Origin of the sequence: Brevibacillus sp. FSL K6-0770 (assembly GCF_038000275.1) — a bacterium.
Classification (GTDB): domain Bacteria; phylum Bacillota; class Bacilli; order Brevibacillales; family Brevibacillaceae; genus Brevibacillus; species Brevibacillus parabrevis.
The window spans coordinates 2325020-2380868 of sequence record NZ_JBBOBQ010000001.1; the positions used below are offsets into that span (position 1 = coordinate 2325020).

Genomic DNA, 55849 nt, shown 5'->3' on the forward strand with positions numbered 1-55849 from the left:
CATTCGCACGTAAAAAGTCGAGGATTCGCCCGCCAGATGAGCGGTATTCGTCAATGGTTTGCGCTGCTTCGACAACAGGCTCCGCGACAGGAGGAGCTTCCGTTTGCGGGAGGGGAACGATGGCTTGCGCTGCTTGCGGCTCCTCGGCTTTTTCCGCTTCTTCGTCGTCCGCATCAGCCTGCTCTGCTTGCGGCTCCCGCTTCGCCAGTTCTTCGTAGTAGGCGGCGAGAATGTCCAGTTCTTCCGCCAAGCGGGCTTTTGCCTCGGCAGCCCACGCTTGGTCTTCCTTGGCGATGACCGCTTCGGCTTCCTGGCGAGCCATCTGGAGCGCATCCTCTACGGAAATTTTCCGATCAAGCGTATAGAAATAGTCCGGGATGGCAGGGGAGAGCGGCAACTGAAACAAGTACGTCGAAAAGTCGTGCACGACCCGCGGCTGGTGCAGGTTGACCCCGAGGTAGAGCATGAGATCGCGCCGCTTGTCGCACAGAAACGACACTTTTAGATTGATGCCCAGCCACGGAACGAGCGGCGTAGAACGGCGTTTGCCCGTGGCGGGGAGCGAAGCGGTATTTTGCTCGTACATGCAGACGAATTGACCGTGCTTTTTCGCCGAGGCAAAAATTTGCTGCATGCGCCCGGCGCCGAGGTGCAGGTGTTCGGCACGCAGCCCATCCGGCATGCGGTCGGGGTGAAAGGCGAAGGTGAGCACGAGCGGCTGGTACGCCAGATTCATTTTGTCGACCCAGCTCCAGTAAAAAGGCCGGTTGCCGATATCTTTGTCGACCTCGACAGGCAGCTTGACCGTCAAGTAGTCGGGGTGGGATTCGACGATGTGAGCAGAAAAAGTCGCGAGATAGCGCTCTACGAATTGCCTGACCTGGTTGGCTTGCATCAGGGAACCTCTTTTCTTGTTGGCTAGTTGGGGGCATCCAGACTACTGCTCGGCGGCTTCCGAGAGAGCAGGGGCGACGTGCGGCTGGCGGCTTGCGCGAATCGCGTGCCCCATGTTGTCCAGCTTCAAAGCCATTTCGCGCGTGGATGCGGAGTCCATAATAATTTGCGTCAAGTTTTCTTCCAGCGAGGAACTCAGGTTGAGGCGTTCGACGATATCATCGAGTTCGCCGATGACCATTTCAAACAGATCGATTTTTTCGTACAGCAGTTTGAGAATATGTTCTTCAATCGTCCCGACCGTGGACAGATTGTAAATGTGCACATCCCGCTTTTGCCCGAGACGGTGAACGCGGCCGATTCGCTGTTCGACACGCATCGGGTTCCAAGGCATGTCGTAGTTGATCACCTGATTGCAAAATTGCAGGTTGATCCCTTCGCCGCCTGCTTCTGTCGCGATCAGCACTTGTGCGCGGTTTTGAAACAGATCGGTCATCCAGTCTTTTTTGCTGCGCTTGAAGCCGCCGCGAAACGGCACAGAGGTAATTCCGTGGTCATGCAAATATTTTTGCAAGTAATTTTGCGTGGCCCGATATTCGGTGAAAACGATCACTTTGTCGTTGATCTGCTGAATCAGCTCGACCGTTTTGGCCGCCTTGGAATGCGTCTCGATCCGCTTGATCATCTCCACCAGTTCCAGTATTTGCGCCCGCAGCAAAGACTCCTCGCTGGTGCGTTGATGCATGTTGTACAGCGTCATGAAGGAGGCTTCCTTGCTGGAGCAAACCTCGCGCTGGAGCGTGATGAGAGCGAGCGAATTGAACAGCCCGGTTCCCGTCTTGTACTGATCGTGGACAAAGCGCGTGACGCCCTCGTACAGCTCCATCTCCTCCTGCGTCAGCTCGATGGGAATCGACTGCACGCGGCGGCTGGTGAACTGGATGCCGCCGTCGCTTCGCTTGTTGCGAATCATGACCTTTTCGATTTCTTCGCGCAATTTTTCGCTGTTTTTCGATTGGCGCTTTCCCTCGACGTAATTGGTGGAAAACGACGTCGAGTGGCCCAGATGCCCCGGTTTGAGCAAATTGATCAGGTTGTACAGCTCGTCCATCTCGTTCTGGATAGGGGTGGCGGTGAGCAGCAAACAGTATTTTTTGCGAATTTCCTTCACGAATTGATAGTTTCGGGTTCGCTTGTTTTTGAGCTTGTGCGCTTCGTCGATAATGAGCATGTCGTAGTCGATATCGAGCACATGGCGGCGATGCGGGTCGCGTTTGGCCGTGTCGATGGAAGCGACGACGACTTCGTGCTGACGCCACATGTACTCTTTTTTTTGCGCGACGGCAGGAATGCCGAATTTTTGTTGCAGTTCTTTTGTCCACTGAATGACGAGAGAGGCGGGAACGAGGACGAGAATTTTTTTCGCCAAGCCTCTGACCATGTATTCTTTCATGATCAACCCTGCCTCGATGGTCTTGCCCAATCCGACTTCATCCGCGAGAATCGCGCGGCCGCGCATGTCATTCAGCACGCGTTCCGCCGTCTGGAGCTGATGGGGAAAAGGCGAGAGCAGCGGCAAGTAGTTCAGGCATTGCAAAGAATCGAACTCGCGAACCGCCATCGCTTCTTCTGCTTCCAGCGCCAGCTTGAACAGCTCCCACTTGTCCCATGGACCATCTTCGTGCAGCCGCTCGGTCAGCGGCGATATCCAGCTCGTGTCAAATGAAACAGGAACATTCGGCATATACGTTACTCCTTTACACAGCTCTGCCATAACTTTCATGCGTTTTAATAAAAAACTTAACATTATGGGTAATGTTCATCACTTTGTTAAGTATTTCTTGATCTGACTGTTAATTTGCATATTTTCAACTGTCGACTCTCATGGTAGGATATAGAGGAAGTTCGTTCATTAGTATGGAAATCATAGCAAAAACTTATGTATGACCATCTAACCAACGCGAATGATAGTAGCAGGGAGAGACTGCGTGAACCACTGCAGCGCCGAAGGAGCAAGCCGGTAACGGTGAATCTCTCAGGCAAAAGAACCTCTACTGGACGCAACTCTGGAGAGAGCTCGCATGTCGAGCCACCAAAGGGGAAACTTGCAAGCCCGGTGATCCCCGCCGAGCTTGATTGGCAAGGTAACTCTCAGGTACCAAGGACAGAGGAGGAGAAATGGGCACCTTTCTTTTGGTGTACCCGTTTTTTCGCCTCTGTTTTTTCATGGGGAAAAATGCCGACTATCTGCCTTTAGGAGGTGCCACACATGTCCAATCTGAAAAGAACGCCACTGTTTGATTCCTATGCAAAATACGGCGCCAAAACAATCGACTTCGGCGGTTGGGAGCTGCCTGTACAGTTTTCCAGCATTGGTCAGGAGCATGAAGCTGTTCGCACGAAAGCAGGTTTGTTTGATGTATCCCACATGGGAGAGGTGGACGTAAAAGGCGAGAGCGCGCTCGAATACTTGCAGCGCGTGACAACCAACGACGTTTCCAAGCTGGCAGTGGGACAAGCTCAATACAGCGTGCTTTGCTACCCGGACGGCGGTACGGTCGACGATTTGCTCGTTTACAAATACGCAGACGACCATTACCTGCTTGTCATCAACGCTGGCAATATTGACAAAGACTATGCATGGCTGCAGGAGCACCTGATTCCGGGCGTCACGATCGAAAATATCTCGCCGCAAACGGCGCAGATTGCGATCCAGGGGCCTTTGGCTGAATCGATTTTGCAAAAGCTGACCCAAACGGATCTGTCCCAAATCGGCTTTTTCCGTTTTGAGCGCGATGTAGAGGTTAGCGGTATTCCGGCATTGGTATCCCGTACAGGCTACACGGGCGAAGATGGCTTCGAGATTTACCTGGCTGCGGATCGTGCGGCAGAGCTGTGGGACGCCCTGCTTGAAGCAGGCAAAGAAGACGGTCTGGTTGCTTGCGGACTGGGGGCGCGTGACACGCTGCGCTTTGAAGCCAAGCTGCCACTGTACGGTCAGGAACTGAGCAAGGACATTACACCGATCGAAGCGGGTATCGGCTTCGCGGTGAAGGTAGATAAAGCAGTGCCGTTCATCGGCCAAGAGGTGTTGAAAGCGCAAAAAGAAAACGGCGCGCCTCGCAAGCTGGTAGGGATCGAGATGATCGATCGCGGCATTCCGCGCACGCACTATCCGGTCTATGTCGGAGAAGAGCTGGTAGGAGAAGTGACCACAGGGACACAATCCCCGACCTTGAAGAAAAACGTTGGTCTGGCCCTGGTCAAAAGCGAGCACACGGCGATTGGCACAGAGGTTGAAGTGGAAATTCGCGGAAAACGACTGAAAGCTGTTGTTGTTGCCGCTCCTTTTTATAAACGTGCGAAATAACCAAGCATAAGCCCACAATACATCCTATTTGAGGAGGACAACGTTCGTGAAATACCGCTACCTGCCCCAAACTGATCAGGACAAGCGCGAAATGCTCGAAACTCTGGGCATTTCCAGTGTAGAAGAACTGTTTGCAGACATTCCGGAAGAGGTGCGTTTCAAAGGTGCGCTGAACATTCCAGAAGCTCTGTCCGAGCCTGATCTGGTCAAATACTTCACTCGCCTGGCTAACAAAAACGTCAACTTCAGCACACACGTCAACTTTTTGGGTGCTGGCGTTTATCAGCACTATGCGCCAAGCACAGTCAACCACATGCTGCTCCGCGGAGAATTTTTCACGGCTTATACGCCTTACCAGCCTGAAATCAGCCAAGGCGAGCTGCAAGCGATTTTTGAATTTCAGACAATGGTGTGTGAACTGACAGGAATGGAAGTAGCGAACTCCTCCATGTACGACGGAGCGACTTCCTTGGCAGAAGCGGCTATGATGGCGGCTGGTCACACTGGCAAAAAGCGCGTCATCGTTTCCCGCGCGGTGCATCCGGAAGCGCGCGGCGTTCTGAAAACATATGCGTACGGTCAAGGCGTAGAACTGGTTGAAGTCGGCATCAACAGCGATGGCGTAACCGACACACAAGCTCTGGAAGCGCTGATTGACGAAAACACAGCGGCTGTGATCGTGCAATATCCTAACTTCTTCGGAAACGTGGAAGACTTGGCAGCAGTTGAGCCGATTGCTCATGGCAAAGGCGCCCTGTTCGTCGTTTCTTCCAACCCGCTTGCACTGGGCGTATTGGAAGCGCCAGGCAAACTGGGCGCTGACATCGTAGTAGGCGACATGCAACCGTTCGGTATCCCGGCATCGTTTGGCGGACCGCACTGCGGATATTTTGCGACGACGAGCAAGCTGATGCGCAAAATGCCAGGACGCATCGTCGGGCAAACGAAAGACGAGAACGGCAAGCGCGGTTTCGTACTGACGCTGCAAGCTCGTGAACAGCATATCCGTCGTGAAAAAGCGACTTCGAACATTTGCTCCAACCAGGCGCTGTTGGCACTGGCGGCTGCGATCACCCTGACTGGACTCGGAAAACAAGGCGTACAGGAAATGGCGATGATGAACCTGCAAAAGGCGCATTACGCGAAGCAAGCCCTGCAAGCCAAAGGGCTGGAAGTCGTCTTTACTTCCCCGTTCTTCAACGAGTTCGTGGTCAAGCTGTCCAAGCCAGTAGCAGAAGCCAACAAGCAACTGCTCCAGGCAGGAATCATCGGCGGCTACGATCTGGGGCTGGATTACCCTGAATTTGCAGGCCACACCTTGCTCGCAGTAACCGAGCTTCGGACCAAGGAAGAAATCGACACATTGGCGGCTGAATTGGAGGCGATCACACGTGCGTAACGACCAGGAGAAAGCACTGATTTTTGAAATGAGCAAACCGGGCCGTGTGGGCTACAATCTGCCGGCATTGGATGTACCGGAAGTAGAGGTCGCAAGCCTTTTGCCAAAGCACCTCATTCGTGAAACCCCTGCTGAATTGCCAGAGGTATCCGAGCTGCAACTCGTTCGCCACTACACCGAGTTGTCCCGTCGCAACCACGGGGTAGACAACGGCTTCTACCCGCTCGGTTCTTGCACGATGAAATACAATCCGAAAATCAACGAAGACGTGGCTCGCTATGCCGGCTTCGCGCAAACTCACCCGTACCAGCCGGAAGAAACCGTACAAGGCGCACTGGAGCTTTTGTACAACCTGCAAGAAGAACTGGCTGAAATCACCGGAATGGACGCCGTTACCCTGCAACCGGCTGCCGGAGCGGCAGGCGAGTGGACGGGTCTGATGATGATCCGCGCTTACCATGAAAGCCGTGGAGAAGCTCACCGTACAAAAGTAATCGTGCCGAACTCCGCGCACGGTACAAACCCGGCGTCTGCGGCTGTAGCAGGTCTGGATACCGTTACGATTGCTTCTGACGAGCGCGGTCTGGTAGACATTCAAGCTCTGCGCGATGCGGTTGGCTCTGACACGGCAGCGCTCATGCTGACCAACCCGAACACGCTCGGTCTGTTCGAGGAAGACATCGTCGAGATGGCGAAAATCGTCCACGAAGCAGGCGGCTTGCTGTACTACGATGGAGCCAATGCGAATGCGATCCTCGGCATTGCCCGTCCAGGCGACATGGGCTTTGACGTCGTGCATCTCAACTTGCACAAAACATTTACCGGACCACACGGCGGCGGCGGCCCAGGTGCTGGACCAGTCGGCGTGAAAAAGGTTCTCGAACCATTTTTGCCAACGCCAATCGTGGCGAAAAAAGAAGACGGCAGCTTCTACTGGGACAGCAACCGTCCGGAATCGATCGGCCGCGTAAAAGGCTACAACGGAAACTTCGGCATTCTCGTTCGCGCTTACAGCTACATCCGCACGATGGGTCCGGAAGGTTTGCTGCAAGTTTCGCAAAATGCGGTGCTCAGCGCCAACTACATGATGCGTCGTCTCGCTACGGCGTACAACCTGCCGTTTGACCGCGTCTGCAAGCACGAATTTGTCTTGTCTGGCGTGAACCAAAAGAAACTCGGCGTGCGCACGCTGGATATCGCAAAACGTTTGCTCGACTTCGGCTACCATCCGCCAACGATCTACTTCCCGCTGATTGTCGATGAGTGCCTGATGATCGAGCCGACTGAAACCGAGACAAAAGAAACGCTCGACGAGTTCATCGACGTCATGCTGCAAATTGCCCGCGAGTGTGAAGAAACACCTGAGCTTGTACAGGAAGCTCCGCACACGACCGTGGTAAAACGTCTGGATGAAGCGACTGCGGCACGCAAGCCGATCCTGCGCTATCAGCCACAAGCTTAATAACTCTCTTTGGGAAAAGCCGCCTTTTTACAGGGCGGTTTTTCTTTCCGAATGATGCTATCATGAACAGATGGGGTTGATCCGACTTTCGGGGAGAGAAGACAAACATGAGCAAACGGATAGTATTTACTGGCGGCGGGTCTGCCGGGCACGTCACGCTCAACCTCGCCCTCATCCCGCATTTTTTGCAGCGGGGCTGGGAGGTGGCCTACATCGGCTCGACAGAGGGGATTGAGCGGGAGCTGGTCGAGAAGCTGGACGGCGTGCGCTACATCGGGATTGCTACAGGCAAGCTGCGCCGATATTTTGCTTGGAAAAACTTCACGGACCCGCTGCGTGTGAGCAAAGGGGCTTGGCAGGCGTACCGTTTCCTCGCTGACTGGAAGCCGAACGTAATCTTTTCCAAGGGCGGCTTCGTCTCCGTCCCGGTTGTGTTCGGCGCCTGGCTGAATCGGCTGCCTGTCGTCCTGCACGAGTCTGATTTGACGCCAGGACTGGCCAATCGCCTGTCGCTGCCTTTTGCCGACAAAGTATGCGTGACTTTTCCTGATACATTGAAGCATCTGCCAGCAGGCAAGGGAATGCACGTAGGAGCCATTGTGCGCGAGGAACTGAAAAAAGGCCGAAAAGAGCAAGGGCTGGCCCTGTGTGATTTTTCTCCGGGGAAGCCTGTGCTGCTCGTCATGGGCGGGAGTCTCGGGGCAAAACGTTTGAACGAAGTGATCAGGGGAACGCTCGATGAGCTGCTCAAACAGTATTCCATCGTACATATTTGCGGCAAAAACCAACGGGACGAAAGCTTGCAAAAGAAAGGCTACAAGCAGTTCGAGTACGTCCAGGAGGAGCTTCCCGACCTTTTGGCGATGACGGATTTGGTCGTCTCGCGCGCGGGTTCCAATGCGATTTACGAGTTTCTCGAACTGCAAAAGCCGATGCTGCTTGTGCCGTTGTCTCTTGCAGCCAGCAGGGGAGATCAGTTGTTGAACGCACGTTCATTTGAGCAGCAAGGCTTTTGTGCCGTCTTGCAGGAAGAGGCGCTGAACGAGGCGAGCTTTTTGCAAGCGTTGAAAAGCCTTGCCGAAAAGCGAAGCGCCATCGCGGAAAAGCAGCGCGTCGCGATCGGAAAACCAAAAGACGCCTTGGCGCAAGTCGTCGCGATCATCGAGGAAGCGGCTCATTGAAACAGCGCATCCAAGTCTTGCCGCCCTTTTGGGAGAAGCGTACAATGAAATCGTTGTGAGAAGGAGGTACATACATATGGAACAGTGGCGCTATGTCGTAACGGAGCCGATGTCTCCGGCGATGAATATGGCTGTAGACGAAGCGATTTTGCAACTGCACAGCGAAGGCAAGGTACCGCCGACCGTTCGTTTTTATACGTGGGACCCGGCTACTTTGTCGATTGGATATTTTCAAAAGGCGATCAAGGAAATCAACCTGGAGGAAGTACAGCGGCGCGGACTTGGCTTTGTGCGCCGGGCAACAGGCGGACGCGCCGTTCTCCACGATCAGGAGCTGACGTACAGTGTGATCGTGTCCGAAGATCATCCGCGGATGCCATCTGGCGTGACAGAGGCTTACAAAATCATCAGCCTCGGATTGCTGCACGGCTTCCAGAACCTGGGGCTTGCCGCAGAGATGGTGTCGCTTGCCAGCGAGGAGGAAAAAGAAAAGTACAACTCGCCAGGCTCGTCTGCTTGCTTTGACTCGCCATCGTGGTATGAGCTGGTCGTCGAAGGCAAAAAGGTAGCGGGCAGTGCGCAAACGCGTCAAAAGGGAGTCATCCTCCAGCACGGCTCGATCTTGCTCGATATGGACGTCGATTTGCTGTTCTCGCTGCTGCATTTCCCGTCGGATCGCGTCAAACAGCGGATGATGGACAGCTTCCGCCAAAAAGCGGTGACGATTAACGAAGTAAGCCCGCGTCCTGTCAGCTTGCAGGAAGCGATCGAGGCATTTTCCAAAGGCTTTGCCTCCGGTCTGGACGTCGAACTGGTGCCGTCCGCACTGACAGACGAAGAGCGGGCGCTGGCAGAGGAACTCGCCGCCACCCGTTATGCGACAGACGAATGGAACTTGCGCCGATAGACAATAGCCGACAGGTGACAAACGTACAGAAAAAAGCTCGCCAGTGTGAACAATCGCTGGTGAGCTTTTTCGTTTTCCATCTGTTTCGTACGGTTAGACGAGTACGCTGTCGTGAATGTGCTGTTCAAACAAAGCTTGCAGCCTGGATGTAACCGAACCTGGCTGACCGTTGCCTACCGCTTCGCCATCGACGGAGATCAGCGGCATGATTTCTGCGGTCGTGCTGGTGAGGAACAACTCATCCGCTTGTTTGAGGAAGGCGATGTCAAACGGCTTTTCGTGAACAGCGATGCCGTTTGCCTGGGCCAGATCGATGACGACCTGACGGGTGATGCCGTGCAGGATCAGGTGATCAGCCGGATGCGTGTACAGCACGCCGTCTTTTACTGCGAAAAGATTGGACGAACTGCATTCGGTAATGATCCCGTCGCGGTGCAAAATCGAGTCCTGTGCGCCTTTGTCCTTGGCGTACTGTTTGACGAGCACGGCTCCCAATAGATTGAGAGTCTTGATATCACAGCGCAGCCAGCGAATGTCTTCTACGAGGGAAGCTGTCCAACCCTTTTTCAAATCGTCGACTGGCCGAGCTTTGGGGCGCACGAAAGCCATGATGACCGGAGTGATGGCACTTGGGATGTCGTGGACGCGAGGAGCGGCGCCGCGAGAAATTTGCAAGTACAAGGTGGCATCGTCCTGGTCGGTAATGTTGTTTTTCGCCATCAGCTCTTGAGCCAAATCGGTCAGTGATTCCGGGCTCCACGGCAGCTCCAGCTTGATTTCCCGCGCGCTGCGGAACAGGCGGGTCAAGTGGGCGTCCCATTGATACATGCGCCCTTTATAGATTCGTACGACTTCATAGATGCCGTCCCCGAAGTTGTATCCGCGATCTTCCGGATGAACCGCTGCTTGCCCCTCTTCCACCCATTTGCCATCTACATAAAGCATGGTGAGTCCTCCTCTACTGATTCCAGCCGCTTTTTTCCAACGGTTTTTTATTTGATTCAACATTAGCAAATCGTACCTCTCAGGGTCAATTTGAAAAGCGGATTTCCGCTATCAATAATTTAGCAAGGAGAAGCGTTCATCTATTAACTTTTTAAATGGGCGTCTCCTTTCCGACAAATCGACGAGTTCCTCGTGTCGCTGTGCATGTCCAGGCAGATTTGGGCAGAAGGAGAACGAAAGCTGTCCGCCGCTGACGGCGCGTGCTGGTATTTGACTAACTATTCTGACTAGACGCTTATGGAGCAGTCTGTCCATAATAAAAGCAAAGAGCGCCAGGAAGAGGGGAGAACGCCATGCGATCCGTTGGTTATTGCGCACTAGGAGCACTGCTTGTTTGCGGGAGTTTGCTGTCCTTGCCCTTCTCTTCGCAACAGGCATATGCGAATCAGGTTCAGACAGATGCAGAGCTGTTGTACAGCCATGTAGAGCGCTTGGCGAAAGCAGCGAGACCGCCTGCGACCGAGTCGGAGTTCGCAGCAGGGGTATACGTGGAGAATCTGTGGCGCGCCTATGGCTATGAGACAGAACTCCAGCCTTTTTATTACCATACATACAAACGCCCAACGGTCTTGTCGCTTGCGATCGACGACTGGAAGCGCAGCTGGGCGATCAAAGGATTGACTTTTGCCCAGAACGGGACGGCAACAGCGGACATAGTCGATGTCGGCTACGGACGCGCCAATGATTTTGCCAATGGAGCGGCGAGAGGGAAAATCGCGCTGATCAAGCGGGGAGAAATTCCGTTTGGCGAAAAGGTCAGACAGGCAGCGGCAGCAGGAGTGGTAGCGGCGATCATCTGGAACGATCGCGAGGGGGAGTGGAAGGCGACACTGGGCGAGCCGCTGGACATGTCCGTTCCGGTCATCGGCTTGTCACAGGCGGACGGCAGCCTGCTGCAAGAGCGTTTGCGGGATCAGCAGCCGCTGCGCGCAACCGTGAAGGTAGACGGAAGCCAGACGAGCAGACATACGTCCTATAATTTCATCGCGACGAACAAAACGACAGCTGCAAACACGGAGCGGCAGGTACTCCTCCTGGCGAATCATGACTCGACCGCATCGTCCGCAGGAGCCAATGACAACGCATCCGGCGTAGCCGTCTTGCTTGAAGTGGCGCGCCAACTGGCCGAGAGCCGCTTGGATGCGCAGGTGAAGCTGGTCAGTTTGGGAGCGGAGACAGCCGGGGAACGGGGCGGACAGGCATTTTTTGATTCACTTGCGGCAAAAGACAAGGCGAAGATCGTGGCTGCCATATACGTGGATGCAGTGGGCAGGGACGGTCAACTGACCGCGGTGCCTGCACAATCGACCTCCACGCAGACAGGCAGCGTGTTCACGCAAGCCGGAGTGCAAGCAAGCGCATTGGAGCAAGTGGGCGCGCGTCAGCGAAAACAGCTGCAATTGCTTGCCGGGACAGGGATTCCGGCGGTCTTGCTTACACGTCTGCCAGCGCAGGAGGAAGCGAAGGACGGGCTTGTCCAGATTCAAAAAGAGCAGCTTGCGCAAGCGGCGAAAGTCATTTCATCTGTGGTCGGCAGCCTGACCGACTCTACTGCTCCTGCCGAACCGCGTCAGTCCGTGCAAACGGGCAGACAGCAGGAAGCGGGAGAAGATCTTCAATAGGCTTGGTTGCGAGCGCATCGTAAAAACGAAGGCAAACGCAGGGCGTCCAGGAAAAGACACGGGGCGCCTTTTGTGTGCAGACGATTCTCGCCATCGCCCTCGCAAAAACTCCCGGCAAACTTTTTTCGATCAGCGGGGGATTTTGCGAATTTGTCGAAAAATGTGGAATAACAAGTCATAGCCACCCATTGGAAAAAAGTTTATAATTTTTAAGAATCCTAAAAAATTTCGTCCATTGTATATTGTTGCAGTTACATATTTCTGAAAATTATATTCAATCCAATCCATGCTAGTTACGATGATCCATCCTACACAGCAAATATTCAGCAAAGAACAGCGGAGGTTGTGATGATACCAATAGGCTCAAGTCATTTCGCCCTTTCCTTAACTCTTATCATCGGTTGGATTCCACTCAGTGTCTTTTTGCTCTACCTGTACCCCAATAAAATCAATGTGTGGTCGTTCTGCTTGTTGAACCTGCTGTATGCGCTTATGCTTGTACTCCAGTTCTATCGCATGTACAGCCAGATGAGGGAAAAGGATAGCCGGAAGCAGGAAGAAATCACGCGAATGAGAATCGAGCTGGATGAGACGAAGGAGCTGCTTGATGCCTTGCTGCAACAAACTCCAGACGCTGTTTCGATCGTGGGTCGGGACGGGAAATTCATTCATGTGAACAAGGCGTCAGTCGAACAATTCGGCTACAGCGCGTCTGATTTGCTGGGCAATGCCATTCCTTGCGTGCCGCAGGAGCATATCGCAGAAATGGAGCGGTGCCACAGCGAAGTGCTGAACGGGAAGTCCATCGTCGGCTACGAGACGGTTCGCGTCCATCAAAGCGGCTCGCTGATGCACGTATCGCTGTCATACGGCCCTGTTTTGGACAAAGCAGGGAAGGTCAAAGGGATCATTTGTTGCTCCCGTGACATAACAGAGCGAAAGCGGATGGAGCAGGCTCTGCAAGACAGCCAGGCTCATTTCCGTCTGATCACCGAAAACATGACCGAAATGATTTACCTCGTAAAGTGGGATGGGACGGTTGCGTATGTCTCTCACGCGCACACGACATTTTTGGGGTACTCCAGCGAGGACATGATCGGGATGGGGCCAGCCGTCATCGACAAGATCATTCATCCGGAAGATCAAAGAAAGGTCAGCGATCTGTTCCGGCTGAGCTGGCGAAAGGAAGAAGAGGCGAGCGGGATTTATCGGCTGCGGCATAGCCAGGGGCACTGGGTCAACGTCGAGTCGCGCTTCAAGCCGATCAGCAACAGCGATGGAGTGGTGGACAGCATGTTGATCGTCTCGCGTGATGTGTCCGAGATTACGAAAACGAAAGAGCTGTTGCGCCAATCGGACAAGCTGTCTGCGATCGGTCAGCTGGCGGCGGGAATCGCGCATGAAATTCGCAATCCGTTGACATCGCTGCGCGGGTTCATCCAGCTGTTGAATGCTTCCATAACAGGCGTGCAACGCAACTACTGCCAAATCATGCTGTCCGAGCTGGACCGGATCAATCTGATTGTCAGCGAGCTGCTGGTGTTGGCGAAGCCGCAAGCGGTGAGCTTTCAGCAAAAAGACTTGTCGGTGATGATCCATAACGTCCTGTCCCTTTTGGAAAGCCAGGCGAACTTAAAAAATATCCAGATGTACGCTTCGACTGAAAAAGCGATGCCGCCAATCGCTTGCGAAGAAAACCAGATCAAGCAAGTGCTGCTCAACATTTGCAAAAATGCGATGGAAGCGCTCCCCGATGGCGGCGAGATCTACGTTCAGAGTCGGCGGATCAGTGAGGAGCACATTCAGGTCAGCATCCAGGACAACGGCTGCGGGATTGATCCGGAGCGAATCCCGCTCCTGGGAGAGCCTTTTTATACGACGAAAGAAAACGGAACGGGCCTCGGCCTGATGGTCAGCCAGCGCATTTTGGAGGATCACGGCGGAAGCCTGCAAATCGAAAGCGAAAAAGGCAAGGGAACGACGGTGAACATTTTGCTTCCCGTATGTGTGCCAAGCGCCCATCAGGTCTGACGTTTCCAAATAAACCAGCCAATCAAAAACAAGCCGCAGTAAGTAGCTCCGCTTGCCACGACAGAGACGCTCCAGGGCAAAAAAAGCGGCAGCAGGGCGAACACCCCGACCAAAAGCAGCATCACGAACAGAAGCGGTGGCATTTGCAGCTGATGGCGCAGGGTCACAGGCAAGGCGAGTGAGTGCAGGAGCAAGGCGGAAAGCACGCCACCCTGAATCAGGGCCAAAATCGCGAAAAGCCAGTTGCCAGCGGGCAGCAATCGGGACGATATCAATTGCACAGGCGAGAGTGAAGTATGAATATCATGCCAGTGAGACAGGAAAATCGCTTGACCGAGCAGCAAAAATAACAAGGTGATCCCCGTTCCGATGCCGACGCCCAGACGAACGGCATTCGGCTGATCGGTTCGTCCCGCTACGGGCAGCAAGACGACAAGCGCAAGCAAGAGATGCAGCGCGAGGAAAAAAACGGCGTGAATCACCCAGCTTCCGTTCATTTGGTAGCCGAGGCCAGGGATAGGGACATGGGGTTGGCGGAGGAAAAGCAGGGCGAAAAACAGCAGACCTGCGCCTAAACAAATGCCTGACCCCGTTACAATCCATTGCCAGCGCTTGAAGAGGAAGCTGATCGTCACGATGAGAGACAATAAGACGAACCAGACAGACGACAGCCCTGGGATGAGCTGGGCCGACTGCTGACCGAGCATGACACCCACGTATGCCAGCAAAAAGAGATGGGTAATCATCGACAGGCTGGAAGCAAAAGCTTCACCGAATAAGAACAGGTACAGCTCATAGAGCGAACCGACTTGATGGCGATGGCAATAATTCAGCAGCTGGAGGCAGATCCACCCGATTCCAATGCCTGCGAGGGCGATGCCGACCGTGCCCCAGGAGCCAAAATAGGTAAAGAAACGGAGCCACTCATAACCGCCCAGATAGTGTCCTCCCAGCGCGGACCCTGCAAACAGAATGGCGATTTGCCAAGCGACTTTGTCCATAGGCATCATCCTTATTCCCAACTTGCTACATGTGTATGTCCAAGCAAGGCTTGTTCAGAACCGGGAATATTAAACAGACTTATTCATTTACAAAGTATGACGATGTGGATTATAATGAAAAATAAACCAGTTAAGCAGATTGCATGAGGTGACTCCAAGATGAAAATTGTAGGAATAGCGGGAAGCATGAATAGCAACAACTCGACAACGAAGCAAGCGGTAGCGATTGTTCTCGATGCAGCGAAGGCTGCAGGTGCTGATATTGAAATGATTCATCTGGCAGACTGGAGCTTGCCGATTTACGACGACCGGGAAGACGCGACGACTTATCCGGAAATCGTCCATCGTTTCGTACAAAAAATTTCCGAGGCGGATGGACTTGTGATCGGTTCGCCTGAATACCACGGCACGATTACCGGAGCATTGAAAAATGCGATCGACTTTTTGGAAGGGCGCCATCTGCGCGATAAGCAAGTGGCTCTCATCGGTGTTGCCGGGGGCAGCATGGGAGCGACGAACACGGTCAATACGCTCCAGTTGATCATGCGCAATTTGCATGCGTGGCCGTTGCCAGCAAGTCCGAGCATTCCGAGCGCTTACAATGCGTTTACGCCAGAGGGCAAACTGAAAGATGAACGGTTGCAAGCCCGGATGGAAGCGCTCGGACAGCAACTGGTGCAATTTGTCCAAATGATGAACCGCGAAACAGAAAAACAGCCACAATAGACAGGTTTCTCTTGCTAATCGTTCTCATTTAAAGGTATTATATTTCTACGTGCCTTTTTTGGCCGGAAGAAATATGGTTTGAAATGAGGGGTTCACATGCCGACGCCGAGTATGGAAGACTATTTGGAACGTATTTACAGCTTAATTGAAGAAAAGGGCTATGCTCGTGTCTCCGATATTGCTGAAGCGTTGGAAGTACATCCCTCTTCGGTCACGAAAATGGTTCAGAAGCTGGACAAAGACAAATATCTCGTTTATGAAAAATACCGTGGCCTTGTGTTGACGCCAAAAGGGAAAAAGATCGGGAAGCGTTTGGTGGATCGCCACAGCCTGCTGGAAGAGTTCATGCGGGTCATCGGCGTTGACGAAGAACATATTTATCAAGATGTCGAGGGAATCGAACATCATTTGAGCTGGGAATCGATTACATGTTTGGAATATCTTGTTCAATATTTTCAACAAGAACCGAGCCGGATGGAGGATCTCCGTCGCATCCGGTTGGAAGATGAGCAAAAAGAAGAATAAGTCTCCGAGCGCGCAGGCTGACATGGCTTGCGCTTTTCTTTTTTGGTGAAAATGACGTTTTTTAATCGTATGGGAAAAGCTGTCGCCTTATATTTTAGTGAAGGGGGGCGACAGGATGAAAGCGGACGCGGTTTTTGAAGGCGGTGGTGTGAAGGGAATCGCTTTTATCGGAGCCTTGCGGGTCATGGAGGAAAACGGCTATACGTGGGAAAAGCTGGCGGGCACTTCGGCAGGCTCGATCGTAGCCGCTCTGCTCAGCGCAGGGTATACGAGCCATGAGTTGAAGCCGATTTTTGACGAGCTGGACTATCTGCACTTTTTGCATCGGGCGGGGATTGGCAGACTGCCGCTCATCGGGCCGATCCACGAACTGATCGTGCGGGAAGGCGTCTATCGCGCAGACAGAATGGAGCTGTTCATTGAAGACTTGCTAAGGCGCAAAAATGTGCGTACATTTGGCGATTTGGCTCCGGGCAGGCTGAAAATCGTCGCTTCTGACGTGACCTCGGGGAAAATGACGGTGCTGCCTGACGACCTTACTCGCTACGGGATTGACCCGGACAGCTTTTCTGTGGCAAGAGCAGTCCGCATGTCTTCCTCGATTCCTTTTTTCTTTCAGCCTGCCCAACTGAAAAGCGGCAACGACACCCACTATATTGTCGACGGAGCTTTGCTGAGCAATTATCCGATCTGGCTGTTTGACGTCCCCGGGATACCGCAATGGCCGACCATCGGCTTTCGGCTTTCCGACGATCAGAGCAAGCGGGAGACGAAAAAAATTACCGGGCTGTTTTCGTTTTCGCGCGGCTTGCTTGCCACGATGCTCGACGCCCATGACAGGCTTTACGTCGAAAAAGCACAGGCGGTACGGACCGTTTTCATTCATACGCTCGGCGTTCGGACGACACAGTTTCAGCTTTCCAAGGAAATGCGGGAGAAGCTGTACGCGTCCGGGGAAGCCGCAGCCCAACAGTTTTTGCAGCGCTGGGACTTCGAAGAATATGTCAAAGTATTCCGCATTTCCTCTCCCAAGCATCTGGTGTAGCGAAGAGGAGCAAAACGAAAAAACAGGTTGCCAGCAGCGGCGACCTGTTTTTCTTTTAATGGGACATATTGTTTGGCGAGTTCTCGTTCTGCTTTTCTTTTGTTTTGCCTTTGTTGCCATCGATCACGCGGAACGGGTGATCTTTTCTGGAGGCCGTCGGTTGCTTTTTGTGCGCTTGTCGCATCACCGGAGGTTTTGGTTTCACCTTTTGTTGCTTTGGCTTGCCAGGTCCAGGACTTTTCGAAAAAAAGGAGCCCGTGCGCAAATAGTTGCGCACGATCAAAAACAGCGCCACAGACAATCCCAGGATGATCAGCGTATTGATCGGATCACTGATGAGCGTCAATAAAAATCCGTAAATGGCGAGCAGCACAATAATCAAAATCACGGGTGGTATGCGACGTAACATAGGCCTCACCTCAATGGGAATAAGAATGCCTCACGTTATCCGGTCGTAGCCATTTTCCCCTGAACATGCTGAAGGTCCAGCTCCCGCATCTTCTGGAAAGAAGCGATGGCTACTTCGACCTGGCTGTCATCCGGTTCACGCGTTGTGATTTTTTGCAGCCAGAGACCTGGATAGCCAAGGTAGCGTAACACAGGAGTATCACGGAGCTTGTTTGTCCATTGCAAGACTTCATAGGAGACCCCGATGACCAGTGGCAACAGGACGATCCGCTGCACAACACGCTCGGTCAAGGAGTCGTAGCTGAACAGGGAGTAGATCACAACGCCGACAAACACGGTGAAAATGAGAAAACTGCTACCGCAACGATAATGCAAGGTGGAAAATTTTTGCACATTGGCTACTGTTAATTCTACCCCGGCTTCGAAGGCGTTAATCACTTTATGCTCCGCTCCGTGATATTGAAAGAGCCTTTTGATCAGGGGAGCCTTCGCGATGGCTGTGATGTAGCCGAGCAGCAAAATGATTTTGAAGCCGCCTTCCGCCAAAGTTTGGGGCACCCCATCCGGCACCCATTTTCCCAGGAGAAAATCGGCGAGAAATACGGGAACGAGGGTAAACACAAATTTACCGAACAAGAAAGAGAGTACACCGACCAGGGCGACCCCCAGAATCATCGTCAGCTTGGAAGGACCTTCACTGACTTCTTCGCCGGATTCCATGTTGAACCGCTCCGAGGCGAAGTTCAGATGTTTGGCCCCGTTGGCGCTGGCTTCGATCAGGCCGACCAGCCCGCGAATGAACGGAATTTTTTTCAGTGGGGTAATCCATTTATATTCCGTACGCGGTGCTTCAAAATACTCAATTTCATGATTTTTTTTGCGAACAGCTGTTACAGTCATCGATTTGCCGCCGAACATAACACCTTCGATGACGGCCTGACCGCCGTAGCTGGGTACGTTTTGTTGAGCCACACTATCACCTTCCTTACCCTCCATTTTAACGGAAAGCGAGCCTTGAAGCTACAAGGAGTTCATGCTGTGCCAAGAAATGTAAACAGTTAGTGAAAAACATGGGAACAGCACATACTATCTGTGAGGTGATAGGTATGGTAGCAGGCAAAGCCACGCGAAGAAACAAAGAGCTGTTGGGCAAGCCGAGAGAGCGGGGAACGGCGGAGCGAAAGGCGGCTTCCGTCAGCAAAATCGTCGAGCTTGCTTTTTGGGGCACGATTTTGTGGGGGGTGATCCGCATGCTCGCCCACTTTTTGAATTTGACTCCGTACGGACTAGGTGCTTTTGCCCGGCCTTTGCTCAGCGGATACGAGGAGAATAGCCTGATGGGCAACTCCTTGGGAGCGATTGTTCTGTTCGTGGAGACGATCCTGGCAAGCTTTTTGTTCTCCCTCTTGTTCGGCCAGATGCGAGCATGGTGGATCGGCCTGCTCTACGGTGCGATTTTGCTTGCGATTGCAGGATTCTTCTTTCGCATCGGGAATTGGGAAGTAGGCACGCTTAGTACAGAAGGAGCCTGGTACTTGTCCTATGGATTGTTCATTGGCATGACGCTTGTCCTGGAACAATCCGACGAAGAGCAGTGGGGCGGCAAAGACAAAGAGCGATAGGGGACCGGGTTGTCCCCTCTGCATCTGCCGTTTGCAAGATTCGAAATGTTGGCCGATTTTTGTCGCCTACTGTTGTACAAGCAGAGGCTTGTGGTAAAATGTTTCATTAGTAAAAAAACTTTTTGCGAAAACAGACGGGGAGGGAAGACAATGGCTTCCGTTTTGCTTTTGAATGGCCCCAATCTCAACTTGCTGGGAACGAGGGAGCCTGACGTATACGGAAGGGAAACGCTGGAAGATCTCGTCGCGAAGCTGACTTCTGTCATGGATGAGCTGGGGGGCAAGCTTGAACATTTCCAGTCCAATCACGAGGGCGCTCTGATCGACGCGATTCATCAGGCGAGAGGCGTGCACGACGGCATTTTGATCAATCCCGGCGCTTTCACGCACTACAGCTATGCGATCCGCGATGCTCTGGCAGGCGTGGCAATCCCGACCATTGAAATACATATTTCCAACATTCATACGCGCGAGGAATTTCGTCACCATTCCGTGATTGCACCCGTTACGATAGGGCAAGTAGTCGGTCTGGGCATGGACGGATACGAATGGGCGCTGCGGGCGCTCGTCCGCAAAATCGAGAACAAATAACGGTTTGGCAAAGCGAAAGGGGAACTGGTTGTCATGAAACAACGTTTGGACAAATTGCGTGAAGCGCTCTCCCAAGTAGGGGCGAATGCTTTCATCACGGAAAAATCGGAAAATCGCTTTTATCTGAGCGGTTTCACTGGCTCCACCGGCTGGGTGATCGTCACGGAAACCGAAGCCTTTTTGGTTACGGATTTCCGCTATGTCGAACAGGCAGAGGAGCAGGCACCTGATTTCACTGTCGTCAACAACGAGCGAAAAGCGGTCGATGCGATTGCCAAGCTGCTACAGGAAAAAGGCATCAAGCGTCTCGCTTTTGAAAGCAGCGTTTCCTTTGGTACATATCAGGAGTGGAGCAAAGGCTTTGCCGGGGTAGAGCTGGTTCCAACGAGCGGACTGCTGGAAAAAATTCGCATGTTCAAAGAAGAGTCGGAAATGGTCATCATCCGTGAAGCAGTGGGAATTGCGGAGGCGGCTTTTGCGCATATTCAAGGATATATCCGTCCTGGCGTACGCGAAGTAGACGTTGCTTTGGAATTGGAATATTTCATGCGCAAACAAGGGGCGACAGGGTCTGCGTTCGACATGATCGTTGCATCCGGCGTGCGCGGAGCATTGCCGCATGGACGAGCTTCGGAAAAAGTGATCGAGGCCGGAGAAATGGTTACGCTCGACTTCGGCGCAGCGTACAAAGGCTACAACTCCGACATTACCCGCACGCTTGCTGTCGGCGAACCTAGCGCCAAAATGAAAGAGATTTACGATATCGTCTTGCGCGCACAACTGGCCGGACTGGAAGCCCTGAAACCGGGAGTGACAGCAAAGGCGGCAGACGCCGCTACGCGTGACCTGATTGCAGCGGCTGGCTATGGCGATGCCTACGGACACAGCGCGGGTCACGGTCTGGGCATCGAGGTGCACGAACTGCCGGGCTTGTCTACCGTGAGCACCTTCGTTCTGGAGCCAGGCATGCTTGTCACGATGGAACCGGGTATTTATGTGACTGGACTCGGCGGAGTGCGAATCGAGGACGACGTTCTGATCACGGCGGATGGGCATGAGAACCTCAACAAGTCTACGAAAGAGTTGCTCATTTTGCCCGTGTAATTTATACTAATCTACGTTATTGATTGATTTGGGAGGACAACGATGATCTCTGTAAACGACTTTCGGACCGGTTTGACGATCGAAGTGGACGGCAACATTTACACCGTGCTTGAGTTCCAACACGTAAAACCAGGAAAAGGTGCGGCTTTCGTACGCTCCAAACTGCGCAACCTGCGCAATGGCAACACGACAGAAATGACTTTCCGCGGCGGCGAAAAAGTAAACCCTGCCCGCATCGAATCCAGCACCATGCAGTATCTGTATGCGAGCGGTGACGATTACACTTTCATGAACACCGAAACGTATGAGCAATTGACGTTCACTCGCAAACAAATCGAGCGCGAGCTGCGTTTTCTGAAGGAAAACATGAACGTGCAAATCATGCAGTACAACGGTGAAACAATCGGAATCCAACTGCCAAACACAGTTGAGCTGGTTGTTACTGAATGTGAGCCAGGCGTTAAAGGCGATACCGCTTCCAACGTTACGAAAAAAGCAACGCTGGAAACTGGCTTCGTGGTAAACGTTCCTCTCTTCGTAGAAGAAGGCGAGCGTTTGATCATCGATACGCGTTCGGAAGCTTACGTTTCCCGCGCGTAACTTGCAAGATCGTCATGGAAAAAGCTGTGCCCTCCCGGGTGCAGCTTTTTTTAGTTGCGCATGAGTCTCGGCGTTGCCACAAAAAAAATCCCGCTTTTCCGAAAGCGAAAAGGGGATTTCAGCGATCTGCTGTTTTTTGGCCTTGCTGCTCAGTGGGGCCAGCGCCCTCCGAACCACTCCCACAGCTTTAACACAAAGGCAGTAATCCCGGCAGCCATCAGCGGGCCGACGGGGATGCCGCGGAAAAACACAATACCAATGATCGACCCGATCACCAGTCCGACGATCATATGCGGCTCAGCCCGGAGCAAATCCAGTCCCTTGCCGTTCATCCACGTCGCAATCGCGCCGCCAGCCAGCGCTGTAAGGCCCACGACCGTAGTGAACAGCGGCGTGACGTCTTTCCACGATATTTTCTCACTGGCAAACGGCACCAGTACGGATATCGTCAAAAAAAGCAGGCCAAGCTCCAGACCTCGGCGTTCGACCGTGGGGAAAAAGCGTTCCAAGGCCGTCAGCTTCAGCACCAAAAGAATGCTGGCCGCCGTCGCGATTATCGGTGAACGGCCAATCAGTCCTATGACGATCAGGATGACGAGCATCACTTCTCCAGACATCATCATTGGCATCAAAACCCCTGTCCCTGTTCTCCTTTCACTCTATGAGACAAGGTGTGGGAGTATGCGTTTGTCCTTGACGTAGGGCACGAGCGTGTAGCGGTCAACCTGTGCGCAAAAACGCAAGTCGTCGGCAAAATGGTGCGAAACGAGGCGCTTGCCCGTGGTAGTTTGCAGCATTTGTTCGCCAAGCTTATCTGCATAGTATAAATAGCTTGCTTTCAACGCTTCGCCGAGATCGCAAATCTGCAGGTGGGCCAAAGCTTTTTGCGCCTGGACGATCATCAGCCCTGCCGCGAGTCCATCTTCCAGAGCAAATTCGGAACGCGTCCCTGCGCAGTAAAGTGTCACGTCGAGATGATACGTGAGCGCGTGGCGAATGCAGGCCGTCGCGTTCAAAAAGCAGCCGACGAGCAGCGCGGAGGCTCGCTCCGCCTTCTGAATGGCGCGAGTGCCGTTCGTCGTCGTGAGGATCAGTCGTTTGCCCGGATTTTTGGCCGCGGAGATTTCCGTCGGGGAGTTGTTGCAATCAAAGTCGGGTATTTTGCGGCAATGTCGCTCGCCAGCCAGGATGCAGTCAGCGGCTCTGAGCGAGTTCGCTTGCCCGATCGTTTCAACGGGAACGACGCAGACAAAGCCGTTGCCCAGCGCGGTGACAATCGTACTGGATGCGCGCAAAACATCGATCACAATCACAACATGATTGCTGATTTGGTCAAAGCGAATTTCCTCGACCGTGGGCACGACCTCTATTCGCACGGGGCAGACCTCCCTTCCGCAAGCATCAGGGCGGTGTCTCCGCGAAGTCCGCGGCGGAGTGTCTCGACCGACAAGACGTCCGTGCAGGCGATGTTGCCGAGATTGACATCGACACCGAGAGACTGAATCAGGCACACTTGCTGGTCTTTTTGCGGCGCTTCCCAAACGAGCCGCTCCGCGTTTGCTTTGGCGGCACGGACGACATCCAGAATGAATGACTGTTCGATCTTGCCGTTTCCGTCAAAGACGCCGACCGTTCCGCTTTCGCGTGCTTCGACGATGACGTGGCTGGCGCCTGCCTGCAAGTCAAAGGCGAGTGTCTCCAAAAGCTCATTGCGCTCGGCGCGATAGCCTGCCGACTTTTTTCCTACCTCCGTATACACGACAAGCCCTGCGTCCACGGCCCGTTCAATCGCTTCTCTGCGCTGCTCAAACGATAGCGGGAACGTCCCGTCTGAAATCTCAACCGCTGAAAATCCGAGCGAACGGATTTGTTGCATGTACGCCTTGATCGTGCTCTGCTGAATGGCAATCTCAAAAAAAGTTCCGCCTGGCATGATGTGCAAGCCCAAGGCGGTTGCCCTGGAAAGCTTTTGCTGCAACACGTTCGGCGGATACAAGGCCGTTGTGCCAAAGCCGAGTTTGTATATATCGATATAAGGAGAAGCCAGTTCCAGCAGATCGCAGTAAGCGGTCAGCCCCAGCCCTTTGTCAATTACCATGGTCAACCCCTTTTGGCGGGGCTTCGCTCGCTTGTGCCCGAACGGATTCGCCCAGCTCGCGGGCATAAACGGATGCTCACAGTCTACCATGCAAGTTCCTCATTTCTTCTAGGCGTATGGTTCAGTGTATGCCCACCGTGGAGGAGGAGTGAAGAAGAAAGGCAGTAGGCGATTGCCCACACGAGTGCTGAAACGAACGGGTACAGGCATAGAGTGAACGGAGGGGAGGACGAGACGGTATGTGGGAAAAAGCGATTATGGGGATGGCTGCGCTGCGGATCTTGTCAGGCAGCATCGAGATTGTGGCTGCCTTGCTCATTTTGAAGGTCAATCAGGTGGAAAAGGCACTGCTCATAAATTCGGGCTTGGCAATCGTAGGGCCTGTGATTTTGATTACCACGACGACGATCGGCCTGCTCGGCATGTCTGATCGGGTCAGCTTTGCGAAAATCGCCTGGATTTTGCTCGGCATCTCCTGCATTTTGATCGGAGTGCGCAAGTGATGTCCAATTCCTTCCATTGGTAATGAGCGCCTCATCTGGGAATGCTAGTGCAAGAGACGAATGGGAGGGATTGGCATGCTTGAAACGATGGCGAACCGAATCGCCTATTTGCGCGGGCTGGCAGATGGCCTGGATGTGGGCGAAAAGAGTGCAGAAGGCAAAATTATGACTGAAATGATCGAGATCATGGACGAGGTGTACGCCCAGTTTCGCGAGCTGCACGCCCGCGTGGAAGAGGCGGAGGATTATGTAGAAGCGCTGGACGAAGACCTCGAAGACGTGGAACTCTATCTTTTCGAGGATGACGAGGCGTTGTACGAAACGATAGAGGATGACGACGATGTCGACTACGCCACCTACTATGATCTCGACGATGATGAAGATGCTGCGTTGTACGAGTCGGATGACGATACGCACTTGGCGACGGGCTACGATTTTTCCTGCCCGCACTGCCAGAAAGAGATTCACTTGCGAGAAGGTACCGATGACGACGGCTACAGTCATTACGTCATCGAGTCGGCTTCGGCCCAGCGTGACTATCAGCCGGTCAATCCGACGTAATAGAGCAGGCTCACAGCTTGTCCCAGCGCGCCACGAAAGCGCAGGGGCAAGCTTTTTCTATCTCCGGCTACTTTTTAGCATAAACCTCGTCCAGCCGCGCATAGGATGGAGGTAAGTCAATGTGGACAAACGAGAGTCAGCCACAAAAAGGAGGGTACCAGATGTGAGAGAGATCATGGCGATTTTGCCAGAAGCCATTCGCGCGATTTTGACTGCTCTTCCCTCCGCGGTCAAAGAGCATCTGGAAGAGATACGGCTTCGGCAAAATCAGCCGCTGGAAGTACGATTCGGTCAGCAATCCAGCTACGTGACGCAAGCAGGTCAGCTTACCTCCACTGCGAGTAAAGGCTGGATTTTTTCCGCAGATCAGGCAGTCAAGCTGCTGAGTCAGGTAAGCCAGCATTCTTTGTACGCGCTGGAGGAGGAGCTGAAGCGAGGCTACATTACGGTGATGGGCGGTCATCGCATCGGCATCGCGGGCAAAGTGGTGCTGGAAAAAGGCGATGTCAAAGGCATCCGGGACATTACCAGCTTCAACATCCGGATCGCCCGGGAGAAAAAAGGGGCGGCGCAAAAAGTGATGCCCTACTTGTTTGAAGGCGGCAACGTACTGAGCACACTGGTGATTTCTCCGCCGCAATGCGGGAAAACGACTCTTTTGCGCGACATGGCCCGCTCCCTCAGCTACGGCAGCGAGTGGTCTTCCAGTCGCAAAGTCGGGATCGTGGACGAGCGTTCCGAGCTGGCAGGCTGCCTGGAGGGCGTGCCGCAAAGAGACGTCGGCCCGCGCACAGATGTACTGGATGCATGCCCGAAAGCAGCAGGAATGATGATGCTGATCCGCTCCATGTCTCCTGATGTGCTGATTGTGGACGAGGTGGGGCGTGCGGAGGACGGGGATGCCGTATGGGAAGCGATTCACGCAGGAGTCGCAGTCATCTGCTCGGCTCATGGCGCTGATCTCAATGAAGTCGCTCGTCGCCCGATGCTCGGCAACCTCGTCCGGCACGGCGTGTTTTCCCGCTATATCGTCCTCAGCCGTACGAAAGGCGTAGGCACGATCCAGGCGATCTACGACCGAAGCATGAAGCCGCTGGAAAAGGAGAAGGTTGCATGGTCAAGCTGATTGGCGCGGTGCTCATCCTGTTCTCGGCCTCCATGGTCGGCTGGCAGATCGGCAGGTATTACGCCTATCGTCCCGTGCAGCTTCGCGCGCTTTTGGTCGCCCTGCAAATGCTGGAGACCGAGATCGTATACGGCATGACGCCGCTGCATCGCGCTTTTGCCAAAGTCGGTCGCCGGGTTTCCGAGGAAGTGGGCAGGCTGTTTCTTTACGCAGCAGAGCTTCTGGTCAGCGAAAAGGCGCCATCGGCAGAAGATTCCTTGCAGCAGGCAATGGGGAAGTACTGGGCACAAACCGCATTGCGCAGACAAGAGCGAGAAGTGCTGGCGAGTCTGGGGCAGGTTCTCGGATCATCCGACCGGGAAGACCAGCAGAAGCATTTGCGCCTGGCAGTTACCCATCTTAGGGGGCTTGAGGAAGAAGCGCGCGCCGAGCAGGCAAAATACGAGCGCATGTACAAAAGTCTCGGTTTTCTGGGTGGTCTTCTGGTCGTCATCCTGATGTTCTAAAGGCGAGGTGTTCACAGTGGATTTTGATTTGACACCTGTTTTCCAGATCGGAGCGGTAGGGTTCATCACAGCGATCTTGCACACGGTCCTCAAACAGGCGGGAAAGGAAGATATTGCGCACTGGGCGACACTGGTCGGATTCATCATCGTCCTGTACATGGTGTCCCACTACCTCGGCGACCTGTTCTCTGAGGTGAAACGCGTCTTCCTGTTCAACTGAGGAGGGGCTTTTCGATGGAAATCGTACAAATCGTTGGACTCGGACTGGTCGCTACCATTCTTGCCTTGGTGATCAAAGAGCAAAAGCCGATGTTCGCTTTCTTGTTGGCGATTGCGAGCGGTGTCATCATCTTTTACTTTCTCGTAGGCAAAATTGCCGAAGTCATTCGCATTCTGGAAAAGCTGGCCGTTCAGGCAGATCTGAACCTGGTGTTTCTGGAAACGATATTAAAAATCATCGGAATTGCCTACATTGCCGAATTTGGGGCGCAAATGACCCGTGACGCTGGACAAGGGGCGATTGCCTCCAAGATCGAGCTGGCGGGAAAAGTGCTGATTCTGGTCATGGCGGTACCGATTATCCAAATCATTATCGAAACAGTGATCGACTTGCTGCCGGCGTGAGAGAGGAGGGGTGTCTGTGGCGCAAACTGGCAAACTGATCCTGTTGTGGCTCATCCTTTTCATCTATCTGTCGCCTGGCCCTGGCACGGTCCATGCCGCCGGAGCAACCACAGCCAACCCGATCAACCAGATTGTCGAGGAGCAAGTGGATCACTTGCAGCTGGAGCGTGTCGAGCAATATTGGCAACAGCTTCAGCGCGAGTATAAAGGCTATTTGCCCGATTTGAAATCGCAAGGCTTCATCCAGATTTTGATGCAGCAAGAGGAACTGACGCTGTCGAGTGTGTTAAAAGGGATGGGCAAATTCGTCTTTCACGAAATTTTGATGAACGGCAAGCTGCTCAGCTCGATCATTATCATCACGGTTTTTGCCATGATTTTGGAGACGATGCAAAACGCCTTCGAGCGCAACGCCGTATCCACCGTCGCCTATTCGATCGCTTACCTCGTCCTGATGGTGCTCGCCATCAACAGCTTTCACGTCGCGATCACATATGCCAAAGACGCGATCAACAGCATGTCTGATTTCATGCTCGCGATGATTCCGCTCGTGATTGCCTTGCTGGCTTCGGTCGGGAACCTGGCGACGGCAACCATGTTTCATCCGCTGATCATTTTCATGATCAACATCAGCGGCATGATGATCACGTACGTCGTCTTTCCGCTCCTGTTTCTGTCCGCGATGCTCTCGATCGTCAGCCTGTTTTCCGAACGGTACAAGGTCACCCAGCTTGCCACCTTGCTGCGAAACATCGCCATGGGGGTGCTCGGCTCCTTCCTGACGATTTTTCTGGCGGTCATCTCCATTCAGGGGGCGACCTCGGCTGTGGCTGACGGCGTCACGCTGCGGACGGCGAAGTACATTACAGGCAACTTCATCCCGATCGTCGGCCGAATGTTTTCCGATGCGGCCGATACGGTTCTGAACGCTTCGCTTCTGGTCAAAAACGCAGTCGGCTTGGCTGGAGTCGTCATTCTCATCATCTTGTGCGCTTTCCCGGCTCTCAAGATACTGGTTTTGGCCCTGATCTACAATTTGTCATCGGCTGTGCTGCAACCGCTGGGGAACAGTCCGATCATCAGTGCGCTCGGCACGATTGGCAAAAGCCTCCTGTTCGTCTTCGCCGCACTTGCGACAGTGGGATTGATGTTCTTTCTGGCGATTACCATCATTATTGCGGCAGGCAACATCTCCATGATGGTCCGGTAGGTGATGACATGACATGGTTAACACTCTGGCTCAAAAAAATCATCCTGCTCGTTCTTTTGGCCGCTTTTCTCGATCTGATCCTGCCCAATACGACCTTGCAGCGCTACGTCAAAATGGTGATGGGTCTGATCTTGCTTTTGACGATCATCTCCCCGGTGTTCAGCCTGTTCAGTCTGTCGCAGGACGATCTCGCCCTCAGACTTGATCGCTACCAGCAAAATTTGAACAAGCCAGCCGCTGTCGAATGGAAGAAAATGACTGACAAGCTGCTTGGTCAACAAAACGAACAGATGACAGCTTATGTGCAGGCACAGGTGGCATCTGCTGTAAAGGCGAGAATCAAAGCCGATTACGGCGTGGAAGTTGTCGATGTCGAGGTTGTGATCGACCAGAAGAAGCAAGGCGAGCCGACCTTGTCCCGGATGGAGTTGGTGATTGGCGAAGCTGACAGCGGCAAAAACAGCAACGACCCGCAGCAAGTCCAGCCGGTCAAGCCGATTACACCGATTGCTCCGGTACAAGTCACAGTCGGGGAGCCGCCGCAAGAACAGCAAGAAGTGGCTGTTTCAGCCCCGGAAGCGAACCCGCTGGCGAGCAAAATGGCCAGCGACCTCGCAGAACAGTGGGGGCTATCCAAAGAACAGGTGATCATCAAGGACGAGACCCGGGAAAACGAAAAGCAGTAATCACGCTGTCGACACAAGCGAGGTGAGCAACATGCTGGAAAAGCTGAAAAAATTGTGGGAAGGAAACGGCAGCAACAAAAAGCTCAAGCCATTGCACTATTTTATCGTCGTACTTGGAATCGGGATTGCTGTCATGATCTTGACAGATTTTCTGAAAGTCGAAAAAGATCAGCCTCTCGGGTTCTCGATCAACCCTGGCGAGACGTCGCCGCAGCCAACAGGCGACGGATCAGCTCCGGCGCTGGGCGGTTCACCCGCACCGGACATTATCGCCGAATATGAAAACATCTACGAAACCCAGCTTCGGGAAATCCTCGCGAATGTAGTCGGCGTGGGAGAGGTCGAAGTCATGGTCAATCTGGAATCGACGCCAGAGATTGTCGTGGAAAAAAACACCAATGTCCGCTCTTCCGTGAACCAGGAGATGGACAAGGAAAAGGCAACCCGGAATCAGAGTGACCAATCGCGCGATGCACAGGTCGTGATCGTCCAAGGCGGCAAGCAAGACCAGCCCGTCGTCGTCAAGACGTTGAAGCCGCGCGTCCGGGGAGTGCTCGTAGTGGCCAAAGGGGCCGACAACATCCAGGTGAAAGCATGGATCACCGAAGCTGTCCAAAAAGTTTTGGATGTTCCCGCTTACAAAATATCCATTTTGCCCAAAAAAGGGTAGGAGGTAATGACAAATGATTCTGCGCAAGCAAACAGTGTGGTTGTTGACAATGCTGGCTGTCATGGTTGTACTCTCCGGGTACTACCTGGTGAAGGGGCCGCAGGAACAGGTTCCGACCTCCGGACAAGAGCAGGCCGTCCAGAAGCAGGAGCAAATCTCCGGCGTGGAAGTAGAAACCAAGCAAGTCGAGCAAGCTCCTGGCGCTGCCGCCGTTGACGCTAAAAACGGCAAGCAGGAAACAACGACGGCTCCGGCCACTCCGACCGCACAAACACCGGCGCCTGAAGAAGCGAAGCAAACTTCCGGCAATGCCGTGCTCCCCGTAGCGGATACAGCAAGCGAAGTGTTCCAGGGCTTCAAGCTGAACCGGGAAGCGCAAACCGCGCAGCAAAAAGACGAGCAGCTGGCGATCATGAACAATTCCGAAGCAACGCCCCAGGCGGTAGCCGAAGCGAAAGCCAAGTACGATGAGCTGTCCACGCTGGAGACGGCCACGATGAACGTCGAAGAGATGCTCAAAGCGAGCGGCTACAAGGACGCGGTCGTCCTCGTCCAGAACGACAAAGCGACTGTCATCGTGCAAAAAGACAAACTGAGCGCAAACGAAGTGGTGGAAATTATTGCGCAAGTCAAGCAGCAATTGAATCTCCCGGCAACGAACATCCAGGTCCAGTTCCAGACGTCCTGAATGGCGAAGGCAAGCTGACCTTCGCGTTATAACGGGTGCCGTAAGTGGGCATGATGGTAAGGATTTTCTCGCTTCTTCTTGGCAGGAAGCGGGGAAATCCTTTCTTGACGTGATATGGGCAACAGGCTACCATGGATTTATGGTTTGCCAAAAAGGATACATATGGGACTCCCCGATCCTCTATTGAAACAAACGAAGGAGTGCTTTTTCGTCATGAAAATTCATGAAATCCGAGAAATTATTAAGCTGATTGATCAATCTTCCATTAATGAATTTAAGCTGGAGACAGAAGGGGCAAAAGTGACCCTGCGAAAATCCAGTGGTACAGAGACAGTAGTAGTGACTCAGCCTGTCGTACAAGCCCAGGTAGCGGCTCCTGCTGCGCCAGTGCAAGCGGCAGCCCCAGCAGCTGTACAAGCAGCTCCTGTTGCCGTGGAAGCGCCTAAGGCAGCTGCAAGCGCTCCGGCTCTTGACGATGCGAACCTGCACAAGATCGTTTCCCCGATGGTTGGAACGTTCTACAGCGCTCCGGAACCAGGCAAGCCTCCTTACGTCCAAGCGGGCGACAAAGTGAATGCGAGCAAAGTGGTCTGCATCGTGGAAGCGATGAAGCTGTTCAACGAAATCGAAGCAGAAGTAAGCGGCGAGATCGTCAAAGTGCTGGTGGAAGACGGCCAGCTCGTTGAGTACGGTCAAGCGCTGTTTTTGGTGAAGCCAGAATAAGGTGGGGGAGAGCGAAATGTTTCAAAAAGTATTGATTGCCAATCGCGGGGAGATTGCTGTACGGATCATCCGGGCATGCCGCGAGCTGGGCATTCGTACGGTCGCTGTCTACTCCGAAGCGGATCGTGAAGCGCTTCATGTGAAAATGGCCGACGAAGCTTACTGTATTGGTCCAAAAGCATCCAAGGAAAGCTACCTGAACATAGCAAACATCATGAGTGTCGCGACCAAGGTAGGGGCAGACGCCATCCATCCAGGCTATGGATTTTTGGCTGAGAACGCCGACTTTGCGGAGATTTGCACGGCATGCAACATCACGTTTATCGGTCCGGATCCGGAAGCCATCGTAAAAATGGGGGACAAGTCCACCGCAAAAGATACGATGAAAGCAGCTGGAGTGCCGACTGTTCCGGGAACAGAAGGGCTGATCGAAGATGTGGAAAGCGCCGTCGTGACAGCGAATGAGATCGGCTATCCGGTAATGGTCAAGGCTACTGCGGGCGGCGGCGGACGCGGCATGCGCGTGGCAGTCGACGACGAAGATTTGGAAAAGGCGATCCGTCAGGCGCAAAACGAAGCGAAAACCGCTTTCGGCAACCCGGGCGTCTACCTGGAAAAATTCGTGGAAGGCCCGCGTCACGTGGAAATCCAGATCATGGCCGACAAGCATGGCAACGCGGTTTATCTGGGCGAGCGCGACTGCTCCATCCAACGCCGCCACCAAAAGCTGATCGAGGAAGCTCCATCGCCTGCCTTGAGCGAAGAAACACGCAAGCAAATGGGCGAGGCAGCCGTTGCTGCTGCCAAGGCGGTAGCTTACCACGGAGCGGGTACAGTCGAGTTTTTGCTGGACAAGCACGGACAATTTTACTTCATGGAAATGAACACGCGGATTCAGGTAGAGCATCCTGTCACAGAGCTGGTTACCGGCTATGATCTGTTCAAGGAACAGCTGACGGTCGCAGCTGGCCAACCGCTGTCTTTCAGCCAGGAAGACATCAAGCTTGACGGCTGGGCGATCGAATGCCGGATCAACGCAGAGAATCCTGCGAAAAACTTCATGCCGTCACCTGGACGCATCACCGAGTACTTGCCACCAGGCGGCTTCGGTGTGCGTGTGGACAGTGCTGCGTACGCAGGCTATTCCATCCCGCCGTACTACGATTCCATGATCGCCAAGCTGATCGTTTGGGGCAAGGATCGCAACGAGGCAATCGAACGCATGAAGCGTGCGCTCGGCGAATTTGTCATCGATGGCATCACCACGACGATCCCGTTCCATCAAAAAGTGCTGGAGCATGAAGTGTTCGTAAGCGGTCATTTTGACACCAAGTTCCTGGAAACCTACGAATTGAACCTGGACGAAGAATAAACAGGGCTGATTTGTAAAAAAACGGTGCGCTTGGTATAATGAATTACAAATCTAAAGGGAGGTGCGAAGCATGGAAGAGTTTACTCCGGATTTAGATAGAACAGAGCTTGGTAAAGTCCAGATCGCTCCCGAGGTACTGGAAGTGATCGCCGGCATGGCTGCGTCCGAGGTTGAAGGCGTAGCGCAAATGAGCGGCGGTTTCGTAGGGGAGATTGCTGAAAGATTGGGCCGTAAAAATATAGCTCGCGGCGTTCGTGTGGAGGTTGGCTCCCGCGAAGCGGCAGTGGATGTTTCCATCATTGTCAAATACGGACACCGCATTCCAGACGTCGCTCGTAATATTCAAGATAGTGTGCGCAATGGAATCGAAGGAATGACCGGACTTTCTGTTGTGGAAGTAAACGTACATATCGTCGATGTAGAGCTGAAAGCCGAAGAAAAAGCACCGGCGGCGCCTGTAGTCGAAGATTACCAGCGTGTGCGCTAAGCAGCACCGGATGGATGCCCCCTTTTCACAGGGGGCATTTTCCTCATTCCAATCAGTTGTTTCGCCAAGCCTTGGCTCATGGCGAAGCGTTAGCCTTTGATTGAGCCTTGTTTGTCTCCTTTCAAACATGGCGTAAAGGAGAGATGCATGTGAACTTGTTTGACCGCTTTATTTTGACGATTTACAGCTTTGCGCTGATCGTTTTGTCCTGCATCGCGATTGCGGCCACCAGCGGATTGGTCTCATCTGCTTATTTTGAGCCTTATGTGGATCAAATGCTTGAGGGTACGAACATTACGTATCTCATCGTCGCGATTATTTTCCTCATTGTGAGCCTTCGCTTCTTTTTCAGCTCGTTTCGTTCCAACAAGCCAAAAGTGGATCGCGGCATTCGCCAGCGCAGTGATTTGGGCGAAGTCAACATTACGATTCAGACGATCCAAACGATTGCGGAGCGCGCTGCCCGACGTGTAAAAGGCGTGCGCGACATGAAGACGACAGTCAAAGCGCTGGAAAGCGGGAACATCATTACCCTGCGTGTTTCTGTGGATGGCGAGACACCTTTGCCGGAGTTGACGCAAAAGCTGCAAGCGGATGTGAAAGAGCAGGTCGAAGGAATTGCTGGTGTCGTGATTTCCGAAGTAGCGGTTGTGGTGACGGAAGTGGCTCAGCAAGAAAACTACGCGGCTCGCAAGCGGGTAGAATAGAAGGTGAAGTCCATGAAATGGGAGTTAATGTGGGAACACAAGGGGAAGCTAATGGGGATTTCTGCCGGACTTTTTTTCGGCATCATCTACCTTCTCGTCGGATTTTGGGATACACTGGTCTTTGTTGTGTTTGTCGGAACCGGCTATTACATCGGTCGCAAGCTTGACCATAAGGAAGACTTGCGCGAAATACTGGATCGGATTCTGCCTGGCAAGTTTCGGTAACAAGAACGAGGGGAAAACTCCCCTGCTGACTTTAATTAGTAGGTGAATGGTATGAAGCGAAGAACAGCACGAGAAAAAGCAGTCCAATGCTTGTTTCAGATCGATATGGCCGAGGTGCCAGTAAAAGAAGCAATCGATCTGGTCATGGAAGAATCCGAGGAAAACGCGCAGTATTTGCGCTACTTGCTCGATGGAGTTTTGACCAACATGGCGGACATCGATGCAGAAATCAAAAAGTATTTGCGCGGCTGGCAGCTGGAGCGTATTGCCAACGTTGACCGCGCCATTTTGCGCCTTGCTTTTTATGAGATCATGTTTGAAGCGGATACGCCTGACAAGGTAGTCATGAACGAAGCGATCGAAATCGCGAAGCTGTTCAGTGACGATGCCTCCTATCGCTATATCAACGGTGTATTGGCGAGCTTCTTGCAATCCCGTGAAACGCAAAAGGCATAACAGGCAGGAGATACAAGCATGAGTAAGGTAATGTTGGGCATTGATACGAGCAATTACCGGACATCGCTGTGCTTGGCTCAGGAAGACGGCCGAATTGTTGCAGAAGCAAAACGCCTCCTCAAAGTGAAGGAAGGCAAACGCGGGCTGCAACAATCCGAAGCCGTCTTTCAGCATGTGATGAACTTGCCGGAATTAAGCGAGCAAATGAAGTGGAACGAGTATGAGATCGAAGCGATTTGCGTCAGTGAAAAGCCGCGGCCCGTCGATCAGTCGTACATGCCTGTGTTCAAGGTGGGAGAGGGCTTGGCCAAATCGCTGTCCACCTACCTGCGTGTTCCGCTGCATCTGACCACCCATCAGGAGGGGCATATCGCAGCGGGCGAGTACACAGCCGATGAGCGGCCAGGACAAGATCGCTTTTTGGCTGTCCATCTGTCAGGGGGAACGAGTGAGTTGCTGTTGTGCGAGCGTCACAGTGCCGGATATGCGATTGAAAAAATCGGCGGCACGATCGATTTGCACGCAGGGCAGTTGGTCGATCGGATCGGAGTGGCGCTCGGGATGGCATTTCCTGCCGGGCCGTACTTGGAGCAATTGGCAAAAGAGTCGACGGGGGAATTTCGCATTTCCTCTGCTGTGGACGGTTTGACCTTCAGCTTCTCCGGGCCGGAAGCGTCCTTGCTGCGCGCCATTGAGCGCGGCGAGACGAGCCATGCGGATATTGCGCGGGCAACCGAGCAGTGTATCGCCAACACGCTGGAAAAAACATTGCGGCACGCTGTTGAGCTGGGGCATCCAAGGGACATACTGATTGTGGGCGGGGTAGCTGCCAATCAGTACATGCGCGAGCGCCTGATCAAACGTTTGCAGCATCCGGCGGTAAAAGCCAAGCTGTATTTTTGCGACCCTGTTTACTCCGGCGATAACGCCTACGGAGTGGCAATGCTTGGGTGGATGAAGCAAAAGACGAACATTAAATAATGATAAACTTTTTATGATTCGGCTTTACAGTTGCAAACGAAATCGGTACACTAATGGTATCGACGTTTAAGAAGGAGGCTTTTTCTCCATGACTGCAACCATTCTCCAAGGAAAAGAAGTAGCAAAAAGCATTCGCGAAGAACTCGCGGTTGAAGTGGCGGAACTGAAAAAACAAGGACTTGTCCCTGGACTGACTGTTGTGCTTGTGGGTGATGATCCCGCATCGCATTCGTATGTACGCGGAAAATCGAAAGGCTGCGAGGAAGTCGGCATCCGTTCCGAGCTGATTCTCAAGGAAGCTTCGACGACAGAAGAAGAGCTGCTGGGCATTATTCGGGATTTGAACGAAAATCCGAACGTTCATGGGATTTTGGTTCAACTTCCTCTGCCAGCCCATATTTCGGAGAAAGCGGTCATCGCTGCGATTCATCCGGAAAAAGATGTCGACGGTTTCCATCCGATCAACGTGGGCAACATGGTGCTCGGCAACGAAACATTGCTGCCTTGCACTCCGCATGGCGTCATCGAGCTGATCAAGCGGACAGGCACGGAGATTTCCGGCAAGCACGCCGTCGTCATCGGCCGAAGCAACATCGTCGGCAAGCCGGTATCGCTTTTGCTGCAACAGGAAAACGCAACTGTGACCATGTGCCATTCCCGCACGCAAAACCTGGAGGAGTTCACGACGAAAGCGGACATCCTCGTGGTAGCGACAGGCCGGGCGCATATGATCGGAAAAGAGCATGTAAAGCCGGGCGCAGTTGTCATCGACGTAGGGGTAAACCGGATCGATTCCGGGAAGCTCGTCGGGGACGTCAAATTTGACGAAGTGCAAGAGATCGCAAGCTTTTTGACTCCGGTACCTGGCGGTGTTGGCCCAATGACCATCACCATGCTGTTGAAAAACACGGTTGTGGCAGCGAGAAAGCAAGCGCAACTTTAGAGGAACGACTGAGGGAATGGATAGGGCCTGCGCTTTATCCATTTCTTTTTGCATGCGTATACGAAAAGTCAATCAGACCAGGGCTTGAACAGAGGAGGGGCACATGGCTGCATCAAACATTTTGTCTGTCAGTGATCTGAACCGCTACATCAAGCTCGTCCTGGAAAAAGAGACGAACTTGCAAGACGTCTGGGTGAGGGGAGAAATCTCCAACTTCACGCATCACGCAAGCGGGCACATGTACTTTACCTTGAAGGACAACACATCGCGGATCAAGGTCGTGATGTTTGCCAGCTATAACCGCTTCTTGCGCTTTTTGCCCAAGGATGGAACGAAGGCGATCGTGCGCGGCTCCATCTCCGCTTTTGAACGGGACGGAGCGTATCAGCTCTATGCAAAAGAAATGCAGCCGGACGGTCTTGGCTCCTTGTATCTCGCTTTTGAGCAGTTGAAAGAAAAGCTGACCAAAGAAGGCTTGTTTGCTGCTGAGCGCAAGCGGACACTGCCTCGCTTCCCGAAAAGGGTCGGGGTCGTGACATCCCCGACAGGAGCGGCGATTCGCGATATTTGCACCACCATCCGCAGACGGTATCCGCAGGCGGAGATTGTCCTGTCGCCTGCCGTCGTGCAAGGGAAAGATGCCCCGGCATCGATCGTTTCGGCGATTCGGATTATTAATCAGCACCCTGACATCGACGTCTTGATCGTCGGCAGAGGTGGAGGCTCGATTGAAGAATTGTGGGCTTTCAACGATGAAAACGTGGCGCGGGCGATCGCCGGGTCGCCGATTCCGGTCATTTCCGCAGTCGGACATGAGACGGATGTGACGATCGCGGATTTTGTGGCAGACGTGCGGGCGGCGACGCCAACCGCAGCGGCAGAGCTTGCTGTCCCGCATTATTTGGAGTGGGTGGAGCGCGTTCGCCAGCTTGAAATCCGGATGCACAGGGCGGTGCGCAATCAGCTCGCAGAAGAGCGTACGCGGCTGGATCGGTTGAGCGGTTCGTACGCGATGCGGCAGCCGCAGCGCAGGCTGGAGGAAGCGGCAGAGCGGCTCGATCGGACGTATATGCGAATGCGCCAGGCGATGAAGCATTTGATGGAAAGAAGGCGGGAGCGCTACACGCGGCTTTCCGAACAGATCAAAAAATATCGGCTGTCGGATCAGGTCGGGGAGAGAAGGAAAGCGGTTGCGTCGATTCGCGCGCGTCTGGATGAAAAAATGCTGGCGCGGCTGAACCAGAACCGGATGGCTTTTGCTTCAAGGGTAGCCACTCTGGAGGCGCTCAGTCCGCTGGCGGTTATGAAGCGCGGCTTTTCGCTGGTGTACACGAATGATCAGCTGGTGAAGTCCGTGGAACAATTTGCCCCTGGCGATCAGATCGTGGTACGATTAAGTGATGGCAGTGCTACGGCACGGGTGGAACAGTTGAATCGGGAGGAGAAGCGCAATGGCTCGCAAGAAAACGGACCAAGAGACTGACATGCAGTTCGAAGAAGCGATGAAGCGGCTGGAAGAAGTCGTCGGGAAGCTGGAAGAAGGAGACATCCCGCTGGAGGAAGCAATTACGCTGTATCAAGAGGGCGTCACTCTCTCGCGTATTTGCGGACAGAAGCTCGATGCGATTGAAGCCAAAATCATTCAGCTGGTAGAAGAAGACGGCCAACTGAAGCAGAAGGCTTTTCGTGTGGAAGGGGAATAACGACATCGTGGATACATTCCAATCGTATTTGGCGGAAAAAACAGCCTACATTGAACAACATCTCACGCCTGCCCTGGAGCAGGAAGGCGTCCCGACCCATTTGTACGAATCCATGAAGTATTCACTCATGGCAGGCGGCAAAAGGCTTCGTCCGATGCTCGTTCTCGCTGTGCTGGAAGCGCTGGACAAACCGATGGAGCGCGGCGTTCCTTTTGCCGTTGCCCTGGAGATGATTCATACATACTCGCTGATCCACGATGATCTGCCAGCGATGGATGACGATGACCTGCGCCGTGGAAAGCCGACCAACCACAAAGTGTACGGAGAGGCGACCGCGATTTTGGCGGGCGATGCCCTCTTGACGCGCGCCTTTTCTCACGTAGCGGAAGCCTATCAGGAGCGGACAGATGTGACATCTGCGACGATTGTCAAACTGATTGCCGAGCTGGGCAAGCGCGCAGGCGCGACAGGCATGGTGGGCGGACAGATGGCCGACATCGAAGGAGAGAGCAAGCAGCTCGATCTGGAGCAGTTGGAGTTCATCCATCGCCACAAGACAGGCGATCTGCTCGTGGCAGCGCTCAGGGGCGGAGGCTATTTGGCGGAAGCGAGCGAAGCGCAGATGGATGCTTTGACCCGCTACGGCGTCTGCATCGGACTGGCTTTTCAAATTCAGGACGACATCCTCAACGTGGAAGGGGACGCGGCAAAGCTGGGAAAAGCGGTTGGCAGCGACGCGGACCGGAACAAATCGACCTATCCTTCGCTGTTGGGACTTGCTGAGTCCAAAGAAAGGCTGTCTGCTTTGATCGCGGAGGCAAAAGCGGCTCTCGCCATTGCAGGCATCGAGCATTCCGCATTGAGCCCTTTGGCAGATTACGTTCAAAACCGCAACAAGTAAATGAAATGATAGGCAAAAAGCTGGCATCCACGTGGGGTGCCAGCTTTTTTCTATGACAAGCGTCTCGACTTTTTTCATGAAATTGGCTGTGAGCGCTTGCGGTAAATAAAGCGGCCATGACCGTTCTGTTTTCTTGCGATTACAATTGCTTGTCGTCTATACCGTTCAACCACGTCTCGATTTCACCGATGACCGACTGAATGCAACCGTCTTCAAACGGCGAGTACAGCTTCGCAACCTTCACCAGTTCCGTGAACGATTTGCTGCCGCCCTCTTTGCACAGCGTCAAGTAATCGGACCAAGCTTGTTCCGGGTTTTCCTGTGCCCGTTTCCAGAACTGGAAGGCACAAATTTGCGCCAATGTGTAATCGATGTAGTAGAACGGATCGCGGAAAATGTGTCCTTGCTGTTGCCAGAAGCCGCCTTCCTCCAAAAACTCGTTCTCGTCGTAATTGCGGTACGGCAAGTATTTGCGCTCGATTTCGCGCCAGGTGCGTTTGCGCTCCGCTGGAGTCATCTCCGGCTTTTCGTAGACGGCATGCTGGTATTCGTCGACCGCGACGCCATACGGAATGAACAGCAGCGAGCCGCTCAGATGCGAGAACTTGTATTTGGCGGTATCGTCCTCGAAGAACAGCTCCATCCAAGGCCAGGTCAAAAACTCCATGCTCATCGAATGAATTTCGCACGCTTCATACGTCGGGAAGTGGTACTCCGGTACTTCGTAACCGCGGCTGACGTACACCTGGAAGGCGTGGCCCGCTTCGTGGGTCAGCACGTCGATATCGCCGGAGGTGCCATTGAAATTGGCGAATATGTACGGCAGCTTGTACTTGCTCATGTAGGTGCAATATCCGCCTGTCGCTTTGCCCTTTTTGCTGAGCAAGTCCAGACATTCATTTTCCAGCATGAAGTTGTAGAAAGCATCCGTTTCCGGAGACAGCTGTTCGTACATCTTTTTCCCGTTTTCCACGATCCAGTCCGGGGAGCCTTTTGGCGTCGGATTGCCCGTAGCGAAGTCGAAGGCCAGATCGTAATACTTCATAACATCGACGCCAATCCGTTCGCGTTGACGTTCGACCAGCCGAGCGGCTACTGGCACGATTTGTTCCTCCACTTGACGGCGGAAGTTGGCCACCATTTCGGCGTTGTAGTCCGTCCGGTTCAAACGCGCATAAGCCAGTTCCACAAAGGTGGTGAAACCGAGCTTTTTGGCGATCCGGTCGCGAACTTTTACCAGATTGTCGTAGATGCGGTCCAGTTCTTCGGTATGCTTGCTCAGAAACTCGTACTTCGCTTCGTTTGCTTTCTTGCGCATGTTTCTGTCCGTGGACGTCTGGAACGGAAGCAGCTGCGGAAGCGTGCGCTCTTCGCCTTCAAACATGATTTTCGCCGAGGCGATCAGGGCAACGTACTGGCTCGCCAGACGGTTCTCTTCCTGCAAATCGGCAACAACTTCAGGAGAGAAGGTGCGCAGAGTTGTCTCGGCAATGCGGAAAAGCTGGGCGCCCCATTTTTGTTCCAGCTCGGAGCGGAAAGCGGACTGGGTGATGGCGGCGTAGTAACGTGAAATGATCCCTTGATACACAGGGCCTGCTTCATCCCAATAGTCTTGCTCTTCTTTGTAAAAAGGGTCCTCCGTATTGATCGTATGGCGAATTTGCGCCACTTCTCGCGCAGATTCCACCTCTTGCCGCAGCTCGTTCAACTGTCCCATTACCTTGTCTTGCTCTTCAAAGCTGGCCGCTTGTTGAAACGCTTCCAACAGTCTGGAAAATCGTTCTTCGACATTTGCCATGTCGACGCGTGTGTACGGTATTTGCGAGAACTTCACGGGGGGCCACCTCGATTTCTTGAATTTGAATGATCCATTTTATTTTACCAGAATGTAGCAGGAAATTGTGTGCAAGATTACGCTTGCTGATCAAAAGTGGTGTTTTTATGAAGAAACCGTTATAATGAATCAAGTTGAATTTCAGCGGAGTTTAGGCTTCGGGCAACACCGAAGAAGCCTAGTTTTCCATGGGGTGGATTGAAATGCAGCATGCACAATCGCCGGAGAACGAACAGTGGAAAGTGAGGAATACCAATGCTGCTTACTACCATAAATGATCCTCAAGACCTGAAAAAGTGCACTTCGCAGCAGTTACATACGCTGGCATCCGAAATCAGGCAATTTCTCGTCGAGACGCTCTCCCAGACAGGCGGCCACCTTGCGCCCAACCTCGGAGTAGTGGAGCTGACGCTTGCTTTGCACTACGTGTTCAACAGTCCCAAGGACAAGCTGATTTGGGATGTCGGGCATCAGGCATACGTACATAAAATGTTGACTGGCCGCCGGGAGATGTTTCCGACTTTGCGCCAGTACAAAGGGCTGTGCGGCTTCCCGAAAATGATCGAAAGCCCGCATGACGTCTGGGAAACCGGACACAGCAGCACCTCCTTGTCGGCAGCGATGGGGATGGCAACGGCCCGCGATTTGAAAAAAGAAAAAAACCATGTCGTGGCGGTTATCGGCGACGGTGCGTTGACGGGTGGAATGGCGCTGGAAGCGTTGAATCATATCGGTCACGAACGCAAAAATGTCATCGTCGTGCTGAACGACAACGAAATGTCGATTGCTCCGAACGTAGGCGCGCTGCACAACTACCTGGGCAAAATTCGCTCCACGGAAAACTACCAGTGGGCGAAGGACGAGGTTGAAGGGCTGCTGAAGTCCATCCCGGCTGTTGGCGGCAAACTGGCATCGATTGCCGAGCGCTTCAAAGACAGCATGAAGTATTTGCTCGTGTCCGGCGTTCTATTCGAGGAGCTTGGCTTCACATACATCGGTCCGATCGACGGTCACAACTTGGATCTTTTGGTCGATACGCTGAAAACGGCGAAGCAGACCAAAGGGCCGGTACTGATCCACGCGATCACGAAAAAAGGCAAAGGCTACGCGCCAGCCGAAGCGGATTCCGTGAAGTGGCACGGCATCGGCACGTACAAGATCGAGTCTGGAGACACGCCAAAATCCGCTCCGACGTACACCTCGGTGTTTGCCGATACGATGATTGAGCTTGCTGCCGAGTACAAGTCGCTGGTGGCGGTCACTCCTGCCATGCCAGCAGGCTCCGGCCTGATTCCGTTCGGACAAAAATACCCGGATCGCCTGTTTGACGTAGGGATCGCGGAGCAGCATGCTTGTACCTTTGCGGCTGGCCTTGCGACACAAGGCTTGAAGCCAGTGCTTGCGATCTACTCGACCTTTTTGCAAAGAGCGTACGACCAACTGATTCACGACGTTGCCCGGCAAAAGCTGAACGTGGTGTTTGCCGTCGACCGCGCAGGACTCGTCGGTGCAGACGGGGAGACGCATCAAGGGATGTACGACATTGCCTTCATGCGTATCATTCCGAACATGGTCATCATGGCACCAAAAGACGAGAACGAGCTGCGCCACATGATGAAAACAGCGATGGAGTACGACGGGCCGATTTCGTACCGTTATCCGCGTCTGCCGGCTCGCGGCGTGACGCTCGATAAAGAGTTGCAAGCTGTGCCGATCGGGAAGGCAGAAATCGTCCGCGAAGGGAAAAAGGTAGCGATTTTGTCCTTTGGCCATGTATTTGAGATCGCGGAGCAGGCGGTCAACCAGCTGAATGCGGAAGGAATCAGACCGATGCTGGTAAACGCCCGCTTTTGCAAGCCGCTGGATGAGGAGTTGCTGTTCAGGCTGGCGAAGGAAGGCTACGACATCGTGACTGTGGAGGAAGGTTCGGAGATGGGCGGATTCGGCAGCGCGGTTATCGAATGTTACAATCGGGCGGGCTACTATGGCATGAATGTGCAGATCGTAGCTGTCCCTGATTATTTTGTAGAACACGGCAGTGTAAAAGAACAGCGTCAAGAGGTTGGGCTGACAGCGGAGAACATCGCTTCCCGTGTACGCGCCTTGATGCCGATATCGAAGGGTGTACTGGAAGCATGAGCGTGAGAAAAGAACGAATCGACGTTTTGCTCGTCGAACGGGGTCATTACGAGACTCGGGAAAAAGCAAAAGCAGCCGTGATGGCGGGACTGGTTCAAGTGGCCGGGGAGCGATGTGACAAGCCCGGCACGAAATTCACCGAGGATGTCGCCATCACGGTCAAAGGCGAGGTTCATCCGTACGTCAGTCGCGGCGGACTGAAGCTGGAGAAGGCATTAAAAGTATTTGGCATCGACATGACGGACAAAGTCATGATGGACATCGGCGCTTCCACAGGCGGGTTTACGGACTGTGCCTTGCAAAATGGCGCACGCCTCGTCTATGCAATCGATGTCGGCTACGGACAGCTCGCCTGGACGTTGCGCCAGGATGAGCGGGTTGTCGTCATGGAGCGGACCAATTTCCGCCATATGGACCCGGACGCTTTCGAACAGGAACGTCCGGATGCCGCTTCGATTGACGTGTCGTTTATTTCGCTCCGGCTGATTTTGCCTGTCTTGTACCGTTTTTTGAAGCAGGATGGCGATGTCGTCGCGCTGGTCAAGCCGCAGTTTGAAGCGGGCAAGGACAAGGTCGGGAAAAACGGCATCGTCCGCGAACCGCAAGTGCATGAAGCGGTGCTGACAGACATCGGCCAGTTCGCCAGCGGCCTCGGATTTGCGCTGAAAGGGCTGGACTTTTCTCCGATCACAGGGGGAGAGGGCAATATTGAATTTGTTATGCATGTGACCAAAAGTGCTGGCGGTATGAACGCCGAAGAATGGCTGAAGCTCGTCAGCGATGTGGTCGCGCAGGCTCATGCCAAATTAAAATAGGGACAAAAAACAAAAGCCTCGGGAGTTTTGTTGCAAACGAGGCTTTTTATTTATGCATGAAAAGTTGTATACTTGTATAAGGATTTCCAACCAACCAGTTTGGGGTGGACCATGTGAAGAAGATAGGAATTATTGCAAACAAAGGAAAGCCCGAGGCCAGAATTGTGGCGCGGGAGCTTGTCTACCTCCTGGAGGTCAGGGGAGCGAATGTATTGCTGGACGAGACGATTGCATCTGATTTAGGGCGCGCGGAATTGGGCGCTGCGATCGATGACATCGGTAATCAAGCCGACCTGGTCTGTGTGCTTGGCGGTGACGGAACGCTTCTCGGCATCGCACGCAAGCTCGCCGGGAGATCGATCCCCATTTTCGGGATCAATCTCGGTACATTGGGCTTTTTGTCAGAAGCAGAGCCGGAGCACTTGCCGCTTGCCGTCGACAATTTGCTTTCAGGCAAGTACGACATTGAGGAACGGGCCATGCTGGAAGCAGCTCTCGTCCGCAAAGGCAGCACGCTTGGGACATACACAGCGATGAATGATATCGGGATCGCCAAAGGGTCTTTTTGCCGCATCATTCAATGTGCTGTTTACTTGGATGACGAATATGTCGCGACTTTCAGCGGCGATGGTGTCATCGTGTCGACTCCGACAGGGTCGACAGCGTATTCCTTGTCGGCTGGCGGGCCTATCGTCGCCCCGAATGTGGATATGCTATTATTGACTCCGGTAGCGCCGCATTCGCTGACAGCGCGGCCAATGGTGCTGTCTGGCAACCAGACGATTCGCGTGGAAGTCGACGCCATCCATCAGGAGATGGGGCTGTCGATTGACGGACAGTTCGGCTATCGGCTGGAGGGCGGCGATCATATTTACATTAAAAAGTCTCCGTACGTCACACCGCTGATCAAGTGGAAAAAGGGCGGCTTTTTTGAAGCAATACGCACGAAACTACAAGGTGAATGGGAGTAATCCATATGAACAAGGGGCAACGACATATCCGTATTCGGGATATCATCAGTAACCAAGAGGTAGAAACTCAAGACGAACTGGTGGAGCGTCTGCGCGCTGCTGGATTCAACGTCACGCAGGCGACCGTATCCCGAGACATCAAGGAATTGCATCTCGTGAAGGTGCCACTCCCTGATGGGCGATATAAATATTCCATGCCTGCTGAACAAAAGTTTAACCCGATGCAAAAGCTCAAACGGATGATGGTCGACTCCTTCGTCAGCATTGACCAGGCAGACCATTTTATCGTGCTGAAAACCCTTTCCGGTCATGCAAATGCGGTAGCCGAGCTGATCGACAACCTGCCGTGGGACGAGATCATGGGAACGATCAGTGGAGACAATACCATTTTGATCATTTGCCGTTCCAAGGAAAATACAGCGGAAGTCACAAAGCGTTTCATGGAAATGCTGTAGAAGGTGGTCGCAACAGATGCTAGTGGAACTCTCTATCCGAAATTTTGCCATCATTAAATCGGTTACGGTCTCGTTTCAACGCGGGTTGAACATCCTGACAGGGGAAACCGGCGCCGGAAAATCGATCATCATCGACGCGCTCGGACTGCTGCTCGGTGGCCGTGCGTCCGCAGATTTTGTGCGCTACGGCGAGCTGCGCGCAGAGGTGGAAGGGCTGTTTGAACTGCCTGCGGGCCATCCTGCGCTTGCGGTGTGCGCCAGCGTAGGTGTGCAAGTGGAGCAAGACGGCATGCTCGTCGTCCGCCGGGACATTTCCAACCAGGGAAAAAGCATTATTCGTCTGAACGGCCAGCTGGTGACGCTTGCCATGCTGCGCGAGCTTGGACCTTGGCTGGTCACGGTTCACGGCCAGCACGACACGCACATGCTGATGCAGGCGGACAAGCATATCAACTGGCTGGATGCGTACGGCGAAGTTGCTTTGGGAGCGGCGAAGCAGGAATACGGCAAACTGTACTCCTCCTACCGGAAAACGCGACAGGATCTCGAACGGATGGCCCGCAACGAACGCGAGCTGGTACAGCGCATAGACCTTTTGCAATACCAGCTTGACGAAATCGAAAGCGCTTCGCTTACTCCGGGTGAGGACGAGAAGCTGCTGCAGCAGCGCAAAAAGTGGATGAACATTGAGAAGGTTTACGCGACCGTCCAGGACGCCTACCGCTCGCTGCACGGCGATCAGAAGGGCATGGATTGGCTCGGTCACGCCATGGGAGAGCTGGAGCGCGGCGTGATCTACGAGGAGCAGCTTGCGCCGATTTTGGAGACGGTGCAGTCTGCGTATTACCAGATTGAGGACGTGGTGCACAAGCTGCGCCAGCTTTCGTACCATCTGGACTTTGAACCGGAGCAGCTGGCAGAGGTGGAGCGCAGGCTCGACCAGATTCAGTCCTTGAAGCGCAAGTACGGAAAAAGCGTGGATGACATTTTGGAGTATGCAGCGACCATCTCCGACGAGCTGGACGAAATGCATCACTACGAGGATCGGTTGCAACAGGTGGAAAAACGGCTGCAGGAGCTGGCGGCTGATTTGGCTGTCGAGGCGCTGGAGCTGTCCGTCATTCGTCAGGAATGCGCCACGAAGCTCGCGCAGGAAATCGAGCAGCAGCTGAAAGAGCTGCATATGGAACGGGCGCGTTTTGCCATCGACGTCAGACAAACCCCTGATGAAGAAGGCGTTGAAATCGAAGGCATCAAGCGGCTCGTGGATGCGAATGGCATGGATCAGATCGAGTTTTTGATTTCGCCAAACCCGGGGGAACCGCTGCGGCCGTTAGCGAAAATCGCTTCTGGCGGGGAGCTGTCCCGCGTCATGCTGGCGATCAAGACGATCCTGGCTGGAACCGATCAGGTCGAGACGCTGATTTTTGACGAGGTAGACACGGGAGTCAGCGGCAGAGCGGCCCAAGCGATTGCGGAAAAGCTCGCTCGCGTGGCGCAAAAACGGCAAGTGCTGTGCATTACGCATTTGCCGCAAGTAGCTTCCATGGCAGATGCCCATTTTCTGATCAAAAAGGAAATGAGCGAAAACGAGACGAAAACGATCGTGACGAAGCTGTCGGAAGAAGAGACGGTGACAGAGCTTGCCCGCATGCTGAGCGGGGCAGAAGTAACGGCAAAAACAGAAGAGCACGCGCGGGAAATGATTTTGCTCGGGCGGGAAAGAAAGGCTGTCAACTAAGCTTTGGTTGGCAGTCTTTTTTATGGGCAAAAAGATTGCAGTTGGCTAACAAACATGAGTCAATTTCCTGACATAATCCGCTTGGCTGGGGGCAACATTAAAGGTACACAAGGTGGAGGTGTCTCTTTGTAGGTGTAGGTAGGGAACGGTAGGAGTGATTGCTGGTGATCCGACAAAACAAAAGAAAATGGATGGGAAGTCTCCTTCTCCTCATCACGGCGCTTGTCGTGAGTTCCACCCCGTTTCGCGATCTGTCCTCCTTTCCCCGCGAATTGCGCTTGATGGAAGGGTCTCTGGAAGAACTCAAGGTCTCCGTGCCGGTGATGGGCACGCTAATCAACAGCAATCCCGACATTTTGCACGTCAACGGGACGGAAGCGCGCGAAGTATCCGTTGATCTGAGCCAGCCTATGTCCGTAGAGCCGCGCAGAGCTGGGGAAGCACAATTGCAAGTAAAATGGCGAAACATTCCGCTGACAGCTGTCAAAGTAAATGTGCTGCCGGATTTGCGTCTGTACCCTGGTGGACAGTCGATCGGGGTCAAGCTGCAAACGGCGGGGGTGTTGGTTGTCGGTCATCATCTCGTGGACAATGGCAAAAGCAAGTCTTCCCCTGGCGAGCAGGCAGGTATTCACGTCGGCGACATGATTGTCAAAATGAATGATCTGTACATCAATGACATGAATGAAGTCAAAAAGCTGATCAACGAAGCCGGAAAAAAGAATAGCACGGTACAGCTTTTGGTCGTGCGCGGAAAAGAAAAGCTGAATCTGACGCTCCAACCGGCAAAAGACCAAAAAGACGGGGAGTACCGGATGGGACTGTACATTCGCGATTCGGCTGCCGGGGTAGGCACCCTGACCTTCTACGATCCCAACTCCAAAGCGTACGGAGCACTGGGGCACGTCATTTCCGACGTCGATACAGGCCAGGCTATCGTAGTCGGGGATGGGCAAATCGTGCAGGCAAGCGTGACGTCCATCGAAAAAGGGCAGAGCGGCAATCCCGGAGAGAAATTCGCCCGCTTTTACAACGAAAGCGAAGTGCTGGGGAACATCACCAAAAATACACCGTTTGGCATTTTCGGCAAAATGAAGGACGAACCGAAGCGCAGCTATTACCGCGAGCCGCTCCCGGTAGCGCTTGCCGAGCAAGTCGTGGAAGGCCCGGCGAAAATCCTCACCGTCGTCGAAGGGCAGAAGGTGGAGGAGTTCGATATCGAGATCGCCAACGTCATCAAGCAGCATTTTCCGGCGACAAAAGGCATGATCATCAAGGTAACGGACAAACGCCTGCTGGAAAAAACGGGTGGCATTGTCCAAGGGATGAGCGGCAGCCCGATCATTCAAAATGGAAAAATCGTCGGAGCGGTCACGCACGTCTTCGTCAACGACCCGACATCCGGCTACGGCTGCTACATTGAGTGGATGCTGCAGGACGCAGGTGTGCAGGTGCGCAATGCGCCGCAATCGAACGCCAAAACCGGGCAGGCTGCCTGAGAATACGAAGAGACGAGCCGTCACGCCAATCAAGCGAGGCGGCTAATTTCATGCTGTCAAGTCTCTCTGCTCGACATGTATAACCTTCCACTGGAACAAAGCCAGCTTGCATGGTAAAGTCGTGGAGGCTCTTGACGAATGAAGGAAAAAGGAAGGTATTCTTTGTCGAAATATCAGTAAAATCATTCAATCTTTCGTCATAGGCAGGAATGAATATGCCTTTGTCGAATTATTTTTCTCAGAGAAAAAGATGGTATGGACTTATCGTTTGTAGAAATGAAAACCTCTAGAACGCCACCTTCTTTCCAAAAGACCGTCCATTGTTAGGAGGAACGACCTTGAGCAAGATTGAAGTGTTGTTGGCAGATGATAACCGAGAATTTGTAAGCCTGTTAGAAGAGTATATCAGCAGCCAGTATGACATGAATGTCATTGGCGTCGCGTACAACGGGAATGAAGTTGTGCGTTTGCTGCAGGAGCGAGTACCGGATGTACTGATTTTGGACATTATCATGCCCCACTTGGATGGCCTCGCCGTCCTGGAGCAAATCCAAGCCATGCGGTTAAGCCCGCAGCCCAAAATTATTATGCTGACAGCATTCGGACAGGAAGAGATTACGAAAAAAGCGGTTGAACTGGGAGCTGCCTACTACATCCTCAAGCCGTTTGACATGGAGGTTCTTGCGCAGCGCATTCGCCAGATCATCACAACGAAGCCAGCCTCCTCCTTCGTCACATCGGTGAAGCCACAGTCCACCCTGCAAGTGCGGGGCCGCAATCTGGACGCCAGCATTACGAGCATCATCCACGAAATCGGAGTGCCCGCACACATCAAAGGCTATTTGTATTTGCGCGAAGCGATCACGATGGTGTACAACGATGTCGAGCTGCTCGGTTCGATCACAAAAGTCCTGTACCCGGACATCGCCAAAAAATTCAACACAACGGCAAGCCGCGTAGAACGCGCCATCCGCCACGCAATCGAAGTCGCCTGGTCCCGCGGGAATCTCGATTCCATTTCCAGCCTGTTTGGATACACGATTTCGAACACGAAGGCGAAGCCGACCAACAGCGAGTTTATTGCGATGGTCGCGGATAAGTTAAGGATTGAGGCGAAGATTAGCTAGGGATAGAAATATCGCGGGTTTGAGTCACATGGATATTATCCCACCTTCTCGATTAGGTAGATGTAATCAACGAATTTTTCAGATGTAGTCCATCGGCTCATTTGAACGAAATGTAAAATACAAAAAGGACACTAGCACACACCAGCTAGTGTCTTTTTGTATGGATCGGACGAAAATCATATTTGGCCACTTTGTAATTCTTCAACAAGTCGAAGGTTGTGGAAATCTTTGGTATGATGAGAAGGGGTAGTTAATCCAAAGAGTTCTCAGATTATTTAACTTGCCTGACTCACTCAATACTCGCGCAAGCAAAGAGCAAGATAAAACGATGACTTGATTCAATTTGAAAATGAGGAGCCCAGCAAATGGAGCGCAAATTACTAGGTCAAGTAGGAGTAGACTCAGGTCAATTGGTTATTATCGATCCGCGTTACATTGAGAGTGAATGGAAAGGAACAGGGTCAATTCTTGGTGTTGATTATTGGGGCCAGGCACAAGAAAAAATTTATAGACTGTTAAAAGACGATGGAATTGAGTCAGAAAAGCTGGGTGGAAAATATCGGTTAATGACAGAAGAGGCTGAGACGCTTATTAAAAAAAATCGAGTTTTTAGCAAAAGACATGAAACAGTTGAATAAGAATATTAACGGTTGGGGAAAACGAATTGTCAAAGTGGAAATAGAGTTATTGGATGATGAGTATCTTCAAAAAATAAATGAGCATTTCGGAATCAAATAAAAACAAATTTTCAATAGAAAAGGAAGAGAGTATCTATGTATGTCAATTCTGTAGAAGAGGCCATTTTCAAAGTGAAAACGGTAGGGGAATGCAAGATAAACGATAAGTTTTTACTCCCATCCGTGATTGATCAACTGAACCGACTAGGTATTAAGCATGATATCCAGCATACTTCTTTAGATTGGACAATTAAGGGCAAATGAAAAACATAAATAAGCCACAAAGCGAGGTGCCAAATGGAAAACCCAAAAGAACAGTGCCCAAAATGCGGGTGCAGTGAGATCGGAAAAGGGAAACCGTCCGGGGATGCGAGAATATTCCCCGTAGACAAGTTTTTTGTTCTCGGTTCTCTCATCACTTATCACATATGTACGGGCTGCGGCTATGTCATTGAAAGTTACGTTGAAAATCCGGCTAAATTTAAAAAGTAAAATGGTTCATGAAAAAATAAACGCCAAGCTGGCCGCACCAGAACTCGGCGTTTTTGTTCTTTTCAAAAAACAATTACAGCACCATGGATAATCCTGTAAAATATATACTAGGAATCAAACAAACCATCCCCAAAAACGTATCCCCAAAAAGGAGCAAACATGGCAACCTACTTCCCTACCATCGTCCTGCTGCTCGGTGTGATCGTCACGATCTTTACCGTGAAATTTCCCGCCTATCGCCAATTGACCCTGATCAGCGGAGGAGCATTGTCCTGCGTCGTTGTGATGATCAAGCCCGATTTTTGGCCGCTGGGCCTTGGACTGCTCATCGTCACCTACCTTGTGGAAGGCTGGAAGCTCTACCGGAACAGGAACAAAGGAAAATAATCCGCCGCGAACTGCCGCAGTCGCTTGAACGACACGAAGAAGTATGTACAATAGAAAACATACAACCCACTAAAAGCGAGGAAGGTGTTGCAACATGCGCAATTTAGATGAAATTCTCGCATTTAACCGTGATTTTGTAGCGAATCGTGAGTATGAAAAATACCAGACAACCAAGTTTCCCGACAAACGCTTGGTAGTTCTCTCCTGCATGGACACGCGTCTGGAGGAGTTGCTGCCGAAGGCCATGAACATGCGCAACGGCGACATCAAGCACGTAAAGAGCGCGGGGGCGATCGTATCGCATCCGTTTGGAAGTATTATGCGCAGTATCCTTGTGGCGATTTATGAACTGAATGCCGAGGAAGTGATCGTCGTCGGCCATTACGACTGTGGGATGAGCGCCATCGACAGCAAGCGCACCATGGCGAAGATGCTGGAAAAAGGCGTTTCTGAGCAGACTTTCTCTACGCTGCAACACGCAGGAATCAATCTGCACAAATGGCTCCACGGGTTCGACCGGGTGGAGGACAGCGTGAGAAACAGCGTGGAGACGATTAAAAAGCATCCGCTGCTGCCAGCCAATGTCGATGTCCACGGATTGCTGATCGATCCGGCGACAGGCCGCCTGGATGTTGTGGTGAATGGCTACGAGCGAACGGAAGCTAGTGAATGATCCCAAGCTTGTCACGGTCTCAAGGCGGACCTTTTTACAGCGTTCGATGAAGTGGCTGGGTGGCTTGATTGGAGTCGGTCTGGCTGCTGGTACATACGGATATGCATGGGAGCGAACCTGGCTGCAAATCGAGCGGATGACACTCCGACTGCCCAGACTGCCAGACGCCTTTAGCGGCTGCAAGTTGATCCAGTTCAGCGACGCGCATCTGGGACACTATTTCAAGCCGGAGCAACTGCAAGGCATTGTCGACCTGATCATGCGCGAGCAGCCGGATATTATTTGCTTTACGGGCGATATTGTCGATGAAGAGACGCGCCCCTTTTTTGCCGCTATCCCCATCCTGGCGCAGCTTCAGGCGCCGATGGGGAAGTTTGCGGTATTGGGCAACCACGATTACCGGGCGGGGCAGCAGCACGGGATTCGCCAAGGGTGGATATCTGCCGGGTTTGCAGTGTTGGACAACCGCAATGTGGCTATTCGCCAAAAGGCAGACACCTTGTACATAGCGGGAATAGACGATGCTCTAAATGGCGTGCCGGATTTGCCAAAGGCGCTGATCGGGATTCCCGAGGGAAGCAGCGTAATTTTGCTCGCCCATGAGCCGGACGTAGCGGACGAAGCGGCGTTGTATCCGATTGATTTGCAATTGTCTGGACATAGCCACGGCGGGCAGGTGCGGTTGCCTTTTGTCGGGCATGTCTTGACGCCCAAGCTTGCGAACAAATACGTCAACGGCTTGTATCTCGCGGGCGAAAGCGAAATGCAAGTCTATGTGAACAGAGGGCTGGGCACGACGATTTTGCCTGTCCGGTTTTTGTGCAGGCCCGAGCTGACCGTGTTGACTTTGCATCAATAAGCATCTTTGATCCATTGGACGAATTGCTGAAAAGCGTCGTCCTCTTTTTTTTGATGCAAATAGGCGATGAGCGTCGGGCGCTGCAAAGTTCCTTCTGCTATATCGTGGGCGACCAGTCTGCCTTCCTCTACCTCGCGCAAAATGGTTCGCTCCGGCAGCATCGTGATTCCGAGCTGGCGTTCGACCATTTTTTTGACGGCGCTGAAGCTGTCCAGCTCCATGATGACGTTTGGAAAAATGCTGTTGCGCGCCAGAAAATGGTCGATGCGCTGGCGATAGGGGGCGGTATGGTTGCCGAACAAAATCATCTCCTGCGACCCCCAGGCGGAAAAGCCGGGAAAATGATTGGCCCAAGGATGCTCGGGCGACATGACGAGCAAAATCCGGTCGCTGGGCAAAAACTCCTGGTGGATGTGCGGGTGATACATTTCGCTGCCGAGAAAGGCGATATCGGCTGTTCCGGTCAAGAGGGCGCTGAGTGATTCTTCATACAGCGTAGAGCGCACGTAACAGGTGAAACCGGGATTGGCCTGGCGGTATTCGCCGATCAGGCGGGGAAGCTCGTAGGCGACAAATGCTTTTCCGGCGACGATCGTCATCGACTGGGCTTGCTCCTTTTGTTCGATGAAAGAGCGCATCTGCTCGACGATCGAGGCGGCAACAGGCAGCAATCTGCGGCCTTCTCCGGTCAGACTTACGCCAGAGGCGGTTCGCACAAACAGCGGACTGCCGATTTGCCGCTCCAACTGCTTGAGCCGATGGGTCAAAGTAGATTGGGCCAGAAACAGCGCCTGCGCAGCCCGATTGATGGACCCGTGGTGGGCGATGGTCAAAAACACTTCCAAACTTTCTTTGTCCACGAATGCCCCTCCTATCTAAAAACTCGATAACTGGTTATCAGTATTCTATAACAAAACCGCCAACGATTGGAATAGAATACAAGCAGGAGGTGGAACGATGGATAGAAGCGATGAAGTAAAACACGCGGTACAAGAGCAATTCGGCAAAAATGCGCAGCAGTATGTAGAAAGCAAGACACACGCCCAAGGAGATGACTTGCAACTTCTGGTGCAATGGCTCGCTCCGCAGACAAGCTGGAAGGTGCTCGACATCGCCACAGGTGGCGGGCATGTCGCCAGGACGCTTGCGCCGCACGTTGCGCAAGTAGTGGCAACGGATCTGACGCGCCCTATGCTTGCAGCGGCGGCACAAGCCAACCAGGCGGAAAAAAACATTTTGTACGTCCAGGCTGACGCGGAGTCGCTGCCGTTTCTGAACGAGTCGTTCGATCTGGTCACTTGCCGGATCGCGGCTCACCATTTCCCCGACCCGAACGCTTTTGTCCGGGAAGTCAGTCGCGTGCTGCGACCGGGCGGCTGGTTCCTTTTTATCGACAACGTTTCCCCGGAAGCAAACGAGCTGGCAAGCTTCGTGAACCTTGTCGAGCAAACACGCGATCCGAGCCACGTTCGCTGCCTTTCTGTCACGGAGTGGAGAGAGCTGCACAGCGCGCATGATTTGGTCGAGTGCAAGCAACGGCTACGCAAAAAGCCATTTGCCTTTTTGCCGTGGGTGCAAAGAACGTCCGAGTCGCCCGAGCAAGAAAAAGCTGTGGAGCAGATGCTGCTTGCTGCCCCGAAAGACATCCAAGCTTATGTAGGATTGCAGATCGAGCAAGGAAGAGTCATGACCTACCAGATTGACGAATGGATGGTCATGTGCCAAAAACAGGGAGGAACACAACATGACACAAACATTTGAATGGGTAGGATTGGATCACATTCAGCTCGCAGCGCCACCGGGAGCCGAGGAGGAGGCGCGGCGCTTTTTCACCGGATTGCTCGGGATGCCGGAAGTGCCCAAGCCGGAAAAGCTTCGGGCGCGGGGAGGAGCCTGGTTTCGCTGTGGAGCGCAGTTGATTCACCTCGGGATTGAACAAGGTTTTATTCCCGCGAAAAAGGCGCATCCTGCCTTTGTTGTGCAAAATATTGAAGCGCTGATCGCCCACTTGGAAAAAGCAGGCGTCCCGCTCCGGCTCGACGACGAGATTCCTGGACTGATCCGCTTTTTCACCGAAGATCCATTCGGCAACCGATTGGAGTTCATGGAGGCGAAGTAGCATGAAAATGGATTTCCACGCGCAGGAAAATAAGGAAAGCTATACAGGCAGAGCGGCAGACGACACATGGGCGAGCACGATGCTCTCCATCGTCGACCCTTTGCAAAAACGGGTGGTCGATCTTGGCTGCGGTGGCGGGATTTACAGCAAGGCATGGGCAAAGCTGGGGGCAGGCAGCGTCACAGGAGTCGACTTTTCGCAGGTCATGCTGGAAGCGGCGCAAAAAGAGTGTGCAGACGAACCGGGCATCTCGTTTGTCCATGGTGACGCCCTGCACACAGGACTGCCGGAGCGAAGCGCGGATATTGTTTTTGCCAGAGCGCTCATCCACCATCTTGACGATCTGAACGGATTTTTCGCCGAGGTGAAGCGCATCCTCGCACCTGACGGAATCTGCCTGATCCAAGATCGGACGCTGGAAGACTGTGCTGTTCCGGCTTCGCCTGAGCACTTGCGCGGCTATTTTTTCGAGCAATTCCCCCGCTTGCTGGAAGTGGAGGCAAAACGGCGACCAAAAGAACAGCAAGTAAGGCAAGCCATGCAGCAGGCAGGGCTGGAGCAAATCCAGATGCGTTCGCTGTGGGAGGTCAGGCGTGTGTATGACGACATCGCTGTTTTGCAGGCCGATTTGCGCTCGCGCAGAGGCCGTTCCTTGTTGCATGAATTGACAGACGGCGAGCTGGAGCAACTGATTTCCGCTATTTCCGCGAAAATGGCGGGACAACAGCCGATTTATGAACAAGACCGCTGGAGCATCTGGATAGGCAAAAACATTTGTGGCACAATAAAATAAAGGAATTGTGAATTTGTTTGTCACAAATTTGGATATGCTTGTCTCTTAATAGGCAAGGCGATATAATAATATTGCCATTGTATTATCGGTTAGCGTCATCATGGTGAAGGAGTTGTCGTACATGAAGATTGTGTTGTTTGATTTCCTGATGTTCGTCTTCACGTTCTTTATTGCTTGGGGCTGTCTTAACTCGATCAAGGCGAAGAACAAATTCGCGATCGGATTTGGCGTGGTTTCGCTGGTAGTATTCCTGTTTGCTGACGGCTTGATTATTTACTACATAACCAAGGGAGCCTAGTCGACCAGGCCAGCGTTTCCGCCAGAAGAGAGGTTGTGCGATACATGCACAGCCTCTTTTTTGCATGCTCCGAGGAAATTTTTAGCATACTAATGGCTGGAGGTGGAAAAGATGGGCAAGCGAAAAAGCCGCGGTTTTCTTACCTATACGGGAGTGATTGCTGCGGATCGAAAAACGAAGCAGCTTTGCAAGCGGCTCCACCCCCACCAGATCGCTGTCATCGATCATCCGGATGTGGATGAAATGGCAGCGCGATCGCTATTGGAAGCGGGAACGCGGGTGATTGTCAATCTTGCCCCTTTTATGA

The 55849-nt window shown here is 53.1% G+C and carries 62 protein-coding genes and 2 riboswitches (2 of these 64 cut by a window edge); of the genes, 51 read left to right on the forward strand and 11 right to left on the reverse strand.

The features are described from left to right. Window positions 1-895, reverse strand: partial view of a YqhG family protein gene (locus tag NST23_RS11370; RefSeq protein WP_122965809.1) — the 5' portion only. 230 nt of this gene lie to the left of the window's left edge; the window shows 895 of its 1125 coding nt (coding positions 1-895); its start codon is at window positions 893-895; its stop codon lies off the left edge, out of view. 42 nt (window positions 896-937) lie between these two features. Then, window positions 938-2638: a DEAD/DEAH box helicase gene (locus NST23_RS11375; protein ID WP_173599162.1), complete on the reverse strand. Its 1701-nt coding sequence runs from the start codon at window positions 2636-2638 to the stop codon at window positions 938-940. 220 nt (window positions 2639-2858) lie between these two features. Further along, a riboswitch (glycine riboswitch) is annotated at window positions 2859-2955 on the forward strand. Beyond that, a riboswitch (glycine riboswitch) is annotated at window positions 2956-3072 on the forward strand. 91 nt (window positions 3073-3163) lie between these two features. On the opposite strand from NST23_RS11375, the gene gcvT reads away from it, so the two are divergent. The 5 genes from gcvT (at window position 3164) to NST23_RS11400 (ending at window position 9213) form a co-directional block, all read left to right on the forward strand. Next, window positions 3164-4264, forward strand: a complete 1101-nt coding sequence (gene gcvT / locus NST23_RS11380; protein WP_122965811.1) for a glycine cleavage system aminomethyltransferase GcvT — start codon at window positions 3164-3166, stop codon at window positions 4262-4264. Window positions 4265-4310: 46 nt separating this feature from the next. Next, window positions 4311-5663, forward strand: a complete 1353-nt coding sequence (gene gcvPA, locus NST23_RS11385) for an aminomethyl-transferring glycine dehydrogenase subunit GcvPA (protein ID WP_173595756.1) — start codon at window positions 4311-4313, stop codon at window positions 5661-5663. Further along, window positions 5656-7125 carry an aminomethyl-transferring glycine dehydrogenase subunit GcvPB gene (gene gcvPB / locus NST23_RS11390; protein WP_122965813.1) on the forward strand — a complete coding sequence of 490 codons (1470 nt, stop codon included), beginning with the start codon at window positions 5656-5658 and terminating at the stop codon, window positions 7123-7125. Before gcvPA ends, gcvPB begins: the two co-directional genes overlap by 8 nt. A 107-nt stretch (window positions 7126-7232) precedes the next feature. Further along, window positions 7233-8306 (forward strand): undecaprenyldiphospho-muramoylpentapeptide beta-N-acetylglucosaminyltransferase, encoded by a 1074-nt coding sequence (locus tag NST23_RS11395; RefSeq protein WP_217021745.1) that lies wholly within the window; start codon window positions 7233-7235, stop codon window positions 8304-8306. 76 nt (window positions 8307-8382) lie between these two features. Then, window positions 8383-9213: a lipoate--protein ligase family protein gene (locus tag NST23_RS11400; protein WP_063226803.1), complete on the forward strand. Its 831-nt coding sequence runs from the start codon at window positions 8383-8385 to the stop codon at window positions 9211-9213. Between the two features lie 93 nt (window positions 9214-9306). Here NST23_RS11400 and dat read toward each other — a convergent pair whose 3' ends face one another. Beyond that, window positions 9307-10158 carry a D-amino-acid transaminase gene (dat, locus tag NST23_RS11405; RefSeq protein WP_217021746.1) on the reverse strand — a complete coding sequence of 284 codons (852 nt, stop codon included), beginning with the start codon at window positions 10156-10158 and terminating at the stop codon, window positions 9307-9309. Window positions 10159-10511: 353 nt separating this feature from the next. Between dat and NST23_RS11410 the strand changes: the two genes are divergently transcribed. Then, window positions 10512-11840: a M28 family peptidase gene (locus NST23_RS11410; RefSeq protein ID WP_217021747.1), complete on the forward strand. Its 1329-nt coding sequence runs from the start codon at window positions 10512-10514 to the stop codon at window positions 11838-11840. Window positions 11841-12188: 348 nt separating this feature from the next. Beyond that, window positions 12189-13871 carry a PAS domain-containing sensor histidine kinase gene (locus NST23_RS11415; protein WP_340963693.1) on the forward strand — a complete coding sequence of 561 codons (1683 nt, stop codon included), beginning with the start codon at window positions 12189-12191 and terminating at the stop codon, window positions 13869-13871. Here the strand turns inward: NST23_RS11415 and NST23_RS11420 are convergent. Further along, on the reverse strand, window positions 13862-14872 hold the full coding sequence (locus NST23_RS11420; RefSeq protein ID WP_173595761.1) for a hypothetical protein: 1011 nt from the start codon (window positions 14870-14872) through the stop codon (window positions 13862-13864). The two genes, NST23_RS11415 and NST23_RS11420, sit on opposite strands and share 10 nt — an antisense overlap. A 159-nt stretch (window positions 14873-15031) precedes the next feature. Here NST23_RS11420 and NST23_RS11425 point away from each other — a divergent pair, with 159 nt between their 5' ends. From NST23_RS11425 to NST23_RS11435, 3 genes are all read left to right on the forward strand, one after another. Continuing rightward, a complete protein-coding gene (locus NST23_RS11425) occupies window positions 15032-15598 on the forward strand; it encodes an NADPH-dependent FMN reductase (protein ID WP_122965819.1) in 567 nt (188 codons plus the stop codon). 96 nt (window positions 15599-15694) lie between these two features. After that, window positions 15695-16123: a transcriptional regulator MntR gene (mntR, locus tag NST23_RS11430; protein ID WP_063226809.1), complete on the forward strand. Its 429-nt coding sequence runs from the start codon at window positions 15695-15697 to the stop codon at window positions 16121-16123. A gap of 115 nt (window positions 16124-16238) precedes the next feature. Next, window positions 16239-17168, forward strand: coding sequence for a patatin-like phospholipase family protein (locus tag NST23_RS11435; RefSeq protein ID WP_173595762.1), 930 nt, complete (start codon window positions 16239-16241; stop codon window positions 17166-17168). 55 nt (window positions 17169-17223) lie between these two features. Here NST23_RS11435 and NST23_RS11440 read toward each other — a convergent pair whose 3' ends face one another. Then, complete coding sequence (locus NST23_RS11440; RefSeq protein WP_063226811.1) at window positions 17224-17577, reverse strand: hypothetical protein; 354 nt, start codon at window positions 17575-17577, stop codon at window positions 17224-17226. Window positions 17578-17612: 35 nt separating this feature from the next. After that, window positions 17613-18548 carry a DUF1385 domain-containing protein gene (locus NST23_RS11445; protein WP_167470360.1) on the reverse strand — a complete coding sequence of 312 codons (936 nt, stop codon included), beginning with the start codon at window positions 18546-18548 and terminating at the stop codon, window positions 17613-17615. A 134-nt stretch (window positions 18549-18682) separates the two neighbouring features. On the opposite strand from NST23_RS11445, the gene NST23_RS11450 reads away from it, so the two are divergent. The 4 genes from NST23_RS11450 to efp all read left to right on the forward strand — a co-directional run bounded on the left by NST23_RS11450 (window position 18683) and on the right by efp (window position 21493). After that, window positions 18683-19198, forward strand: coding sequence for a YqhR family membrane protein (locus tag NST23_RS11450; RefSeq protein WP_122965823.1), 516 nt, complete (start codon window positions 18683-18685; stop codon window positions 19196-19198). A 150-nt stretch (window positions 19199-19348) separates the two neighbouring features. Further along, window positions 19349-19789, forward strand: coding sequence for a type II 3-dehydroquinate dehydratase (aroQ, locus tag NST23_RS11455; protein WP_122965824.1), 441 nt, complete (start codon window positions 19349-19351; stop codon window positions 19787-19789). Between the two features lie 33 nt (window positions 19790-19822). Then, window positions 19823-20893 carry a M24 family metallopeptidase gene (locus NST23_RS11460; protein ID WP_340963696.1) on the forward strand — a complete coding sequence of 357 codons (1071 nt, stop codon included), beginning with the start codon at window positions 19823-19825 and terminating at the stop codon, window positions 20891-20893. 42 nt (window positions 20894-20935) lie between these two features. Further along, window positions 20936-21493 carry an elongation factor P gene (gene efp, locus NST23_RS11465; protein WP_122965826.1) on the forward strand — a complete coding sequence of 186 codons (558 nt, stop codon included), beginning with the start codon at window positions 20936-20938 and terminating at the stop codon, window positions 21491-21493. A 149-nt stretch (window positions 21494-21642) separates the two neighbouring features. On the opposite strand, the gene NST23_RS11470 is transcribed toward efp, so the two are convergent. From NST23_RS11470 to NST23_RS11480, 3 genes are read right to left on the reverse strand one after another with little or no spacing between them, the layout of a single operon-like run. Then, window positions 21643-22113, reverse strand: coding sequence for a DUF441 domain-containing protein (locus NST23_RS11470; protein ID WP_063227107.1), 471 nt, complete (start codon window positions 22111-22113; stop codon window positions 21643-21645). A 39-nt stretch (window positions 22114-22152) separates the two neighbouring features. After that, window positions 22153-22869 carry a 2-phosphosulfolactate phosphatase gene (locus tag NST23_RS11475; RefSeq protein ID WP_122965827.1) on the reverse strand — a complete coding sequence of 239 codons (717 nt, stop codon included), beginning with the start codon at window positions 22867-22869 and terminating at the stop codon, window positions 22153-22155. After that, window positions 22860-23681: a phosphosulfolactate synthase gene (locus tag NST23_RS11480; RefSeq protein ID WP_122965828.1), complete on the reverse strand. Its 822-nt coding sequence runs from the start codon at window positions 23679-23681 to the stop codon at window positions 22860-22862. The genes NST23_RS11475 and NST23_RS11480 overlap by 10 nt, the downstream gene beginning before the upstream one ends. A gap of 149 nt (window positions 23682-23830) precedes the next feature. Between NST23_RS11480 and NST23_RS11485 the strand changes: the two genes are divergently transcribed. From NST23_RS11485 to NST23_RS11585, 21 genes are all read left to right on the forward strand, one after another. Continuing rightward, window positions 23831-24094, forward strand: coding sequence for a YqhV family protein (locus NST23_RS11485; RefSeq protein ID WP_122965829.1), 264 nt, complete (start codon window positions 23831-23833; stop codon window positions 24092-24094). A gap of 75 nt (window positions 24095-24169) precedes the next feature. Continuing rightward, the gene (locus NST23_RS11490) at window positions 24170-24655 is read left to right on the forward strand and encodes a CD1247 N-terminal domain-containing protein (protein WP_122965830.1); all 486 of its coding nucleotides are present in this window, start codon (window positions 24170-24172) and stop codon (window positions 24653-24655) included. Window positions 24656-24818: 163 nt separating this feature from the next. Continuing rightward, on the forward strand, window positions 24819-25781 hold the full coding sequence (gene spoIIIAA / locus NST23_RS11495; RefSeq protein WP_122965831.1) for a stage III sporulation protein AA: 963 nt from the start codon (window positions 24819-24821) through the stop codon (window positions 25779-25781). Beyond that, window positions 25769-26287: a stage III sporulation protein SpoIIIAB gene (spoIIIAB, locus tag NST23_RS11500; RefSeq protein ID WP_280648291.1), complete on the forward strand. Its 519-nt coding sequence runs from the start codon at window positions 25769-25771 to the stop codon at window positions 26285-26287. Before spoIIIAA ends, spoIIIAB begins: the two co-directional genes overlap by 13 nt. Window positions 26288-26303: 16 nt before the next feature. Further along, window positions 26304-26507: a stage III sporulation protein AC gene (gene spoIIIAC / locus NST23_RS11505; RefSeq protein WP_005827263.1), complete on the forward strand. Its 204-nt coding sequence runs from the start codon at window positions 26304-26306 to the stop codon at window positions 26505-26507. 14 nt (window positions 26508-26521) lie between these two features. Beyond that, on the forward strand, window positions 26522-26911 hold the full coding sequence (gene spoIIIAD, locus NST23_RS11510) for a stage III sporulation protein AD (RefSeq protein ID WP_063226823.1): 390 nt from the start codon (window positions 26522-26524) through the stop codon (window positions 26909-26911). Between the two features lie 16 nt (window positions 26912-26927). Next, window positions 26928-28121, forward strand: a complete 1194-nt coding sequence (gene spoIIIAE, locus NST23_RS11515) for a stage III sporulation protein AE (protein WP_122965833.1) — start codon at window positions 26928-26930, stop codon at window positions 28119-28121. Window positions 28122-28129: 8 nt separating this feature from the next. Beyond that, window positions 28130-28807, forward strand: a complete 678-nt coding sequence (spoIIIAF, locus tag NST23_RS11520; RefSeq protein WP_173595764.1) for a stage III sporulation protein AF — start codon at window positions 28130-28132, stop codon at window positions 28805-28807. A gap of 31 nt (window positions 28808-28838) precedes the next feature. Then, window positions 28839-29477 carry a stage III sporulation protein AG gene (gene spoIIIAG / locus NST23_RS11525; RefSeq protein ID WP_173595765.1) on the forward strand — a complete coding sequence of 213 codons (639 nt, stop codon included), beginning with the start codon at window positions 28839-28841 and terminating at the stop codon, window positions 29475-29477. A 13-nt stretch (window positions 29478-29490) separates the two neighbouring features. Next, window positions 29491-30165 carry a SpoIIIAH-like family protein gene (locus NST23_RS11530; RefSeq protein ID WP_122965836.1) on the forward strand — a complete coding sequence of 225 codons (675 nt, stop codon included), beginning with the start codon at window positions 29491-29493 and terminating at the stop codon, window positions 30163-30165. A gap of 213 nt (window positions 30166-30378) precedes the next feature. Beyond that, window positions 30379-30888 (forward strand): acetyl-CoA carboxylase biotin carboxyl carrier protein, encoded by a 510-nt coding sequence (accB, locus tag NST23_RS11535; RefSeq protein ID WP_122965837.1) that lies wholly within the window; start codon window positions 30379-30381, stop codon window positions 30886-30888. Window positions 30889-30904: 16 nt separating this feature from the next. Then, window positions 30905-32260: an acetyl-CoA carboxylase biotin carboxylase subunit gene (accC, locus tag NST23_RS11540; RefSeq protein WP_340963699.1), complete on the forward strand. Its 1356-nt coding sequence runs from the start codon at window positions 30905-30907 to the stop codon at window positions 32258-32260. Window positions 32261-32330: 70 nt separating this feature from the next. After that, window positions 32331-32747 carry an Asp23/Gls24 family envelope stress response protein gene (locus NST23_RS11545; protein WP_122965839.1) on the forward strand — a complete coding sequence of 139 codons (417 nt, stop codon included), beginning with the start codon at window positions 32331-32333 and terminating at the stop codon, window positions 32745-32747. A gap of 143 nt (window positions 32748-32890) precedes the next feature. After that, window positions 32891-33454, forward strand: a complete 564-nt coding sequence (gene amaP / locus NST23_RS11550; RefSeq protein ID WP_173595766.1) for an alkaline shock response membrane anchor protein AmaP — start codon at window positions 32891-32893, stop codon at window positions 33452-33454. Window positions 33455-33466: 12 nt separating this feature from the next. Further along, the gene (locus tag NST23_RS11555) at window positions 33467-33679 is read left to right on the forward strand and encodes a DUF2273 domain-containing protein (protein ID WP_122965841.1); all 213 of its coding nucleotides are present in this window, start codon (window positions 33467-33469) and stop codon (window positions 33677-33679) included. 51 nt (window positions 33680-33730) lie between these two features. Continuing rightward, window positions 33731-34135: a transcription antitermination factor NusB gene (gene nusB / locus NST23_RS11560; protein ID WP_122965842.1), complete on the forward strand. Its 405-nt coding sequence runs from the start codon at window positions 33731-33733 to the stop codon at window positions 34133-34135. Between the two features lie 18 nt (window positions 34136-34153). Next, window positions 34154-35116, forward strand: coding sequence for an O-sialoglycoprotein endopeptidase (locus tag NST23_RS11565; protein WP_173595767.1), 963 nt, complete (start codon window positions 34154-34156; stop codon window positions 35114-35116). A gap of 88 nt (window positions 35117-35204) precedes the next feature. Then, window positions 35205-36059, forward strand: coding sequence for a bifunctional methylenetetrahydrofolate dehydrogenase/methenyltetrahydrofolate cyclohydrolase FolD (gene folD, locus NST23_RS11570; protein WP_122965844.1), 855 nt, complete (start codon window positions 35205-35207; stop codon window positions 36057-36059). A gap of 103 nt (window positions 36060-36162) precedes the next feature. Beyond that, window positions 36163-37542 carry an exodeoxyribonuclease VII large subunit gene (xseA, locus tag NST23_RS11575; RefSeq protein ID WP_122965845.1) on the forward strand — a complete coding sequence of 460 codons (1380 nt, stop codon included), beginning with the start codon at window positions 36163-36165 and terminating at the stop codon, window positions 37540-37542. Continuing rightward, a complete protein-coding gene (gene xseB, locus NST23_RS11580; RefSeq protein ID WP_005827293.1) occupies window positions 37511-37762 on the forward strand; it encodes an exodeoxyribonuclease VII small subunit in 252 nt (83 codons plus the stop codon). Before xseA ends, xseB begins: the two co-directional genes overlap by 32 nt. Window positions 37763-37769: 7 nt before the next feature. Continuing rightward, entirely contained in the window at window positions 37770-38663 is an 894-nt protein-coding gene (locus tag NST23_RS11585) for a polyprenyl synthetase family protein (RefSeq protein WP_122965846.1), read from the forward strand. 139 nt (window positions 38664-38802) lie between these two features. On the opposite strand, the gene NST23_RS11590 is transcribed toward NST23_RS11585, so the two are convergent. Further along, window positions 38803-40497, reverse strand: coding sequence for a M3 family oligoendopeptidase (locus NST23_RS11590; protein ID WP_122965847.1), 1695 nt, complete (start codon window positions 40495-40497; stop codon window positions 38803-38805). A 255-nt stretch (window positions 40498-40752) separates the two neighbouring features. Between NST23_RS11590 and dxs the strand changes: the two genes are divergently transcribed. The 11 genes from dxs (at window position 40753) to NST23_RS11645 (ending at window position 52332) form a co-directional block, all read left to right on the forward strand. Next, window positions 40753-42636 carry a 1-deoxy-D-xylulose-5-phosphate synthase gene (gene dxs / locus NST23_RS11595; protein ID WP_340963700.1) on the forward strand — a complete coding sequence of 628 codons (1884 nt, stop codon included), beginning with the start codon at window positions 40753-40755 and terminating at the stop codon, window positions 42634-42636. After that, complete coding sequence (locus NST23_RS11600) at window positions 42633-43451, forward strand: TlyA family rRNA (cytidine-2'-O)-methyltransferase (RefSeq protein ID WP_122965849.1); 819 nt, start codon at window positions 42633-42635, stop codon at window positions 43449-43451. Before dxs ends, NST23_RS11600 begins: the two co-directional genes overlap by 4 nt. A gap of 113 nt (window positions 43452-43564) precedes the next feature. Beyond that, window positions 43565-44422 carry an NAD(+)/NADH kinase gene (locus NST23_RS11605; protein WP_122965850.1) on the forward strand — a complete coding sequence of 286 codons (858 nt, stop codon included), beginning with the start codon at window positions 43565-43567 and terminating at the stop codon, window positions 44420-44422. Window positions 44423-44427: 5 nt separating this feature from the next. Beyond that, the gene (gene ahrC, locus NST23_RS11610) at window positions 44428-44877 is read left to right on the forward strand and encodes a transcriptional regulator AhrC/ArgR (protein WP_122965851.1); all 450 of its coding nucleotides are present in this window, start codon (window positions 44428-44430) and stop codon (window positions 44875-44877) included. A 16-nt stretch (window positions 44878-44893) separates the two neighbouring features. Next, entirely contained in the window at window positions 44894-46618 is a 1725-nt protein-coding gene (gene recN, locus NST23_RS11615) for a DNA repair protein RecN (RefSeq protein WP_242771795.1), read from the forward strand. Between the two features lie 164 nt (window positions 46619-46782). Beyond that, window positions 46783-48117, forward strand: coding sequence for a SpoIVB peptidase (gene spoIVB / locus NST23_RS11620; protein ID WP_063226844.1), 1335 nt, complete (start codon window positions 46783-46785; stop codon window positions 48115-48117). A 338-nt stretch (window positions 48118-48455) separates the two neighbouring features. Beyond that, window positions 48456-49244: a sporulation transcription factor Spo0A gene (gene spo0A / locus NST23_RS11625; RefSeq protein WP_005827306.1), complete on the forward strand. Its 789-nt coding sequence runs from the start codon at window positions 48456-48458 to the stop codon at window positions 49242-49244. Between the two features lie 365 nt (window positions 49245-49609). Beyond that, a complete protein-coding gene (locus tag NST23_RS11630) occupies window positions 49610-49882 on the forward strand; it encodes a hypothetical protein (RefSeq protein ID WP_340963703.1) in 273 nt (90 codons plus the stop codon). Between the two features lie 690 nt (window positions 49883-50572). Continuing rightward, window positions 50573-50800 carry a hypothetical protein gene (locus NST23_RS11635; protein ID WP_122965855.1) on the forward strand — a complete coding sequence of 76 codons (228 nt, stop codon included), beginning with the start codon at window positions 50573-50575 and terminating at the stop codon, window positions 50798-50800. 94 nt (window positions 50801-50894) lie between these two features. Further along, window positions 50895-51473 (forward strand): beta-class carbonic anhydrase, encoded by a 579-nt coding sequence (locus tag NST23_RS11640; protein WP_122965856.1) that lies wholly within the window; start codon window positions 50895-50897, stop codon window positions 51471-51473. Next, window positions 51442-52332, forward strand: a complete 891-nt coding sequence (locus NST23_RS11645) for a metallophosphoesterase (protein ID WP_122965857.1) — start codon at window positions 51442-51444, stop codon at window positions 52330-52332. The genes NST23_RS11640 and NST23_RS11645 overlap by 32 nt, the downstream gene beginning before the upstream one ends. On the opposite strand, the gene NST23_RS11650 is transcribed toward NST23_RS11645, so the two are convergent. Beyond that, window positions 52326-53192: a LysR family transcriptional regulator gene (locus NST23_RS11650; RefSeq protein WP_340963705.1), complete on the reverse strand. Its 867-nt coding sequence runs from the start codon at window positions 53190-53192 to the stop codon at window positions 52326-52328. The genes NST23_RS11645 and NST23_RS11650 overlap by 7 nt on opposite strands. Window positions 53193-53289: 97 nt before the next feature. Between NST23_RS11650 and NST23_RS11655 the strand changes: the two genes are divergently transcribed. The 5 genes from NST23_RS11655 to steA all read left to right on the forward strand — a co-directional run. Further along, the gene (locus tag NST23_RS11655) at window positions 53290-54093 is read left to right on the forward strand and encodes a class I SAM-dependent methyltransferase (RefSeq protein ID WP_173599150.1); all 804 of its coding nucleotides are present in this window, start codon (window positions 53290-53292) and stop codon (window positions 54091-54093) included. Further along, a complete protein-coding gene (locus tag NST23_RS11660; RefSeq protein WP_122965860.1) occupies window positions 54077-54451 on the forward strand; it encodes a VOC family protein in 375 nt (124 codons plus the stop codon). The genes NST23_RS11655 and NST23_RS11660 overlap by 17 nt, the downstream gene beginning before the upstream one ends. 1 nt (window position 54452) lies before the next feature. Then, window positions 54453-55244, forward strand: a complete 792-nt coding sequence (locus NST23_RS11665; protein WP_173595776.1) for a class I SAM-dependent methyltransferase — start codon at window positions 54453-54455, stop codon at window positions 55242-55244. Between the two features lie 121 nt (window positions 55245-55365). Beyond that, complete coding sequence (locus NST23_RS11670) at window positions 55366-55542, forward strand: DUF2759 family protein (RefSeq protein ID WP_122965862.1); 177 nt, start codon at window positions 55366-55368, stop codon at window positions 55540-55542. Between the two features lie 111 nt (window positions 55543-55653). Continuing rightward, a protein-coding gene (steA, locus tag NST23_RS11675; RefSeq protein ID WP_340963706.1) for a putative cytokinetic ring protein SteA crosses the window boundary here: on the forward strand, window positions 55654-55849 show its beginning. 977 nt of this gene lie beyond the right edge of the window; the window shows 196 of its 1173 coding nt (coding positions 1-196); its start codon is at window positions 55654-55656; its stop codon lies beyond the right edge, outside the window.

What these genes read in the sequence shown, in the direction of transcription:
- spoIIIAG (WP_173595765.1), top strand. Translation starts at nt 28,839, where the DNA reads ATGCTGGAAAAGCTGAAAAAATTGTGGGAAGGAAACGGCAGCAACAAA.
- folD (WP_122965844.1), top strand. Translation starts at nt 35,205, where the DNA reads ATGACTGCAACCATTCTCCAAGGAAAAGAAGTAGCAAAAAGCATTCGC.
- NST23_RS11460 (WP_340963696.1), top strand. Translation starts at nt 19,823, where the DNA reads ATGAAACAACGTTTGGACAAATTGCGTGAAGCGCTCTCCCAAGTAGGG.
- spoIIIAF (WP_173595764.1), top strand. Translation starts at nt 28,130, where the DNA reads ATGACATGGTTAACACTCTGGCTCAAAAAAATCATCCTGCTCGTTCTT.
- NST23_RS11400 (WP_063226803.1), top strand. Translation starts at nt 8,383, where the DNA reads ATGGAACAGTGGCGCTATGTCGTAACGGAGCCGATGTCTCCGGCGATG.
- nusB (WP_122965842.1), top strand. Translation starts at nt 33,731, where the DNA reads ATGAAGCGAAGAACAGCACGAGAAAAAGCAGTCCAATGCTTGTTTCAG.
- spoIIIAB (WP_280648291.1), top strand. Translation starts at nt 25,769, where the DNA reads ATGGTCAAGCTGATTGGCGCGGTGCTCATCCTGTTCTCGGCCTCCATG.
- gcvT (WP_122965811.1), top strand. Translation starts at nt 3,164, where the DNA reads ATGTCCAATCTGAAAAGAACGCCACTGTTTGATTCCTATGCAAAATAC.
- NST23_RS11600 (WP_122965849.1), top strand. Translation starts at nt 42,633, where the DNA reads ATGAGCGTGAGAAAAGAACGAATCGACGTTTTGCTCGTCGAACGGGGT.
- NST23_RS11450 (WP_122965823.1), top strand. Translation starts at nt 18,683, where the DNA reads ATGGTAGCAGGCAAAGCCACGCGAAGAAACAAAGAGCTGTTGGGCAAG.
- NST23_RS11655 (WP_173599150.1), top strand. Translation starts at nt 53,290, where the DNA reads ATGGATAGAAGCGATGAAGTAAAACACGCGGTACAAGAGCAATTCGGC.
- ahrC (WP_122965851.1), top strand. Translation starts at nt 44,428, where the DNA reads ATGAACAAGGGGCAACGACATATCCGTATTCGGGATATCATCAGTAAC.
- xseA (WP_122965845.1), top strand. Translation starts at nt 36,163, where the DNA reads ATGGCTGCATCAAACATTTTGTCTGTCAGTGATCTGAACCGCTACATC.
- accB (WP_122965837.1), top strand. Translation starts at nt 30,379, where the DNA reads ATGAAAATTCATGAAATCCGAGAAATTATTAAGCTGATTGATCAATCT.
- NST23_RS11425 (WP_122965819.1), top strand. Translation starts at nt 15,032, where the DNA reads ATGAAAATTGTAGGAATAGCGGGAAGCATGAATAGCAACAACTCGACA.
- NST23_RS11630 (WP_340963703.1), top strand. Translation starts at nt 49,610, where the DNA reads ATGGAGCGCAAATTACTAGGTCAAGTAGGAGTAGACTCAGGTCAATTG.
- NST23_RS11435 (WP_173595762.1), top strand. Translation starts at nt 16,239, where the DNA reads ATGAAAGCGGACGCGGTTTTTGAAGGCGGTGGTGTGAAGGGAATCGCT.
- NST23_RS11565 (WP_173595767.1), top strand. Translation starts at nt 34,154, where the DNA reads ATGAGTAAGGTAATGTTGGGCATTGATACGAGCAATTACCGGACATCG.
- recN (WP_242771795.1), top strand. Translation starts at nt 44,894, where the DNA reads ATGCTAGTGGAACTCTCTATCCGAAATTTTGCCATCATTAAATCGGTT.
- spoIIIAD (WP_063226823.1), top strand. Translation starts at nt 26,522, where the DNA reads ATGGAAATCGTACAAATCGTTGGACTCGGACTGGTCGCTACCATTCTT.
- xseB (WP_005827293.1), top strand. Translation starts at nt 37,511, where the DNA reads ATGGCTCGCAAGAAAACGGACCAAGAGACTGACATGCAGTTCGAAGAA.
- dxs (WP_340963700.1), top strand. Translation starts at nt 40,753, where the DNA reads ATGCTGCTTACTACCATAAATGATCCTCAAGACCTGAAAAAGTGCACT.
- NST23_RS11545 (WP_122965839.1), top strand. Translation starts at nt 32,331, where the DNA reads ATGGAAGAGTTTACTCCGGATTTAGATAGAACAGAGCTTGGTAAAGTC.
- NST23_RS11635 (WP_122965855.1), top strand. Translation starts at nt 50,573, where the DNA reads ATGGCAACCTACTTCCCTACCATCGTCCTGCTGCTCGGTGTGATCGTC.
- efp (WP_122965826.1), top strand. Translation starts at nt 20,936, where the DNA reads ATGATCTCTGTAAACGACTTTCGGACCGGTTTGACGATCGAAGTGGAC.
- NST23_RS11640 (WP_122965856.1), top strand. Translation starts at nt 50,895, where the DNA reads ATGCGCAATTTAGATGAAATTCTCGCATTTAACCGTGATTTTGTAGCG.
- NST23_RS11490 (WP_122965830.1), top strand. Translation starts at nt 24,170, where the DNA reads ATGCTTGAAACGATGGCGAACCGAATCGCCTATTTGCGCGGGCTGGCA.
- NST23_RS11645 (WP_122965857.1), top strand. Translation starts at nt 51,442, where the DNA reads ATGGCTACGAGCGAACGGAAGCTAGTGAATGATCCCAAGCTTGTCACG.
- NST23_RS11530 (WP_122965836.1), top strand. Translation starts at nt 29,491, where the DNA reads ATGATTCTGCGCAAGCAAACAGTGTGGTTGTTGACAATGCTGGCTGTC.
- NST23_RS11395 (WP_217021745.1), top strand. Translation starts at nt 7,233, where the DNA reads ATGAGCAAACGGATAGTATTTACTGGCGGCGGGTCTGCCGGGCACGTC.
- accC (WP_340963699.1), top strand. Translation starts at nt 30,905, where the DNA reads ATGTTTCAAAAAGTATTGATTGCCAATCGCGGGGAGATTGCTGTACGG.
- NST23_RS11415 (WP_340963693.1), top strand. Translation starts at nt 12,189, where the DNA reads ATGATACCAATAGGCTCAAGTCATTTCGCCCTTTCCTTAACTCTTATC.
- NST23_RS11470 (WP_063227107.1), bottom strand. Translation starts at nt 22,113, where the DNA reads ATGATGTCTGGAGAAGTGATGCTCGTCATCCTGATCGTCATAGGACTG.
- NST23_RS11665 (WP_173595776.1), top strand. Translation starts at nt 54,453, where the DNA reads ATGAAAATGGATTTCCACGCGCAGGAAAATAAGGAAAGCTATACAGGC.
- dat (WP_217021746.1), bottom strand. Translation starts at nt 10,158, where the DNA reads ATGCTTTATGTAGATGGCAAATGGGTGGAAGAGGGGCAAGCAGCGGTT.
- aroQ (WP_122965824.1), top strand. Translation starts at nt 19,349, where the DNA reads ATGGCTTCCGTTTTGCTTTTGAATGGCCCCAATCTCAACTTGCTGGGA.
- mntR (WP_063226809.1), top strand. Translation starts at nt 15,695, where the DNA reads ATGCCGACGCCGAGTATGGAAGACTATTTGGAACGTATTTACAGCTTA.
- NST23_RS11375 (WP_173599162.1), bottom strand. Translation starts at nt 2,638, where the DNA reads ATGCCGAATGTTCCTGTTTCATTTGACACGAGCTGGATATCGCCGCTG.
- NST23_RS11420 (WP_173595761.1), bottom strand. Translation starts at nt 14,872, where the DNA reads ATGGACAAAGTCGCTTGGCAAATCGCCATTCTGTTTGCAGGGTCCGCG.
- NST23_RS11485 (WP_122965829.1), top strand. Translation starts at nt 23,831, where the DNA reads ATGTGGGAAAAAGCGATTATGGGGATGGCTGCGCTGCGGATCTTGTCA.
- NST23_RS11440 (WP_063226811.1), bottom strand. Translation starts at nt 17,577, where the DNA reads ATGTTACGTCGCATACCACCCGTGATTTTGATTATTGTGCTGCTCGCC.
- NST23_RS11670 (WP_122965862.1), top strand. Translation starts at nt 55,366, where the DNA reads ATGAAGATTGTGTTGTTTGATTTCCTGATGTTCGTCTTCACGTTCTTT.
- NST23_RS11480 (WP_122965828.1), bottom strand. Translation starts at nt 23,681, where the DNA reads ATGGTAGACTGTGAGCATCCGTTTATGCCCGCGAGCTGGGCGAATCCG.
- NST23_RS11660 (WP_122965860.1), top strand. Translation starts at nt 54,077, where the DNA reads ATGACACAAACATTTGAATGGGTAGGATTGGATCACATTCAGCTCGCA.
- NST23_RS11410 (WP_217021747.1), top strand. Translation starts at nt 10,512, where the DNA reads ATGCGATCCGTTGGTTATTGCGCACTAGGAGCACTGCTTGTTTGCGGG.
- NST23_RS11555 (WP_122965841.1), top strand. Translation starts at nt 33,467, where the DNA reads ATGAAATGGGAGTTAATGTGGGAACACAAGGGGAAGCTAATGGGGATT.
- amaP (WP_173595766.1), top strand. Translation starts at nt 32,891, where the DNA reads ATGCATGTGAACTTGTTTGACCGCTTTATTTTGACGATTTACAGCTTT.